Origin of the sequence: Bacillus infantis, from assembly GCF_050107595.1 — a bacterium.
GTDB lineage: Bacteria > Bacillota > Bacilli > Bacillales > Cytobacillaceae > Bacillus_AB > Bacillus_AB infantis_C.
This window is the reverse complement of the sequence record NZ_JBNILH010000003.1, coordinates 342,459-398,557: the sequence shown is the minus strand read 5'-3', so window position 1 is coordinate 398,557 and position 56,099 is coordinate 342,459. Positions and strand designations below refer to the sequence as shown.

Below are 56,099 nucleotides of genomic sequence, written 5' to 3'. Positions count from 1 at the left end.
GACAGAACACATAGAGGGCTGCTGCCAGCCGGCTGGGTGTTAAGTAGACCAATGGATGCTTTTTCTCCAAATGAACAAGAGATTTTCCATGCAGTATTTTTGCATCTTTACGAAGATGTGGATGATCTGCGCTCTTGAATTCATATTGGGGGAGAAGTAATCATTGGTCTATTTTTGTTTTCGTTATTTGGCTTTTATTTCCAGTCAAACAACTGAGAACAGACGCTTTCATGATTTCCAGGCATAATATTGCTTTTTGATGATCTCTGGGCAACGAGTAAATGAGGACTTTCAAAAAAGAAGGGAGGTAACTATGTTGACTTTGCCTCAAACAGAGGATGCCATACTTGTCTGCATTCCAAATGAAGAGGTGCTCCTGCGGGTACAAAGCTTTTTGAGCGATTCGCATTCATGCTGCCTTGTTTCAGCTGATCCTCAAGTGATCAGAGCTTTAAAAAGCAGGGGCCATCAGCGTGTGGTTGAGTTCGGCCCCAAAGATGAATACTTAATTCTCCAGGGGCGGTTCAGGAAGGTGATTGTCTTTGAAAGTGAGATTGCAGAAACATGCATCCTGCTGAAGGTCATCAGGAACAGCACTTGTGCACCTATCATTGTCGCTGCCACTGTTCATGGCTATCCAATGCGCCTTTATTGCGCATATGGAGCAAAATATGTGGTTTATTCCAAAAGCAGCAATATTTCATGTCTATTAAGTTAGAAATCAGGAGGTTATCAGAATGTCAGACATTATCATGGTCAGCCTTTTCATCATCCTGCCGGCTTTGATGCTCGGACTTGCCAGCTGGTCCGCTGAAGCCGTAAAGCAAGGAAGTGAAAACGAATAATGGTTCTGCTGCTTGGCATTACGGCGTTTACTACATTGTACTTATTCTATGTATTACTTAATCCGGAGAAATTTTAACCACTTGGGGGTAAAAAGGTGATTACAACGATTCTTTCAATCATTGTTACTATGGCGGCGGTGATTCTGATAGCAAAGCCTGCCGGCATCTATCTGGCAAAGGCTTTTGATTATAGCCAAACAGGGCTGGATAGAGTGTTCGGCCCGATCGAAAACATTCTCTTTAAAATCAGCGGAATCAAAAAGATAAACCAAACATGGAAGCAGTATGCCATGACGCTTGTTTTAGCCAATGGATTTATGATTCTCCTAGTCTATATGGTTTTCCGGCTGCAGGGCGTCCTGCCTTTGAATCCGAGCGGGAATCCGGGCATGGATCCAACTTTAGCCTTTAATACAGCCATCAGCTTTATGACCAACACCAATCTGCAGCATTACAGCGGAGAGTCGGGTCTTTCTTATCTTGGACAGATGATTGGGATTCTGTTCATGATGTTTGCCGCACCGGGAACGGCTATGGCAGCTGCCATCGCATTTGTCAAGGCACTGTCTGGAAAAGAAATCGGCAACTTCCTTGTAGATTTATTCAGAGCGATTACGCGTGTTTTGATGCCAATCGCTATTGTGTCAGGATTAATTCTGGTCGCAGTGGGGGTTCCGCAGACTTTGGAGCCTTCTGTAACAGTCAATACGCTCGAGGGAACTACCCAGGACATCGCACGCGGACCTGTCGGGACCTTTTTATCCATCAAAGAACTTGGCAATAATGGCGGAGGCTTTTTTGGAGTCAATTCAGCTCATCCATTTGAAAATCCGAATAGCATCAGTAACATCATTCAAATATTGCTTATGCTGCTATTGCCGACTGCCTTGCCGTTTACGTATGGAAAAATACTCGGAAATGCGAAACAAGGTCGTGTTTTGTTTGTATCAATGCTGATGGTCTTCACCTTATTCCTTGGCACTGCCCTGTTCTATGAACATCAAGGCAATCCTGCATTGAATGCACTGGGAATCAATACAGATCAAGGCAGCATGGAAGGGAAGGAAGTCAGGTTCGGCACAGGCCAGTCCATCTTCTACGCGCTTGTCACAACAGCCTCTGAAACAGGTGCAGTCAACACGATGCATGATACGCTGACACCTATAGGCGGAATGCTGGCCCTTTCCAATATGCTCTTAAATACAGTATTCGGCGGGGTTGGAGCAGGATTCATCAATGTGATCATGTATGCCATGATTGCCGTATTCCTTTCAGGGCTGATGGTGGGCCGTACACCTGAATTCCTGGGCAAGAAGATAGAAGTGCGGGAAATGAAGCTCATCGCCTTGACGATGCTGATGCATCCCCTTTTGATACTGGGTGCATCTGCAATTGCCTTGTATACGCCGCTTGGTGCCGGAGCCATCTCAAACAGCGGCTTCCATGGAATCTCACAGGTTGTGTATGAATATACCTCTTCTGCTGCCAATAACGGATCTGGTTTTGAAGGCCTTGGGGATGCAACGCCATTCTGGAATATTTCAACAGGCATCGTCATGTATGCAGGAAGATTCTTTGGACTTGTCACCATGCTGGCTGTCGCTGGTTCACTATCATCCAAGAAGGTTGTTCCCGAGACCATCGGAACATTCCGCACCGATACCCCACTTTTCGGAGTGATTCTGGTCGGTACTTTCTTTATTGTAGGTGCACTGACATTCTTCCCGGCGCTTGTATTGGGGCCAGTCGCAGAATATCTGACATTGTAGGTGGGAGTGAATAATCATGGCTAATCATTTGTTAAAAGGAGCAAATCAAGCTGCAGGGCTGCATGGCAAAGAGGACAAAAAATCTTTTCAGCCCCATGTTCCCCAGCAGCCTAACCATAAAGACAATAAGGATGAAAATAAAATGATGGATAAAGCGATGATGGTTCAGGCGCTTAAGGATTCTTTTACGAAGCTTGACCCGAGAAAAATGGTGAAGAATCCGATTATGTTCGTGGTGGAGATCGGTTTCATCATTACACTGATCTTATGCTTTGCGCCTGATGCCTTTGGCAGAAGCGAGGTTGAACCGTGGTTCAATATCACAGTGACCCTGATTCTGCTGTTTACTGTATTATTTGCGAATTTTGCTGAAGCACTCGCTGAAGGACGCGGAAAAGCGCAGGCTGATTCTTTGAAAAGATCCAAACAGGAAATTACAGCAATCCTTTTACAAGCTAATGGGAAAACAGTGAAGATGGCTTCCACCTCTCTAAAAAAAGGCGATGTGGTCGTGGTCTCACAAGGCGAAATGATTCCCGGCGACGGTGAAGTCATCGAAGGCCTGGCATCTGTGGATGAATCAGCCATCACGGGTGAATCGGCTCCTGTCATTAAGGAGGCAGGCGGCGATTTTAACTCTGTTACGGGCGGAACAAGAGTCGTCAGTGACCAGATTATAGTGAAAATCACCAGCAATCCTGGCGAGTCTTTCTTAGATCGGATGATCTCATTAGTAGAAGGAGCAGAACGCCAGAAGACGCCTAATGAAATTGCTTTGAATACCGTACTCACAAGCTTGACGTTAATTTTCATGATCGTGGTTGTTACTCTTCCGTTTTTCACGAATTATCTTGAGTTTTCGCTTGAAATACCTGTACTGATTTCACTTCTTGTCTGTCTGATCCCGACGACGATCGGGGGACTGCTGTCGGCAATCGGCATCGCGGGGATGGACCGTGTTACCCAGTTCAACGTTCTTGCCATGTCAGGGAAAGCAGTTGAAGCTGCAGGGGATATCAACACGATTATCCTGGATAAGACGGGTACGATTACGTTTGGGAACCGGATGGCGAGCAATTTCATCCCAGTGGGAGATGCTTCTTTAGAAGAGCTCCACTACTGGACGGGGATCAGCTCCTTGCATGATGAAACACCTGAAGGGCGCTCCACCATAGAATTACTGAAGGAAAAGGGAAGCAAGCTTGATGCATCTGCAGCTGCAGGGGGCCAGGTCATCGAATTCAGAGCAGAGACGAGAATGAGCGGGATTGATCTGAAGGATGGGCGCCAGGTGAGGAAAGGGGCAGTCGATTCAATCAAAAGCTGGGTGAAGGCACAGGGAGGAAAAATTCCTGTCGATCTGGATGAAGAAGTGAAGGAAATCGCCCGAGAAGGCGGTACTCCTTTGGCCGTTGCGGTGGAAGGGAAAATTCTTGGGCTGATTTATCTGAAGGATACCGTAAAGCCCGGAATGAAAGAACGCTTTGACCAGCTCCGCCAAATGGGCATCAAAACCATCATGGCAACAGGCGATAATCCGCTGACCGCTGCTACCATAGCGAAGGAAGCGGGCGTGGATGAGTTCATCGCTGAGTGTAGACCGGAAGATAAGATTGAAGTGATTAAATATGAACAATCTCAAGGAAAGCTTGTAGCCATGACAGGAGACGGCACCAATGATGCACCTGCGCTGGCCCAGGCAGATGTTGGCCTTGCGATGAACAGCGGTACAACAGCTGCCAAAGAAGCCGCCAATATGGTGGATCTGGACTCTAACCCAACTAAAATCATTGAAGTGGTTTCCATAGGAAAGCAATTGCTTATGACCCGCGGAGCACTGACGACGTTCAGTATCGCCAATGATATCGCGAAATATTTTGCCATCATCCCGGCCATGTTCATGCTGGCCATTCCCGAGATGTCAGCTTTAAACATCATGGGGCTGTCAACGCCATTGTCTGCCATCCTTTCCGCCTTGATCTTCAATGCAGTCATCATCCCGTTGTTGATCCCGCTTGCCATGAAAGGGGTCGCATATAAACCGATGAGCTCCAATAGCTTACTTAAACGAAATTTAACCATTTATGGTTTGGGCGGTGTTCTTGTACCATTCATCGGAATCAAACTTATTGATATGCTTGTCTCACTTTTTATCTAATCTATTAACGAAAGAAGGAAGCTGCTGATGGAAAACAAACAAAAGATTGCCGGGCCAATCATCAGGTCCAGCTTTACCATCATGATCCTCGCCGGTCTGATATATCCAATCGCAACAACAGGAATTGCACAGGCCATCATGCCGGATCAGGCAGATGGAAGCTTGATTTATAACGAACAAAATGAAGTGGTCGGATCTGAATTAATCGGACAAAATTTTACAGATCCAAAATATTTCCATGGAAGGGTTTCAGCCATAGAATATAATGGGGCAGGATCAGGTTCCAATAATTATGCCCCTTCTAATGGGGATCTCCTCCAGCGGGTAGAAGAATCAATAGAATCCTGGAAAACAGCTAATCCTGATACGCCAATTAATGAAGTCCCGGTCGATCTGGTTACAGACTCAGGCTCGGGGCTGGATCCCCATATTTCAGTGGAGGGAGCCATGGCCCAGGTTAACAGAATCATGGATGAAACTGGGCTATCGAAAGACCAGTTAACAAAGCTGATTGAAAAGAATACCAAAGGCAAGGATCTAGGAATGTTTGGGGAAGAACGCGTCAATGTCCTGATGCTTAATCTTGGCTTAGAGAAATTATTGCAGTAGTAAAATAGCTCCCTAATCATATTGGTTAGGGTGCCTTTTGCGTAGGCAGATCTTAAATCGAGGTGACGGGAATGAAACAAAATCACCCTTATTTTAGGAGAAGAACACCTGAAGAGATACTTCATGAAATCACTGAATCCAGCCGCGGAAAACTAAAATTATATGTAGGGGCAGCCCCTGGAGTCGGCAAATCTTATAAAATGCTGCAAGATGCTGCAGATTTGAAGAATGAGGGAAAAGATGTGGTCATCGGCTTCATAGAGACCCATGGCCGCATAGAGACGGAGGAGCAAATAAAAGACCTTGAACAGGTTCCTTTAAAAATCATTCCCTATAAGGGGAAGAAATTTTATGAACTGAATGTAGAGGCCATCATAGAACGAAAAGCAGATCTTGTTATTGTCGATGAGCTGGCCCATGCCAATATCCCGGGTTCTGAAAATCCAAAAAGGTATATGGATGTTTCCCTCATTATCGATGCGGGAATCGATGTTTTTTCTGCCGTGAATATTCAGCACCTCGAGAGCGTCAATGATATCGTCCAGCAAATTACAGGGGTAAAGGTAAGAGAGCGGGTCCCGGATACATTTGTGCAAAAGGCCCATGAAATCCAGCTGATTGATATCCCGCCGGAAACATTGAGGAAGAGACTCTCGGACGGAAAAATTTATGCGCCAGAGAAAATCGAACAAAGCCTGTCCCATTTCTTTACGGTGAATAATTTATCAGCACTGCGTGAATTGTCTCTAAGGGAGATTGCCAATGATGTCGATGAAAGGATCGAGCAGATCAGCGGCAGCCTCGAAAACGGCCCTATCGGTGTAAATGAGAAAATCCTAGTCTGCGTCCAATACGGCCCCACTGCAGAAAAATTAATCAGGCGGGGCTGGCGGATGGCCCATAGGATGAAAGCTGAACTATGCATCCTGAATGTAACCGCAGAAAAACGCAGTGATAGCAGTCCGGTTAATGAGCAGAAAATAAAAGAATGGCAAATGCTCGCAGAACAGTTTAATGCGACAATAATATTAGAAGAGAAACGCAGCAGGAAACCTGCAGCTGTCATCATTGAAGTAGCAAAAAAACTGAATGTCACCCAAATACTCTTAGGCCAGTCAGCCAGGACCCGATGGGAAGAAATTAAAAAAGGATCCATCGTCAACATGATCATGAGAGAAACATCCAACATAGACATCCATATCGTGGCGGATGGAAGATAGGGGCCGGGGTGGGCTGGGCTGCCGGGTGGGCCCACGGCCTCCTTGGGCCAAGGGGACAGGTCCCTTGGCTCACTTTTAAGGCTGGGCCACTGGACCTGTCCCCCCGGCCTCTTGGGTCACCCATCCAGTCTGAAACTTTCATTTTACTAAAACGTATAGAATAAGATATTTATTTATGGGAGGTGCTTTTTATGGTGTTTCATTCAAAAATAGATGCTTTTTTTACTAGTTTAATACTGGCTGCTGTGCTCGTGATTGCTTTTGGCTTATTTTTTCCATTATTCATTGAAGGCGGCACCCAATTGCCAGCGGTTCTTATACTTACTTCAACTTTCCTGATAGTGACGGGTTTTATTTTATGGACTGCTTTTTCGGTTAAATATATTTTCTATAAAGATTACTTATTTATAAAAGGCGGACCGTTTAGAAGCAGGATTTCTTACGAAAATATAATAAAGGTATCTCCTGCAAATGATATTTTTACTGGATACAGAATACTGTCATCGAGGGATGCCCTTGAAATTTTCAATAAAACAACAGCCTTCGGAAGTATAAAAATTTCTCCAAAAGAGAAAAGGGAGTTTATTGCTGAGTTAAAAAAGCGATGTCCCGGCATCACCATACAAGATTGAAGGAGCCAGGGGGACAGGTCCCTTGGCTCACTTTTTTGAAGTAGGGCCAGGGGACCTGACCCCTTGGCACTTTCCCCATACCCCAACGTTAGGAAGGTGCAAAGTGAATTATTATAGAGTGACAAAATATGATCCTCAAAAAAGGGATGCATACGGCAATTATCTCGATGACAGCGAATGGACTAGTTTTTCAGAGGTAGGCACCAAGGTCGGTGAAGAGGAATACTTGCGTACTGAAACAAACTACATTCAAGCCATCACTGCTTTTATGGATGAGGCGGCCGTGGACAGACTTTATGTAAATGCTCTTGAGATGTGGACGGAAGCGGCAGCGGTCCAGGAGAAACTGCTTTTCCTATCATATATCTGGATAGGGAAAGCCGTCCGGAAAGAAGAAATCACGGAAATGGCGAGGTTAACCTTGAGGGAAGCTATCTGGTGTAAATTAAGCTTCAGAAAAGAGTTTTTTGTTCATTTTGGTTATGACTATTATATGTTTATTGGTACGAATAAGGATTGCCCTCAAGCCCGGGGGAAGATCCGAGAGGCCGGGCTGTTTGTTGAGGAGTTTCGATCTCCGTATTTAGCTTAAAGAGTAATTTTATAAAAAGGTGTCTGGTCCCTCTTTGAAGTATGTGGGGCCAGGCGCCTTTTTTTGTAAACAAAAGTTGATATTGAATTTATATTAGAAATTTATAATGGGGAGCAAATAATAAAAAGGAGGCTATGCAATGAAAAGATGGCTGACCCCTATTACAGACTGGGTATCAACAAAACGGGGGATGTGGACCACGATCATCGTCTGGCTGGTGCTGATGATAGCTTTGAGTGCCGGGCCAAGTCTTGGAGACTATAAAGTGAGTAATTTCCAATCACTCCCTGATGAGGCGGCATCGATGGTCGCTGAGGATAAGATAGAAGAGTTATTTTCAAATGAGCAGGGAACCCCTGGAATCCTTGTTTTTCATAATAAATCCGGTGATATTCAATTAGATGAAGTCAATGAAATTGTGGAAGGAATTCTGGCTGAAGATATTAAAGGGATTGATCGAATCGTTGATATTAGCAAGCTTCCTCCCCAGGCACTGGAAGGGTTCATTTCCGAAGATGAATCAACGGCAATTGTCCCGATGGAATTGGAAAAAGGTCTTGGAAGCAAGGATTATTCAGAAATTAACGATAGAGCATCAAAAGTCGGCAATGAAATTGCGGATACATTTGAAAGCACAAAATTCTACATTACGGGGCCTGCGGGGATTGCAGGAGATGCGACGAAGCTGTTTGAACAGGCCGATGTCGTGTTGCTGCTCGCGACGATTGTGATTGTATTGGTGCTGCTGATTGTTATTTATCGTTCGCCGATGCTTGCATTTATCCCGCTTCTGGCCACGATCATCGTCTACCAGGTGGTGAATCAGAGTGTTGCACTGATGGGGGCTGCCGGGCTGGAAATCAATAACTCGACGACTTCCATTATGAGCATCCTGCTCTTCGCGGCTGTTATTGATTATTCTTTATTTGTGTTTTCCCGTTATCGTGAAGGGCTTAATGAAGTGGAGAGTAAATATATGGCGATGAAAAATGCCATGCGCGCTACGGGTGAACCAGTCTTTTTCGCGGGCGGTACAGTGATGGCCGCCATGCTGGTTTTATTTTTCGCTGATTTCCGTGATTATCAGAACTTTGCCCCGGTATTCGGACTGGCCATGTTCTTTATTATGCTTGCTTCCATTACGCTTGTACCTGCGTTATTTACTTTATTTGGACGTAAGGCGTTTTGGCCGAAGGTGCCGAAATATGGGAATAAAGAGGGCCTGAAACACACGTTTTGGAAATCGATTGCAAGGCTGGTGGTCAGAAAACCATGGATCAGCGGCGGTCTGACAGGGATTTTCCTGGTTGTGACAGCAATCAATGTGATGAACATTGAGTTTGAATTCGATACAGTGAAGAAGTTCCCTGAAGATTTGCCGTCCCGAGTCGGATATGAAATTGTGGAGTCCCAGTTTGATAAGGGAGAGCTTGCTCCTTCTACTTTGCTCATTGAAAGCAAAGAGTCACTTTCACAAGAAAAGAGGGACGGAATTAGGGCTGAATTGGAAAGTCTGGACGGCATCGCATCAGTCCGGGAGGGTGGACAAACTGAGGATGGCAAGGCTTTAAAGTTAAGTGTCGCATTATCCATGAATCCCTATTCAAGAGAGGCAATTGATTTTATGGAGTATCTTCAGGAGTCATCACCAGAAATGCTCCGGCATCTTTCCATTGACGGGGAAGCGTATTATGGAGGAGTTACGGCAAAGCTGGTTGATGAGAGGAACGTCAACAATAAAGATATCGTAATTATCATAATTCTTGAAACGGTCTTGATTCTGGGTCTCCTAATAGCCCTTACCCGTTCTATTAAAATGCCTATTTATATGGTGGGGACCATCCTGCTGTCATATGTCTCTGCATTGGGTCTTGGAAGCTTCCTGGCGGATGTTCTGTTCGGTATCGATGCCATAAGCACCCGCGTGCCAGTTTATGCCTTCATCTTCCTGGTGGCATTGGGAGTGGATTATAATATCATTCTTGTTTCCCGTTTTATGGAGGAAAGAAAGGCCCATGGTGTAAAAAAGGCCCTGGAAATTGCCATGACCAATACGGGAGGAGTGATTTCATCTGCAGGGATTATCCTGGCTGCCACCTTTGCGGCCCTGACCACGATGCCGATTGCTGATTTATTCGTATTTGGCTTCATGGTCGCAGTCGGTATCCTGATGGATACTTTCCTGGTTCGGGGAGTGCTGCTGCCAGCCTTGATATTAGCATTTGAGAAAGACCATCAGACCTCTCATAATAATCAATAGCACAATGGCGAAGGCAGTCCGCCATATTCGCCAATAGGAGGTCCGTTCATGAAAATCATGGTTGTAGATGATGATGTCCATATTCAAAAGCTTGTTTCCATCCATTTGAGCCGGAAAGGGTACCAGGTAGTCAAAGCGAATGATGGAGAAGAAGCTTTGAAGATATTAGAAGGGATGAACGTTGATTTAGCGGTGGTCGATGTGATGATGCCGGGAATGGACGGGTTCGAACTGACGAAGATTTTGTCAGAGGATTATGATATACCTGTGATTCTTTTGACGGCAAAGGGACAGCTGGATGATAAGGAGCGGGGCTTCTTATCCGGATCGGAAGATTATATTGTTAAGCCCTTCGAGGTGAAGGAGCTGTTGTATCGTGTAGCTGTTGTCCTGCGGAGGGTGGAGCGGGCAATGGAAACAGTGGTCAAGGCGGGGAATATGGTGCTGGATCGCAAAAACTTTGAGGTGATGATCAATCAGGAGACCATTCTTTTTCCGCTGAAAGAATTTGAATTGCTGAGCATTCTTGCTTCCCGCATTCAAAAGATTGCCCCGCGTGCCTTATTGATTGAGCAGGTATGGGGAATTGATTATGAAGGAAGCGAACAAACACTGAATACCCACATCAACCGGATCCGGGATCGCCTCAGGAAATACGGGGCGACGGTTGAAATTCAAACTGTGAGAGGAATTGGCTATAAGCTGGAGGTTATCAGGTGAGGACACTGTACCGGAAGTTTGTAGCTGCTGCACTCTCGATCCTGGCTATCAGTATTATCACCGGGTTTTTCCTGGCAAACTGGGTATACACGGCCACTACCAAGCAGAAGATTGACAGCCAGAATGTCGAGATTGCAGAGGAAGTCGTCTCGAGCATTGAAGGAATGCCCGGCCACCAAACTGCCCTGATATCCTATTTGGAATCGGTAGGGAAGCTGGGCTATCAAGTGCTCGTGATGAATGAAGAAGGGGAAAAACAGTTTTTTGGAGAGGCATTTTTGAAAACAGAGCTCTCTGGAAAAGCCAGGAAAGTATTGGACAAAAAAGAGATCTATCACGGGATGAGTGATGATTCCAGCCAACCCTTTATGATGGGCCACTTTTCTAATGATGTCCGGAATACGGTCGGGGTGCCGTTTACTTCTGATGGTCAGCAGTTCGCACTGTTCATCCGCCCAAACAACAAACTGCTTTTCTCTGATATACACATGATTCTTGCCTGGTTCATTCTGGCTGTTTCAGTCGTCAGCATCATCGGAATGATTTGGTTTGCAAAGCATCTGATCCAGCCGATTACACAGCTGACAGAGGCGATCAAAGAGTTGACCCGTGAAAATTTCCATTATGAATTGTCGATCAAGCGCCGCGATGAAATTGGCCAGCTGGCACAAAGCTTCACCACCATGCAGAGGCAATTGCAGCATAATGATGAAGCCCGTAAGTCCTTCATCAGCAATGTATCCCATGATTTTCAGTCACCGCTCATGAATATTCAGGGATATGCCGAGCTTTTGAAGTCAGATGTGAACGAGGCTGAACGGGTGCAGTATTCGGAGATCATCAATGATGAATCTAAGCGGCTTTCCCATTTAACCAAACAATTATTGGTCATGACTTCTTTGGATCAAAAAGCGTATCCTATGAAGGTTTCAGAGGTTCGGGCAGATGAGCAGATCAAACAGGCGATCCGGAGGTATCAATGGCTGATAGAGGAAAAAGAAATAGAAGTCTCGTACAATCTCGAACATTGTGTTTTCAAATATGATGCCGAGCTGATGGCGAATGTCTGGGATAATCTCATGACCAATGCCATCAAGTACAGCAGTCCGGGAGACAGCATGTGGATCGGTTTGGAGAAAAGAGAAACAAACCTTGTGATTACATTCAAAGACACAGGGGCAGGGATGTCGCAGCAAGAGATGGATCAGATCTTTGACCGTTTTTATCGTGTTGATTCAGCGAGGAAAAAAGGAGGGACCGGACTCGGCCTCTCGATCGTCAAGCAGATCATCGACCTGCATAATGGGAACATCAGTGTTGCGAGCAAGCTTGGTGAGGGAACGGTCTTTACAATCACCCTTCCAGTTATATAAAAAAGCATAGCGGAGGAGAGGAAAAAATGGAACAAATCTGGAGTCTGCGGTTAATTCGATTTGCCGCCATCTTTGGCGTCATTGGCACATATTTAGGATCTCATATGGCAGGACAGATGGATTATGCCCTCAGGCCGGTCCATGCCCACCTTCTGCTGGTCGGCTGGCTTTCCGTATTTGCATGGGGAATATTCTATAAAGCTTATAAGATTAAATATAAAAAGCTGGTAGCCATCCATAGTATTTTGGGAATGGCGGGAGCATTGGGATTGACCGCGGGCATGTGGATGTACAACTTAAATCCCTTTCAGCTCAATGAAACCTTTGTCATGGTCTTCTTCATCGTCGGCGGCACACTGCTCCTGCTCGCATTCTTATTATTTGTCGTGATTACCTGTATGGTGGAGAACCAGGGGGACAGACCCCATGGCTCTTTTTGAAGCTGGGCCACGGGGTCTGTCCCCGTGGCATACCCAATTCACAACTTGCTGCCATCATGGCGGCATTTTTTATTGTTCTAATTAAACACCGAATCAAGAATAGTCTAAAATTTGGAAACTTTTGGCGGCTATGTCCGTATAAGATAGTTAATTGAAATGAGAGTGGGTGAGAGTTGTGGAAGTGATACATGGAAAAGATTTGGGGCCAAAGTTGTTTGCTCTTGGCCTGATATTAGCCGTCAGTTGTTTCCCAATCAGTGTTTTGGGCGTTAATGCGATTCAGAAGTTTTATTTTCAGCCTGATTATCATCTGTTTTTCAGTACACCTAAGATAGCCTATTTCCTGTTTATTATCGGGTATGCCATTCTTTTTGTCATTGTTGCCTTGCTTTTTTATATCGTTAAATCAAAGGCTGCGCCCCTAGTGATCCTATCTAACATCCTCTTATCTGCGATTGCAGTCTTCTTCCTCTGGCAGTCCTTTCAAACCCATTCCTATCTGATCAAAGAAGGCCTAATGGTAAAGGCGCCTTTTGCCCGCGAACAGAACTTTGAATGGGACAGAATTCAAAAAGTTACGCAAATAAGCAAACATGGGGTTCCCTACAAATTAGAGTTTCAGATAAAAGATGCTGGGACATATAAATTTGACCTGCAAAGTGATTTTATTGTGAAGAGAAGCGCCTTTTATTCGCTGCTTGCTGAACAGAATGTTGAAATTGTTAGCAAGCAGCCGGATTGAGTGCAGCCTTAGAGGTTAATGGCAAAAGGCAAAAACAATTTTAAGCCTGCCGGAAGCGGATTGGCCGGCATAAAGAAATTTAAAACGAAAAACGGAGGTAACCATGGAAAAAATCTTAGTGAAAACAGGAGTCTACTCATTTATTATTCCATTTTTTATATTGGTTGCTTTTACGAAGAGGGAAGACGAAGTAATCAATTATGAGGGATACACTTCAACTACCGTGACGCCCTACGCAGAATACTTTTTTAGCATATTCCGCTATTCAGTGATTGCTTCCCTTCTTGCGGCGGGGGTGGCGTTTGCTTACTTGATGTCAGAAAAGAAAAGAGAAAATGGAGAGGAACAAGGGGAGTGAATTGAGCCAAGGGGACAGGTCCCATGGCTCAGGCGATTTGAGAAAATGGTCCAGCACCGCCAGGTTTAATTCATTTCTTTCAAAAAGGCAATAATGTTTTCTGTATACCCATTATTGAACTCTTCTTCGCTTAATATGTAATAACGATCATTATTTAGTATGTGCACATCAACGTATTCTTTTATATAAGGGGAAATTAAAAGTAAGCGGGCACCATTTTGTATCAATTCTGTCAGACTGTCATATGTTGAATCCACAGATGCTTTATAATCCAGGCCCTTTTCCAAAAATATTTGATTTAAATGACTCTCAAGCGTTTTTGAATATGATTTTTTGAATATATTCAATCCCCGGTCAATTCCAAAAGGATTTGGCCTGGCGCCCACAACTACTTTAGAAACGATAACAATATTTCTCATTCATCATCTTCCTCCAAATCACTCACTCGGATAACGAGCAGCGGCTCCAGTATTTAATAATTCACTTACGAGTCATCAGGTAAAAAGTTTCGTTTGAGCCAAGGGGACAGGCCCCTTGGCTCTTTTTAAAAGTGGGCCATGGGACCTGACCCCTTGGCCCATTTTCTCCCCCAAAAAAAAGTTGTTGACTTCCATTCCCAATATATGATAAATTTATCTCGAATTAAAGATAATTTATTTCGGAATAAACATCGCAGCTTATTTTTTTGACAACATGTCTCGAATTCGAGATAAATAAAAATGACAATTTGGAGGAGATTTTAAATGGCAAAGTGGACAGTAGATCAATCACATTCAGCAGTAGGTTTTGAAGTGAAGCACATGATGGTTTCAAAGGTGAAAGGTTCTTTTGATTCTTATACAGCAGATGTGGAAGCGGCAGATTTAACAGATCTGACAACAGCTTCAATTGCATTCACATTTGATGTTGCAAGCATTAATACGCGCAGTGAGGACCGCGAAAACCATCTGAAATCAGCGGATTTCTTTGATGTTGAAAACCACCCGACGATCGATTTCAAATCAACAAACATCGCAAAAGACGGCGACGATTATAAAGTAACAGGCGAATTAACAATCAAGGGCGTGACAAAGCCGGTTACTTTTGATGTAGAATACGGCGGCAAAGGAACAAACCCTTGGGGTGTTGAAGTATACGGATTCGAAGCAGAAGCGAAAATCAACCGTGAAGAATTCGGCCTGACTTGGAACGCAGCTCTTGAAACAGGGGGCGTCCTTGTAGGCAAGGATATTAAAATCAAAGTGGAATTAGAAGTAAATCCAGCAGCATAATTCGAGTTGAACTTGAGGTGAAGCTGGTTAAAGGAGAAAGACGTATGAATGATAAGTTGAAAGCTGTAACGGTCATACTTCGTGCTTCCCAAGCCATACAAGAAGCGATTCGCAAAGATGCAGCCAACTACGACTTGAATCCTACGGAATTCTCTGTCCTTGAGCTCTTATACCATAAGGGTGATCAGCCTATTCAGATGATTGGCAGGAAAGTTCTTATTTCGAGCAGCAGCATCACCTATGTGGTGGATAAATTAGAGCAGAAAAAGTATGTAAGGCGCCAGGGGTGCCCAGAAGACCGCCGGGTCATTTATGCGGTGCTGACAGCTGAGGGGAAGGCTTTGATGGATCAAGTCTTCCCCCGGCATGAAAGCAAAATGGGTGAAGTGTTCGATGAGTTAAGTGCGGATGAAGTCAATCAAGCGATTGATCTAATGAAAAAAATCGGCTGCAGGGCAGAACGCATTTAATTTTTTTTGAGAACATATCTCGAATTCGAGATATGTTGAGCCAAGGTGACAGGTACCTTGGCCCCAACGGGCCGAGGTACCTGTCCCCCCGGCTCTGGAGATATGTTGGAAGGGGAGCTATTCTATGGGTTTTCTAAATAAACTTTTTGGAACAAAGAAAGAGGAGGAAGAAACGATGACAAAATTAAACATTGGTATTATTTTAGGTTCTACACGTGAAGGAAGGGTAAGTCCGCAAGTAGGTGCATGGGTGAAAGAAGTAGCTGACAAGCGCGGTGACGCGAATTATACAATCATTGATATCGCTGACTACAAGCTTCCATTGCTTGGCGAAGCGGGCGCAGATGCTTCTGGGGCTGCAGCATGGTCAGAAATCGTTGCTGCCCAGGATGGATTCATTTTCATTGTGCAGGAATACAACCACTCTATCACAGGCGCGCTGAAAAATGCATTGGATTACCTGCGTGTTGAGTGGAACAATAAAGCAGCTGGAATCGTTTCTTACGGATCAGTAGGCGGGGCGCGTGCTGCCGAACACTTGCGCGGCATTCTGGGTGAATTGTCAGTCGCTGACGTTCGCGTACATCCTGCACTGTCTCTATTCACAGACTTTGAAAATGGCAATCAATTCAAGCCGAAAGAAGTACAAGAGGATTCAGTCAATCAAATGCTGGATCAATTGATCCCTTGGTCAACAGCTTTATCCACCATCCGATAAACGGCAGTGTCCATCAATACAGGTGCAGACATCTGCACCTGTATTCAAATTAAATGTGAAAAGGGTATAAAGGTTGAGCAGATCCTGATCAAGCCGATTGATCGATGTGCTCAGAAGTTATATGTCGGAAAGGCCAGGGGGACAGGTCCCTTGGCCCAAGTGGGCCGAGGGACCTGTCCCCCTGGCTCAAAACGAAAGGAGAATATATATGAAAAAAGAGACAATGGGCATTCATCATATTACGGCAATTGTAGGGCATCCGCAGGAGAATCTTGATTTTTATGCAGGGGTGCTGGGCTTGCGCCTGGTCAAACAGACAGTGAATTTTGATGATCCGGGCACATATCATCTTTATTTTGGAGATGAAGGCGGAAAGCCTGGAACGATTATCACCTTCTTCCCATGGGCCGGCGCCCGCCAAGGGGTCATTGGGGATGGTCAGGTTGGTGTGACATCATATGTTGTTCCAAAGGGTGCGATGAGTTTCTGGGAAGAGAGGCTTCAGAAGTTTGAAGTCCCTTTTACAAAAATCGAGCGCTTTGGAGAGATCTATCTGGAATTTGATGACCCTCATGGGCTGCATCTTGAAATTGTAGAAAGAGAAGAAGGGGAAGCTAACACCTGGAGATTCGGCGATATTACGCCGGAAGTGGCGATCAAGGGCTTTGGCGGAGCGACGCTTTTATCAGCGGAGCCTGCAAAAACAGCTGACCTTCTGGAGAATGTGATGGGGCTTGAAAGAGTCGGTGTGGAAGAGGATATCGCCCGGTTCCGCTCTTCCGCTGACATCGGCAATATCATTGACCTGAAACTGACTCCGGTCGGCCGGGGCCAGATGGGTGCCGGAACTGTCCACCATATCGCCTGGCGGGCAAGTGATGACAGAGATCAGCTAAGCTGGAGAGATTATATTGCTGAGAATGGATATGCTGTCACCCCAGTCAAAGACCGGAATTATTTTAACGCGATATACTTCAGGGAGCATGGGGAAATTTTATTTGAAATAGCGACAGATCCTCCAGGCTTTGCACATGATGAATCACAGGCTACAATGGGAGAGAAGCTGATGCTTCCCGAGCAGTATGAGCAGTTCAGAGGGCAGTTAGAACAGAGTCTGATCCCGATCAGAGTAAGAGAATTAGATTAACTCGCAAAGGAATGATTCATATGCTTTCCATTGATCCTGTAAGCCTGCCGGAAAGGGAAAATTATAAATTTCTCATCGGCAGCATCATCCCGCGGCCTATTGCATTTGTGACCACCATGTCAAAGGACGGTGTGGTGAACGGTGCACCATTCAGCTATTTCAACATCGTCTCAGCCAATCCGCCCATGATTTCCCTATCTATCCAGCGGGCGCAGGGAAGGCAAAAGGATACAGCCCGAAACATTCTCGAATCGAAGGAATTTGTGGTTCACATCGTTGATGAGCACAATGTCGAAAAGGTTAATCAAACAGCGGCCAGCCTTCCTCCTGAACAGAGCGAAATAGAGGCGGCCGGTTTTACAACAGAGGCAAGCGAAAAAATAACAGTACCCGGCGTAAAGGAAGCAAAAATCCGGATGGAATGCGTGCTGGAACATGCCCTGGAATTAGGCGGGACAGACTCACCTGGTGCCGACTTTATCATCGGGAAGGTTGTCCAATTCCATATAGAAGAAAATCTATATGAAAAGGGACGGATCGACCAGAAGGGGCTTGCTGCCGTCAGCAGGCTGGCTGGGAATGATTATGCCAAGATTGGAGAAGTTTTTACGATTGAGCGGCCAGAATAATAAAAATGATCAGGACCCTAGCTTCCTATTAGGGTCCTTTATTTTTTGCTGAAAATGCTGGGGCATCAATTTGAGTGAAGCAGTTTTAGCACGGAAAGAGCTGTAATGAAACTCCGCTTAAATAATTTTGACAGTTATCTAAAGATTTCTTCTTTTTCTTTAAAGCGAACGTACATTCGTGTATAATTGTTAAAAAGAAGAGGAGGCTTTTGTATGAATTCAATCGATTTAATCATTTTAAACTTAAATGAAGTCAGAAGAAGAAGCATTAAAGTCTGGACAACTATTCCTGATGCAAAGCTCTTTTGGAAGCCCGATAATCAAGCAATGAATTGTCTGGAAATGGTCCGGCACGTATTAGAAAGTGAACACTACTATCATTTGGCTATTCGAAATAGAGGGAGTTTAACCGTTTATAATTCGCCGTACGAAAATCGTCCGTTTATATCGGTACAAAATGAATTGGATTTTGCAGAAACTCACAGAAGAGAATTTATAGACACTATAAAATCATTTTCTGAGGAAGACTTGGAAAATATTAAAATTGACCGCTCCGAGTCAGGATACATAAGAGGTTTAGGTGACATGCTATTGCGGGCAGCTTATCACGAATCCGTTCATACTGGGCAGTTATTAGATTATTTAAGAACCGCAGGGGTCCCAAGAATCCGGGTCTGGGACTAACTCCACTATTGGTGCCGATGCACCTTTAATTTTTGTGGAGGAATAGTGGGTGACCCCGCATATTTTATGGCTTTACCAAATGTGGGGTCAGGTACCTATTTCCGCTGCAGGTTTATATCGTAAAGGAGTTAGATCTTAAATTTGCTGACTAACTCTTTCAAATCGTCCGCCAGATTAGACAATGCTGTAGCGGATGCAGCTATTTCTTCCATTGATGCCAGTTGTTCCTCTGCTGACGCAGCTACATTTTGTGAATGCATCGAGGTTTTTTCAGATATGTTGATAATGCCTGACACTGTTGCCGATACTTCTTGTGTACTTGCTGAGATTTGTTCAGATGTTGCTGCCATATCATTGGTTTGTTCTGTTAGTCTTCCCATATAATCAAGAATTTCCTTAAAGTTTTCACTTGTCTGGTTAACAATGGCTAATCCTTCTTTTACATCAACAGAAACCTGTTCTATGGACTCGTTGGACTGCTCCATGTCTTCTTGTATTGTCTTAATGAGCGCCGAAATTTGCGAAGAAGACTGCTGGGATTGTTCAGCCAGCTTTCTTACTTCATCTGCTACAACGGCAAAGCCTTTCCCATGCTCTCCGGCTCTGGCTGCTTCTATTGCTGCGTTTAACGCCAGTAAGTTAGTTTGATTCGCAATATCTGTAATTGCTTTCGTTATTTTTTCTATTTCCTGAGATCTGTGTTCTAGTGATTTTATGATTTTTCCACTAGCTGTAACAGAGCGATTAATTCTATCTATCTGATTAACCGTATTGCTGACAAACATTCCGCCTTCTTTAGCCTTTTCAACTGCCTGAATGCTTACTTCGGAAACCACAGAAGCATTTTCGGCAATGGAGTGAATCCCTTTAGCAACTTCATCCAGTGCCAATGAGCTCTCTTGCACACTTGTTGTAGAATGTTCCGCGCCGTTAGCTACTTGCTGAATCGATTTTGTTATGGTCTCTGTTGCGATACTTGTTTGTTCAGAGCTTGCAGTCAGCTGTTCAGATGAAGATGCCAGCTGTTCAGTCGTAAAAATAACCTCATGAACCATCTTTTTAAGGTTTTCAGCCATTTGGTTATAGCTCGCAGATAAAGAGCCCAATTCATCTCTTGAGCGGTCATTAATCTTCGCAGTAAACTCGCCATTGCCCGCCATTTCAAGGGCATTTGCAATATTGGCAAGTCTCTTTTTCATCTTATGGGTGAACCAATAGACAATCATAGAAGCTAAAACAGCCATAACCAGTAAAGCAAATAGGAGCTTTGACAAAACAGAAGAAAGTATTGCATTTATTTTTTCTTCAGAGGCACCAACATAGAAAATGCCGATAACTTCCCCTGAAGCAGTCTGTAAAGGCATATAAGCTGTTTGATACATATTACCGGCAACGTTTGCCTGGCCGTAGTAATTTGACTTATTTTTAATGACAGTATTAACCACTTCAGTGGACGCTTTTGTGCCAATGGCACGTTCGCCATCTATCATTACATTTGTCGTTATGCGGGTATCTCCGAGGAATATTGTTACGGTATCTCCTGTATCTTCCGCAATTTCATCTACTATCTCGTAGTTATCATTTAATAAAGCAGAACCTTTATAAAGTTTATTTCCCCTAATTTCCCAATCTCCAGGATGCAATTTATTGATATACCTATATGCTAACCTCAGGTCCCCTTTTGCTTTCTCAGTTGCGAATTCCTGGACTCCCTTTGTTACCTCATGTTTTACAACAAATCCGATAACTGCAGATAAAACAATTATGATAGATATAACAATCAGGTTTATTTTTGTCCCTAATTTAAATTCAAATTTTTTCATTCTCCCCAAACGTACCTTCCCCTTATTCAATCTCAATTTTAGAAAATAACAAATATCCTAAAGGTACTATCGGTTCATAAATATTAATTTCAATAAGAAATATTCGGATTGGAAAAATAAAAGAGTTTTTCCATGCTAAGCTAACTGGAGTTATGGGAGAGTAACTTATTCAAGCAATCAAAAAATGAGGTTTTTGAGGAATTGGAATGCATATTATATCTGAAGCAAAGGCAGATTTATTGGGGTTTGCTGATAGTACTGCTGAACCAAATCAAATCATTCATGTTCTGAAGAATATCCATAAACAAAGTAACCACATACCGCTATTACTGCATAAATAAATTTTTTATATCGGGTGCCCGGCGTTCGGAGATTGAGCATCTCTTCTTACCACAGAGATTTCCTCTCCAAGTATCTTTCAGACCTTCACAGAAACCATGACTTGGAGAGGACATTGGTACAATGTCTTCTAAAATAACTGCTGCTCCCAAATTATCCTTTCAGATTCCCCTTAATGGTTTGATGTCTATACTGAGATTTGCCTCCGCTCCCGGCCTTTATTGAAAATAAATGCTCCCGCCTAAATTATCCTTCGTGCTTTCCCTTAACGCTGAGGTGTCTATACTGCGGCCTTCCCTGCTGTAGTGAAAATCAATTAATTTCCCCAGACCAAAGAAAAAGGCTCCAATCGCCAGCAATAATATCCATAAAGGCATTTTCCCCACCTCCTTTTTCTATATATTAACATTTATTACGTGGATATAATCCTCTTTATGTATTTTATTGGAAAATAAAGAATGATGTTCTCAGCAAGGCTTCTGTTATGGTCACATTTTATCAATCAGGCAGGAAGTCGGGGAATCGCAGCGAAATAGTCATTATCTCATCAAAGGAGTGTGGCGAGTATGGCTCAGGCTAGAGAGGTGCTGATAGACCAGTTGTCTGCAAATGCGAAAGATCCAAGCTGGTATATTCCGTTTTCAGAGTCAGTTGCAGACTTATCAGAGGAAAATGCTTTTTGGAAGCCAAATGGGGAGAGCAACAGCATTGCCGAAATGGTGCAGCATCTCCTTTATTGGAATGAAGCCTGGCAAAAGAGGTATCAAAAGGGTCACGTCAATGCAGTTCCACCCATTGGCAGCAATGATGAAAGCTTTGTGATACCGGAAAATAAATCATTCAGTGAGTTAAAGGAGCGGCTATTAGAGGTGCTATTGCAGTGGCAGGATCTGCTCTCCCAGGAAAAGCTGGAAATTGAAGTGGAAGGGTTCCCTGAGTCGGCGGAATGGTGGGCTATCATTGGGAATATGTCCACACACAATGCGTATCATATTGGGCAGATTGTCTATGTGCGGAAGCTGCAGGGGAGTTGGAGGCATAGTTAGGTATTATCGGAGTTGAATGTAAAACAGACAAGTGCAAGACATACAATTTGAGAAAAGAGGGAGCAGGTTTTCATGCTATTCATGCTCATCGTCAAAGCCTCAAAGAATTCGGAAGGTCGTAATCTTCCCAGCCTGGACTAATTGATGCCATGACGAAGTACAATGAGGAATTGGTTAAGGCAGGCGTAAGGGTTATGGCGAAAGGACTTCATCCCAGTTCAGATGGAGTGCGCATCTCATTTCCGAAACCAGAAGAAGAGCCGGTGATTACAGAAGGCCCATTTGCGCAGACGAATGAACTAATCGCCGGGTGCATTCTGATTGATGAAAAGTCGAAGGAAGAAGCCATCGAGTGGGCCATGCGGATGCCGGACCCGCAGGGATATGGGGAAGGGCAGATTGAACTGCGGCAGCGGCAGGTTTTTGAGTAAGGGGACAGGTGACTGGGGATCAGGAGCATGGTGCCTCAAAAAGATAGAGTTTGAACTTTAACATCATCAATCTGTTAATATGTCGGACAGAGGTAATGAAAAACAATCCTAAAACAGTACATAAGAAAGGCAGACCGCTGCCTTCCTTAAGCCACTTATAGATGGTTAAACAGTTTCACTATCTGGCTCTATCGACATGACTTCCCTGACAGCTTCTATGAAAGCCTGGATAATGGGAGAAAGCCATTTGTCTTTATGCCACAGCATCTGTGTATAAACATGCAGGCCGGGAACTTCCCATGGAAGGACTACAAGATCTCCGCGTTCAATTTCTGCTTTCACCGTGACTTCAGGAAGAAAGGCAATGCCGAGTCCCGTGATGGCGCATTGTTTAATAGCTTCGGCATTTTGAAATTCCAGATATGTAATACTATCAATGCCTTTTTTCTCAAATGACCGGTCGAACATATTCCGGTAAATACAGCCCTTCTCATTAACGAGAAACACTTCACCGTGAAAATCCTCTTCCTTCAGGATAGACTGTTTCGCGAGACGGTGATTCGGTTCGACGAGGAAGCGGAATGTCTCTTCCACCAAAGGCTCCACTTCAAGTCCTGTTGAGAGGATGGTTTCATCCAGCATAAAGACGACATCTGCGGCACCATCGAAGAGTGTTTGCTTGAGCTCAAGGTTGGAAACGGAGCGGAAAATGATGCGGACTCCCGGATAGCGTGAACGAAACAGCTGAAAGACAACGGGAAGCCGATAGGCACAAAGAACCTCGTTGGCACTTATCGTCAGTGTACCGGTTAAATTTTCGTTGTCATGAACGGCACTTCGGGCTTCGTCCAGTTTTTCCAGGACGCTTTGGATATGAGTCAGAAATTTTTCTCCTGCAGTGGTGAGAACCAGCTGCTTGCCCAGCCTGTCAAAGAGGCGGACGCCGAGCTCGTCCTCCAATGCTTTTATTTGCATCGTAACATTGGAGGGAACGTAGTTCAGCGTTTCAGCAGCCCGGCTGAAATTCAATGTTGTGGCAACTGTACGGAATGTATTAAGCTGGCGCAATTCCATTATAATGCCCCCTTTTTGCTTTCAATATTTTTGAACACTGCTGTGAATTTTGTTCACTTTTCTTGAGGTTATCACAGGATTATACTAGCCACAAGAAATCCTTTTCAAAAATTTGAGGGTTTCAAATGGAAGGGAGCGACAAAATAATGGATTATGAAATTTATAACTTGGGGGACGTGACCCTGCAATCAGGAGTTACGCTGCCGAACGCATTTCTTGCTTATAAAACTTATGGGGAATTAAATGAAAAGAAGGACAATGCCATTGTCTATCCAACTGCTTTTGGCGACCAGCATGTTCAGAATGAATGGCTGATAGGAGAGGGCATGGCTCTGGATCCGCGGAAATATTTCATTATTGTTCCAAACCTGCTGGGGAATGGATTATCTTCTTCTCCCAGCAATACGCCGGCACCGTTTGACCGGTCTTCTTTTCCGCAGGTAACCATCTATGACAATGTTACATTCCAGCATCGGCTGGTCACCGAGAAATTTGGCATACAAAAAATCGCTCTCGTGCTTGGATGGTCAATGGGAGGCCTTCAGTCTTACCAATGGGGCGCAAGCTACCCTGATATGGTGGAACGAATGGCACCATTCTGCGGAAGTGCAAAAACCTGGCCGCATACGTTTATGGTTCTGGATGGAATGAAGGCTTCGCTCATGGCCGCAGTTGGCTTTGACTCTAGTATGCTAAACGAGCTGACACCAACAGAAATGCGAGCCGCTGGCCGTGTATATGGAGGCTGGGGCTTATCGCAGGCATATTACAGAGAGGAACTTTATCGTGAGATGGGGTTTGACTCATTGGAACATTTTATAGCTGGCGTATGGGAAGACAGCTTTATGAAGATGGATCCGCATAATGTTCTGGCTATGCTATGGACGGGGCAATATGCAGATATTAGTGCCAATCCAGCTTATAATGGAGATTTTGACCTGGCACTCCGAAGCATTAAAGCGCTTGCCTGCGTCATGCCGGGAAGCACAGACCTATTCTGTACAGCAGCCGATAATAAATACGAAGCAAGCCTTTTACCCAATGCTGTTTATAACCCTATCGATTCAATATGGGGCCATTTTGCAGGGCGCGGAATCAACAGTCACGATAATAAATTTATAGATGATAATTTAAAAAGCTTATTGTCGCTTGGTAAGGAGTAGTAAGACATTTGAGGGTTTGCTCTTAAGCGGGTTTTAGAACAGCTGCCAGCCAAGGCGGCTTTTCTAGTTTTATAAAGGAACCACTGCCGTACTAGGAAGGATTGAACAAATCGAGGCAATATTCAGAGGTGTTTATATGAAACTCAAGTTTTATCAGGTAGATTCTGTAGATGAAAAACTGCTGGAATTTGCAGTAATAAGCGCTATCTATAAAGGAAAGTGGGTCTATGTCAGGCATAAGGAAAGACTCACATGGGAAATTGCAGGCGGACATAGAGAATCTGGAGAAAACATGGAGGAAACTGCTCGAAGAGAGTTGTATGAAGAAACAGGTTGTATAGATGGCGAGTTAATGCCGATATGTGACTATTCTCTGGACGATGCAGCTGCTAAAAAATACGGAAGGCTATACCTTGGAGTCATAAAGGAGTTGGGCCAGCTGCCAGACTCAGAAATAGTGGAGATCCAACTGTATGGAGATCTGCCCGTTAACCTTACATATCCGGAAATCCAGCCTAAACTATTCGAAAAGACATTGGCATTTATAAAAAGCTGTGAAGCAGTGATAAAGAATAAGTAAACTGCATTGCTTCAGCTTTTTCTTTTTCACATAAACATCCTTTTGGATAAAAAAGGGATTATCATACTCCTTCCAGAATCTATAAATAAATAACTATAGGAGCACTGATATGCATAAAATCCCTAAACATATTATTGCGGTTTCAGCGTTTATTGAAAACGAAAAGAATGAAGTGCTGCTGGTGAAGGTTCAATGGAGAAGGGATACATGGGAAATGCCCGGGGGCCAGGTGGAGCTTGGGGAGCCGCTGGATCAGGCAGTCGTAAGGGAAGTTCTTGAGGAAACCGGAATTCATATCAAACCTGTTGGCATTACAGGCGTTTATTATAATTCGACCAAGCAGATATTATCTGTTGTTTTTAAGGCAGCATACATAAGCGGAGAGATCAAATTTCCGCCTGAAGAGATCCAGGAAGCCGGGTTCGTACTATTAAATGAACACAATATTGGCCAATATATAACCCGGCCGCATATGAAGTCACGGACAATGGATGCGATGAAATCAAAGAATATCGTTCCCTATGAGACTTGGGAAATGGATCCTTATAACTTGGCAGGCAGATTATATTAGTTCCTGTAATCTTGCAGGTTTCATTACTGATAGAGAAATTAAAGGAGTGCCCCCCTTATGATTCATTGGTTCCGCCGCTTGCCTCAAATCAATATGAATTCCTCAGAATGGACCCCTTTCATACAGAACAGCTGGTTCCGGGAACACTTTATCAAGTTTGCTAATTTACTTCAGATTGTTGTTTTTTTGGCGCCAGGCCTCTTGGGAGGTTTGTTTACTGGAGTTCCCCTATATATTCTGGTTCTAATAGGAATTGCTGTCTTCCTTTTTCACGAATTTCTGCATATTGTCGCTGTATATAGAAAAAGGCGATATAAGCCTGACTTTCAGCGGGACATTTTTTTGGCTGAATACCAATGCCGTTTTATCCAAAAGAAGATTCTGGGTCTTTATGAGTCTGCCGCTTATAGGATTGTCAGTGGTGCCAGCCTTTGTGGCGCTTTTCGCATCAGGGGATATTCATACCCTCCTGTTATTTGTAAGCTGGATTAATTTCATCATTTCAGCCGCAGATATTATCAATTCGGTATTGATAGCCATCAAGCCGAGAGGTGCAGTGTTCTGCAGTGGGTATTACCGGATCGTTCAGACAAGGGAGCTGATTGTGGATATAAGAGATTGAGATAGCTGGTGCGTATGTTAAAACCTGCTGCAATCTGCTGCCTATTGGAGAGGTAGAATGGGATTACTCATTACATTTATGAGCATATGGGTTTTCACCTTGATGTTTGCAAGGCTGTTTAGTTTATTTGGCGGCAGATGGAGCTTGTTTGCTAAGACTTATTGGCAAAATGATATAGTCATCTGTTTTGGCCAGTCTCTGCTTATTACATTACTGCTGGAAATTATGTAAAAAGCCAAGAGATATACATCCCTTGGCCAATCTATGTTATTGGTAATGCTTCAGCATAATGGGAGTATAAGAATCCAAGGGCAGGGGTCTTAAAGAGAGGGTCGTATCAAAGGAGTAAATATGGCTGCTTTGGGCCAGCTTAAGACATTTATACATGGCCTTGCCGCCAACCGCATTTGCTGAATGAACGGTTATATGGTCAGCAGAGAGTTTTTCCCTGACCATAATCTTGACCAGCATCATACCGTTTTCTCTTTTGCTTTCCAGGTCATGGTCCAGTGATAAGTGGCCGATTTCGCAGGTTCGGAGCAGTTCTAAACATTCCACAATTGTATTCACATATACAAAGCCATCCGGCGGTTTCCTGTAGTCATCTAAAAATACATTAATTTTCTTCAAATTTTGCCCCCTTAATGTGGGGTGACTAAGAAAAGTCTCTTGTCCCTTTGGATGATTCATCTAAACCATAACACACCTTTATCACATAGGCTAACATTCTTTATTATGGCAGTCAGCTAAACTGTTAACGCAAATATTCATAAATCCAACTGTTTTACCCTAAACTGTAACCTTTATCACCCCTTATTCGTTTAAACAATATAAGTTTTATTACCAATACATACCAATTGGTATGCTGTGCGGGAAACCTTCCCGTCCGATTTAGATTTTGGGGGAGGGATATAGTTGGAAATTAAATTTTCAAATAGGCCGAAGATATTTACCTTAGGGCTTATCTTTGCTTTGGGGTGGCTTCCTCTGGGCTTTCTGATAATGATGTTTTATCAAAAAATAAATATAATCCCTGACACTGTTTATTTTCAGGATACGCCGAGTAAAGCCTATATGGTGAATATAGTGGGCGGACTGCTTATATCAGCCGGTGTTCTGGCTTTCTTGTTTGAGAAAATTTGGATGAAAACTGTTGGTGTGCTTACTATATTGATTGCATTTGTACTTATTTTTACTGCCATTCATACATATACCTATATTGACTCAACAGGGATTCACCATACACCGCTAGTAGGATTTAAAGAAGAAGTAACTTTTTGGGAGGAAATCGATCAGGTTGTCATTGTTCTAAATAATAGCAAGCCTGAACAGCTGGAGTTTGAAAGTGAAAATGATACTTTTATCTATACATTAAAAGAATATATGCCGAGAATAGAGCTTAGAGAATGGTTAGATGGCATGGGCGTTGAATACAGCGAGAGGAATATGTGACAAATCGCAATTCTCTGTGGAGATTAATTTTTTATCCGGTCAGTATACTTGAAAGCAGGAGCTGCTGCCATCCGGGCGGCTTATTCTTGTTTCAAGCAAGTACAGGCGTCTGGTTAATACTGGTATATTATAGTAAAGGCATCTTATGAGAGGAGAGATACGATGGAAAAAAAGTTAAGGGCCATGCTCATCTTTCCAGCTGCGTTAATAGTCATTTTATCATTGAACTTTGATAGATACAGTGAGCTGCTATACATCGCTTATATCTTAATGTCATTAAATCTTATCATGCTGGGCATCCAAGCCTTCAGAGAAAACAAAAAATCCCTGTTTGCTTACGGCATCACAGCTATATCGCTTTTGACCATTTTCCTCGCACTGCAATTGTTATTAAAATAGCGGATTTTTAAGTTGAAAAACAGCTGCTGGCCAGGGAAGGTATTTACCAAGAGCGGAGGTATAGCATGAAAAATGTGCATTTCAGAAAAATTGATGCTTTCAATGAATATGAAGTCAGGAATATCAAACTAAAGCCCGGGCAGGAAAAGTTCATTGAAACTGTAGATGAGTGTTTAGAAGAAGCGGATACTTACAGTGAATGGCAGCCGATGGCTGTATATAGGGATGAAGAAGTGATTGGCTTTGCCATGTACGGTTCTTTTGGCCCCAATAAAGATACTTGGATTGACAGAATCATGATTGATGAAAAATATCAGGGCAGGGGCCTGGGTAAGTTGGCGATGGTGAAACTGATTGAGATTGCTTCAAGACAATATGATGTAAATGTTATCTACTTAAGTATTAAAGAAGAAAACAGGACAGCTTATCGCTTATATACTAACATTGGATTTGAGTTCATGAATGAGAGAGATCCGCAGAATGGAGAGCTCTTATTTAATTATACGATCTCTTAAGTGAGACAAGGGACAGGTGTACTGTTCCATTTTTTATATGGGTGGGCCAAGGAAACTGTCCCCTTGGCTCTTTTTTAAATTTTCGAAGGATAAACTATTGACAGTAAAAATTAATTTATGATATCATTAAAAATTTGATAAAAAATTATATATGTGTTAAGCTTAAGGAAGTTACGATATGGAGGAGATTATTTGTTTCAAATTGACGATAATGTTGTTTATCCAATGCATGGAGTAGGGATGATTAAAGCAATTGAAGAAAAGGAAATTTTAGGGGAAAAACAACAGTATTATGTCATAAAAATGTTGAACGGCAATATGGAAGTCATGATTCCTGAGGGTAAGCTAGTGAGTTCAGGCATACGTCCTGTTACTGACATAGTTGCGCTAAAAAACCTCATAAACATCTTTCAAAACGGAGAAACAGATAGAGTACTGCCTTGGAAGCAAAGGTATAAAGTGAACACGGATAAAATAAAAACTGGCAAAATCCAAGAATGTACGGAAGTTGTACGTGACTTAATGCGTATGAAGAAAGAAAAAGCACTTAACACAAGCGAAAGGCAAATGCTGAATAACGCACATGAAACTTTGATCAGTGAACTGGGATTAATGAAAGGAATCACTGAAACTCAAATAAAAAGCTTCTGTTAAAGCCTCCTTGGAAATATCCATTTTACAACAAGGCTGCCAGGACACTCAACTTCTTTAACTCACCTTTAGAATTAACCTCTTTTGTTATTTCTGTCATCTATCCATTTCAATTTCTACGATTAAAATATCATCAAATAACTCGATAAAACAGTCACTTAATTTTTTGGTCAATCCTGATTCACACTGGCACGGACAAGGAGCCGTAAGGATGAAAGAGAGGCAGGGCTTTCGTTGTTTTAGGTATACAATATAAGAGACAATGGGGCAGTTTTGCTGTCCCATTTTTATAGGGCAAGGACAGCAAAACTAGCTTTCCGTCCTGCAGGCAAACAAAAACCTCTAATCAGAGGTTTTTTTGCAATTTAGAATTTATTTCATTGTCAATCGCTTTGAGTGTTGATTCTACTGTATAAAATGTGTCAACAGCATGTGTCTGGACATGTGTGACTTCGAATAGGTTTTGTTTATAGCATACATATAACACCGGCTGCTGGTTGTCATCATTGAAAGTTAAAGAAATTTCACAGTTAGGATATTCCTGTATGGTAGTTAACATTGTTCTCATGTGGTCTAAGGACATACAGTCTTAGCCTCCTTCCACTATGGGGGAGGTGACTAAGTAAAGTCTCGTAGTTCCCAACATGTATTTATAATCTGATAACCATTATAGCATACTTTTTATCTTTAACCTGGAAAACGGCCCTATTGGTAAAAGAAGGGATTTTTATATGCGGTAAAGAAAGGTATGTAATGCAGAAAAAAGGAGGGGGTTCATGAAAAGAGTAGATGTAGTCTATTCACTTATCATTGACGAAAAACAGGAGAAGGTATTGGTAGTTAAGAATTCTAAATATGATAACTGGTCTTTGCCGGGCGGTTCGGTTGAAGCTGGAGAAACCTTATCACAAGCAGCTGTTCGGGAAGCTAAAGAAGAAACAGGTCTAACGATTGAGGTTGATCACATACTTTCTGTAAATGAAGCGATGATGATGAATCATGATCATCATGCTGTTTTTATCACATTTAAAGCAAGAGTCATAAGCGGTGAAATTAGTATACAAGATACTGAAACGATAGCAGAAGTAAAATGGGTAAGCTTAGAAACTGCTGATGAAATGATGCCTTACCATAAAAATGGAATCAAACAGTTGCTGAATCAATCTGCTTCTTATGTTTTTCAAGGAGAAGTGCGGTAGCTAAAGAAGATGACGCCATTTAAGAAGGGAATAAAAGATGCCTTACCATATAAGGGTTAGAGCAGGTGCAGTCATTATCGAGCAGGACAGAATTCTGCTGACAGAGTATAACGACCCAAACAGAGGGGTCGTGTATGATTTGCCTGCAGGAGGTGTGGAGCCGGGCGAGTCTATAATTGACGCCGTAAAAAGAGAAGCTAAAGAAGAGGCATGCATTGAAGTGGAGGTCGGCCCATTGGCCTTTGTCTATGAATATGCGCCGCATTTGAATGGCGAAAAATATGGGCCGGTCCATACTCTAGTGATGATGTTTGAATGTACTAGACTAAGCGGCTCAGCTGCAAGGCTTCCAGAACAGCCAGACCCTTATCAGACTGGTGTAAAGTGGCTGGCGTTGTCACAGCTGATAGAAATTCAACTATATGCAAACATAGGAAAGCAAATCCAGGATTATGTCTTACATAAGAGGAATATTGATCTGATTGAGGAGCATCAACTTTAATTTAAACAAATCACAAAAGGAGATAGGGGGAGGCCTGCTGTCCCGGTGCAGCGGATTGGGACAAGGTGCCTGTCCCCCCGGCTCTCATTCTCTGTAGTCTACAGCTGTCTGCTTTGGGGATTGTTCGCCGTCGTTAAAAAGGAAGTTGGCTATTTTCCCCTCTACGAGCGGTCTGGTCAAATTAACGATGAAATCAGAGCTTGTGGCGAACGTGATCAAAAGCCACACTGCTGGAATAACAGCAAAATGCCAAAGCTGGATTCCATGCGGCAGCTCAAGTACTGATATTAATTTGATTACTAGTATGTGCAGTAAATAAATATACGCTGTTCTTCGTCCCCGATAGGAAAAAAAGGTCTCTCTTTTTGGGATCCAAGGGAGGACAGCAACCACTCCCAGCATCATAACTATGTAAAAAATTATCCTGAATAATGTCCCCTCCAGGTATGAATCGGCAATTTCCGCATATGGTGACCTTGCAAGCAGGAACAATCTGGCTTCAAGCATGGAAAAGTGAGATAGAATAAGCCAGCTGAGCCCGATACTCAATAGAGAAACCACTTTAGCAAACTTTTTCCTAAACCAGTTGAAGTGTTCTGATTTCAAATAATGTCCGATTAAAAAGAACGGAAAGAAGACAAATGTTCTGGAAATGCTCAAATAATGCCCTGCACTGTCCAGCCAGCCTATTCCCACGCCAATAAAAAGTGATATTGTAATCGGATGTTTGAATTTGGTGAAAACAGGAAGCAGGGAATTCCAGAAAAATAGACTAAGCAGGAACCACATGGCGAAGCTTGGCTGAAGCAATACAGCCCTTATTTCCTCATGGCCATAGATAACATCATTCAATACAGAGTAGAAGCATTGAAAAATCAGGTATGGAATGAGGATAGACAGTGTGATTTTTTTATAAAACCCGTCCTGGTTAAAACGTTTTGAAAAGAAACCGGTAATCAAGACAAGGGCCGGCATTCGGAAAGAGCCCACGTAGTTGTTGGCAAAGAATATAATATCGCTGTCATGGCGGGCGGGACTGATTAAATGTCCCAGCACTACCAGGGCAACAAGGATAAACCGTGCATTATCAAAATATGGATCCCTTTTCTTGTATGTGTTTAATTCATTTCGTGGCAAAAAACTCCCCCATTTACTCTTTTAAACTACTGATTATTTCTTTAGAAAGTTAAACCCAAGTCTTTTTAACCTAAAAACTCTTAGTGTTATGATTCAATAGGTCTATGGCATATAAAACCTTGTTTTATATTATCCTTGAACTTAATCGTTAAACATTAATACTAAGCCTCATGCCTTTCAGGGAATAGCGCCAAGTTATTCAGCTTTTACTGGGAGTACGGCTGGGCAAGAAAAATAACCAAATTGTGTGGGCCAAAAGACCTGACCCCCCGGCTCAAAAAGCTTCCTGAATAGGTGCCCGTCCCCGGCTTTGTAGAGATGTTACTAAGCTGGGGCAGGGGACCTTTTTGTTTTTTCATAATTAGTTCTGGGCCAAGGGACCTGACCCCCTGGCTCGAAATGCCAATTTCCCGTTTTATCTTAATTCTTACGGGTAACTGAAAAATATAGGCCAAACAACATAGATTGGCTTTTATTTATTTTGGCAGTGAAAAATGTATTTTCCAGCAAAGCCGCCAAAAGTATTAAAAAAAGGAGGAGTCAAGTGTGAAAAAACAGATTATGACAGCAGCAGTTGCTTCAACTCTGGCCTTAGGAACTGCTCCCCATTTTGCAGGTGCAGTTGAATATGATGAGGTGAAGGATCAATATCCTGCATTGACTGGATGGACAGAAGAGGACTGGAATAACTATTTAGAAGATAACTATGGAACCACTTTAGCTGATTATGACACCGTGGGAGACCTTGAGGGTGAGCTTGGCGAACCGATTGATCTGGATTCTATTGCTAATGGAGACAGAGGGGATCAAAACATTCTAGATATTATGGAAAAATACAATCTTGATAGTGCAGGGCTTGTCGCTATGCTCGATCAATATGAGAACAGGGATAATATCTATTTCGCCGGCGACCTTGAAAATGCCCTGTTAGAGGAAGGGTATGAGCCTGTCAATATAACGGATGAAGAAACGGATGGAACTGATGAAACAGGTGAAAGTACTGAGCCGGAAAAGACTGATGAAACCATTGAAGGGACCGTTAATAACAAGCCGGACGCAGATGAGAACGATGATGTCTTCATGTCAAGGGTAGAGGAAACCTACTTGGAGCCTCTAGGCTGGTCTGTGGAAGAATTCAATACCTATTTGAATGACAATTACGATATGAACCTGGACGATTTTAATCAACTGGAAGATCTGGTAGCGAAAGTGGGCCCTGTGCTGACCGATGAAAATGAGATGGAATTGATTAAAGAATATGGACTGACAGAAGATGAATATAAATCGCTCCTGGAAGAGTATGGGGAAACTCCTGAGGACTACCAGTTCCTTTATGAGTTGGGCGACGCACTGAGATACTACACAAGTGAATCGCCAGGCAATGCCGAAACCGAAAAAGGGGCTGAAATGCCTGAAACGGCCTCTGATTCCCTTTCTTACGCACTGCTCGGTGCTGGAGTGGCCATGCTGGGAGGCATGATGCTGGCTGCCAGGAGAAAATTCGGTGACCGCTGATGGGCAGATGGAACAGATTTATTGTTCCTCTCCTTGGCTGTCTCCTGATCTTCGCTGGATTGTTCCTGGCCGTAAACCATACTGTCAGCTGGGTAAAGGGGTATTCTGCGGTTGAAAAGGTCAAGGCGGATCATCAGCCTGTTCCCGGTGAAGATGCGGAAGGTGTAAAACGAAGCAAAGGAGAACCTCTTTATGCGGAAAAGCCCGCTGCCGGGGAGAAGTTCGGTGAAATAACCATACCCAAGCTGGAAATTGCGATTCCAATATATGAAGGAGCAGACGAGGACCAGCTGGCAAAGGGTGTTGGGCACTTTTCCGGAAGTGTTTTACCCGGGGAGAATAACAATAGTGTATTGTCCGGCCACAGAGATACAGTATTCCGCCGGCTGGGTGAAGTGGAAAAAGGTGATCTGATGGTAGTTAAAACGACAGCAGGCAGTTTTACCTACAGAATTGAAAAGACCCGGATTGTCGACGCCGATGACAGGACTGTCATCGTCCCGAAGCCTGAAGCATCACTGACTGTAACAACCTGCTACCCTTTTGGCTATATTGGAAATGCACCTGAAAGATTCGTCCTGATCGGCAGTCTGGTTGACTCGGATATCAGGTGAGATACTTGGGAAATGTTCCAAAAATATCAATTCCTATAATTTTGTCATCTATATGAGAAGAGAAAAAATACCTGCGTTTACTAGATTTCATGCAGGGTAAGGGTAAAATATACCCGCTGTTAAATGCAGCAGCTCATTGGGAAATAAATTCGTAAAAGGAGGAGTTTTACCATGGAAAAAATGATTGTAGGCGGAGTGTTTCAGAACTCGGATGAAGCAGTGAGAGTGATAGAAAGCTTGAAAGACAGCGGATTTGATAAAGACCATATCTCTGTTCTTGCAAAAGATGATGACACCTTAGATAATATTGAGAATAAAACAGATGTGGAAGAGGTTGATCATGGTTCAGACAGAGGAGAAAATGCCGGGAAAGGAGCGGGCATCGGGGCAGGCACAGGCGGTGTACTGGGCGGAATTGTCGGCCTTATTGCTGAAGTAGGACTTCTGACCATTCCTGGAATCGGAGCTTTGGCAGCTGCCGGACCGCTTGCAACTACTTTAAGCGGCGCAGCCATCGGCGCCACTGGCGGGGGAATTGTCGGGGCTTTAACAGGCGCTGGCATACCGGAAGACAAAGCAAAAGAATATAACAGGTATTTAAAGGAAGGCAATATCCTTGTGATGGTGGAAGTTGATGAGGAACAAAGAGACCAGGTAGAACAAACCTTTACGCATTACCGCTCAATGGACACTGACATGTATGTAATCACTGCATGATCAATTGAGCACTCATCCTTTTCGAGGAACTTGTAATTGAGACAGCGCAGTCATTAATCGACTGCGCTGTTTTATTATAGAGACTGCAAAAATACTGTTTCATTCATATTCAATCCAAAATCCCGCAATATTGATTCCCTTCCGCTCTTCCTCGCTTTCAAGTTTCATAGAAGCTTTCGCGAATAAAAAATACGAATGATAAGTGTATCCTTCGACAGATAAGACTTCGGCCTTTGTTTCCAGAGAATCATCAGAATTTGTTACAGAAGTCATTTTCACACATTCAAAACTATGGATGCACTGATACGTCTCTTTGCTGCTTATATATTCCTGAAATGAATCGGGCTCTATTGGGATCCTGATCACATTGATAATGAGCAAAAGCAGTGAAATCAGTACGAACGTTCTTTTTCCGTTTTTTGCTTCTGCATCCTTCGGTTTAAAACTAATAATAACCCCCAATAAAGAATAAAGCGCAATCCACGGCAGCCAGGTGAGCCTGAATGCAAAATAGGCATATATGGAAGTCAGCGTTCCGAAATACAGGTACCGGGCTAATATTGAAAAAGAGTCAGGATGATAGCCGCTCCACTTGCCTTTATCTGCTTTAATGAAGATCTGGTAAAAGAAAAGTGCCGCAATGGCAACCACAAATGCGATATCCATTCTTATTCACCTCTCTGCTGCTACGCATCTATTTTCCTAATTTTAACATATGAATTGGGGTTACAATTCTAAAAAGGGCAAATTAATCATACGCCCCAAGAAAATTACTAAACAATGGGCTGTATCTTTTCGGGCAGGAGTATTCGGGTATCTACAGAAGTTATTTAATATGATTTTTCATTAGAGACGCAAAGGCAGGGAGTGAACATATGCAATACAAAATAATTGCGGTCTGGCAGGATCGGTTACTGCTCGGAACCTTTAAAAATGGGCTCGCCTTGCCCTGCTTCAGTCCTAACCGGACACACCTGGCAGAGACGGGGGAGATTGCTGCTTTTTTACAAGAAAAGCTTGGAGTTAAGCCCAATGTCCTGCAGTGTGTACATGCCGGAGAGGGTGTGAGGGTTTATACAGTTTCTATTCTTGAATCAAACTTGGAAAAAGATACTCATTGGGCTTCTTATCCTGAAGCAGCCAGTCTGATTTCTGCGGAGGACGCTCATTTCCTAAAAGAATGGCAGAGCCTTCAGGCAGATCACTCTGTACCTTGGTTCTCTCCGTACTGGCGGGAGGAAATGGAGCAGTGGGTCAGGAAAAAGCTGCGAACTGAGAGGATAGACTTCGAGCAAATCAGAAGCTGGGAACGTTCGGCTCTTTATAGAATTATTTCCGATGAGGATAGGTATTATTTTAAGGCGGTGCCAAAGATCCTCAGGCATGAAGTGACTGTCAGCTCTTTTCTTTGGGAAGCCGGCATAAAATATATTCCGGCTGTGATTGCTGCTGATGACAGCAAAGGCTGGCTGCTAATGAAGGAGGCCCGGGGAGAGCTTCTCGGCAAAGCTGGAAAAGAGCAGGATTGGAGGGAGGCGCTCCTTGCCCTGGCCAAGGCTCAAAAGCTGTCTGTCAAAGAGGCAGGGCGGCTTAGGGAAGCCGGTGTCCCGGTTCGTCCAATTGCGCCTGTTGTCACTAGCGGGCTGAGGCCGGCTGCTGAAGCACTTTTAAAAGAAGGCGTTATTTCGGATGGCCAATTTTCCAGGCTGGCGGAAAGCCTCCCGGAAGCAAACTTGATTTGCAGCATGCTTGAAAGTCCGCTGGTGCCATTGTCGCTGGAGCATGGCGACTTTTTTGGAGGAAACATCATACTGGAGGAAGGCCTGCCCATTATCTATGACTGGTCAGACAGTTCGCTGTCCCATCCTTTTTTAAGTGCCGCTGTATTTTTGAGTGAGGCAGCTGAACTTTTTTCTGAAGAGTTTGTAGATGAATTGCTGAAAGCTTACTTGTGCTCCTGGGTAGAGTGGGGTTCAGAGGAAGACTTGCGCAAAGAGTACCTGAACGTTCAAAGAATTGAGCCATTATTTGGCTTGGCTGTCTATGAAAATGAAATCTTTCCTTTCTTCCAAAACAATTGGGATAAGTCCCGGATCATCCAGGAGTATGTTGAGTTATGGATTGACGGTTAAGATAAATCTCCTCGGTATGAGATAAGAAGTTGCCCGCTTCGCGATATAAGTTGAAACCGTATTCCAGGTTTTACGTAAAGTAAATAAAGATATGAAGTTGGGAGGGCTTTATGTTGGATTCAAATAAAAAGAAGAAGGAAGTTAGATGGGCAGGGGTCGGTTTAGCATTGGGCGCAGGTGTTGGGGCGATACTGGGAATTGTGGCGTACAATCAGCAGTGGCTGGGCTGACAAAAGAAAATGCATAGGCAGCATGCAGGGAGGGAGGGCAATGTCTGAGAAAGAAAGAGAACGGCTAAAGACAAAAGAACAGCAGAAAAACCCGGGAGCAGCTTTAAATAATTCGTGGACTCAAGCTATCACAGGTGCACCGGGCAAGGGCTGCCTGGTTAATGTGATCTCTATTCTGATCATTATTGGGTTCATTTTTTTAGTAAGAGGCTGTTCTAACTGATAGAAAGGGGTGTCTTAATGGGAATAGCGAGAATCTTTATAATAGCCATAATGGCAGGTGTATACTCGGGAATATTAAATGATTTTCAATATAGTTACGGACTTAATCCCATTCTTAGTCATATGATCTTAATAGTCCTAACAATTGCCACTGGCTTCCTTTTGTATAAAACAGCAAAAAAAGCGAACGTGAACTAAAGGGACTCTGCTAAAAATAACTAAGCAGGAGCCCGCTATAGCAGCACTTTCTATTTCAACTTTATTCCGGTTTAAATCCTGCTTAATCCGCAATATTCACCAGCTTTTCCGGAGTCACTTTATCCTCGATCGCCTGTCAATGCCCAGTACATACTGCCAGTCATCCTTTTCAAACATATAGAAGGAGGTACGGCCCTGCTTATGAACTTAAATAACTTTCAGATTCTTGATGTGTCAAAGGACCAGATTGGAAGATACCTTAAATTGAAAGTAGAGCTTCCTGATGGTGACAGTGTAATCCGATGGGGGCTGGATGAGTTTACATACAGGCAAATGAAGGAGATTGTATCCAAGAAGTATTTTGATTCACTTGCCATCGGCTATCATTATGAACTGGCCCCCTATGTTGGGACATACAAGAAAAATCCAAAGGAGCCGCCCGGTTACAGAGGGGCAATCAGGTGTATCCAGGGAAATCGCGCAGCGCGAATTGAATTCCCTTGTTCGTCGAAGTTTGCAGGTAATATGGAGTGGTTTAGGAAAGAAGTGAGCGGAGTGTCGGATTTGCAGCATTTGTCTTGGGAGAATTATTAAAGGTGGAGAAATAATAAGATGAGTATTCTCGTAACAGGATTTAATGGCAAAGTCGGGTTTGAGGTGGCAAGAAAGTTAAAAGAAAAAGCGATCCCCTTCAAATGCGCTGTAAGAAACGTGGAAAGAGCTAAACGCGAGTTTGGAGTGGCTTATGAGTTTACTGCGCTCGACTTTGCAGATCCGGGGACTTTTGGGAATGCCTTGCATCGGGTTGATAAAATTTTTTTGATTTACCCGCCCGGAGATAAGATCGAGTTTGAAGAATTCCTGCAGCAGGCAAAGGAAAAGAATATCAGCCATATCGTCTATATATCTGTTAAAGATGTTCAATTCCTGCCGTTTATCCATCATTTTAAAAATGAAAAACTGCTCAAAAAGCTGGGGGTCCCTTATACTTTTATCCGTGCCGGTTATTTTATGCAAAATCTAAATGACTTTCTCTTGGACGAATTGAAAGAGAGACAGCAGATTTTTGTGCCTGCCGGGAAGGGGAAAACCAGCTTTGTAGATACAAGGGACCTTGCTGAAGCAGCTTTACACGCTTTTCAAGAACCGGAAAGGCATGAAAATAAGAAGTATGTCATCACGGGAGATGAGGCTTTAGACTTTTATCAAGTCGCTGATATTATGACCGAAGTGCTGGGCTTTCCGGTTCAGTACACCAATCCTTCCGTAAAAGAATTTAAAGAATTTATGCTGGAAAAAGGGGTGGATGAAGCGTTCGTCAATGTTGTTATCGGTATCCACTTCCCCACCAAATTGGGGATGGCCAAAGGGATTACATATGAATATGAAGAGATCACAGGTATGAAGCCGACAAACATTCGTACATATATTGAGGATTATAAAGGCAAATGGATGTAGACCGGTAATTATGTTACTGCCGGGTAATAAGGACAGTGACCTGACAGGCAGCCTTTTAGAAAATTAACAGGTTCTCAAGCAGGTATTTTCAAGAGCCTATTGAAATATAAGAATGTTCAATAACAGGTAAAGAGGTGTCCTTGATGATTAAATCGATGTATCCGTACTTAGTAATGAATGGGAATGGACAAGAGGCAGTGAGTTTCTACAAAAAAGCTCTAAATGCAGAGGTGGTTTCCGTCCAAAAGTTTGGCGACATGCCTGACAACCCGGAATTCCCTTCCCCGCCTGAAGTAAAGGACCTTGTACTGAACGCTCACCTGAAGGTTGGGAATATGGATTTAATGCTTTCTGACACATTTCCTGGCCAGCCTTACCAAATTGGATCCCAGGTGACGATTGCTCTTATCGTAGATGATTTAGAACAGACGAAGGGAATATTCGCTAAGCTTCAGGATGGCGGGCAAGTGGACATGCCGCTCCAAGAGACTTTCTGGAGCCCATTATATGGACAGGTGAGTGATAAATTCGGTGTGATGTGGCAGGTGTCTGCTGCGGCTAAGGAATAATTAATGGGGGGACAGGTTCCCTTAAAATAGGCGGCAAGGAGCGACGTTATGAAATTTCTGCTAACATCTTCAGGTGTTAGTAATAAAAGCATACACCGTGCGCTGGTTGATTTGCTGGGGCAGCCCATCGCCGATTCCAATTCCCTGTGCATCCCAACCGCGATGTACGGAAACCCATGGGTCGGGCCCGGTGTCAAAGCCTGGGAGTTCATCAGCGGAAGTCCGGGAAATCCTATGGTCAGTCTAGGCTGGAGTTCTGTCGGTGTATTGGAGCTCACAGCATTGCCGAGCATCAATGAAGACCGCTGGGTGCCGCTTGTCAGGGAGACGGACGTCCTGCTGGTAAGTTGTTTCTGAAGGGCAGTGGAGAGTGTTTTCTAACTGATTCCTGCAGTAAAGATTCGCTTCCTTAAATGAATAGAGTCCACTATTCTCGATAGCTGCCAGCCAGGCGGCTTTTTTTCTTTTTGCAAAAATGGGCAGCAAACAGCTTGAATGTACTTGACAGACAATGCTAATCAGTATTACTATATGGCTAGTAATAAGTAATACTGAATACCGGTGCTACAGAGTACTGAATATTTATGTGAGATTAGACGGAGGAAAAAAGAATTGGAAAATATCACGGAAATGCTTAAAGGAGTGCTTGAGGGCTGTGTGCTTGAAATCATCAGCCGCGGTGAAACTTACGGCTATGAAATCACGCAGCAGCTCCGGCAGCTCGGCTTTACTGAGGTGGTTGAAGGGACTGTTTACACCATTACCATGCGGCTGGAGAAAAACAATCTGGTGGATATTGAGAAAAAGCCTTCCACTGTTGGACCGCCGAGAAAGTTCTATACACTAAACGCAGCTGGCCAGGAGAAACTCAAGACTTTTTGGGACAAATGGGCCTTTGTCTCGGAAAAAATTGATGAACTTAAAAATAAACCAATCAAAAAGGAGAATGCAAAATGAGTATTTTTGAAAAAATCATCGGCAGCCTGGAAGACAAGCGGGAATGGAAAGCGATGGAGGCGCGTGCGAAGGCACTTCCAAGCGAGTACACTGCCGCGTATAAAGCGATCCAGAAATATATGTGGACTGCAGGAGGCGGTCCCACTGATTGGAAAGACACCAAACGCATCTTCATCGGAATTCTCGACCTTTTTGAGGAAGGGGCAGCCGAAGGCAAGAAAGTCACTGACCTGACTGGTGAGGACGTGGCTGCTTTCTGTGATGAGCTGGTGAAGGATGAGAAAACCTGGAATGATAAATACCGCAAGAAGCTGAATGATACCATTGGGCGAGGATAAAGGCGGAAATATAACGATTGAAAAAAATACCTACTGAATAGTCAGGTGTGAATGGATGCCTGCTATTCAGTATTATTTTTAGTCTGGTAATAAGTAATACTGATTACCGGTATAACTAAGTAGTGGCTTTTGCCAATTTAAAAGGGAGGAATCTATATGAACCATTCAGCGATTTCTGTTAAAGGGTTAACAAAATCCTTTAAAGACAAGGAAGTTTTAAAGGGGGTGGATTTTGAGGTGCAGCGCGGGGAAATCTTCGCTTTATTAGGCTCCAATGGGGCAGGCAAGACAACCACTGTAAACATCCTCTCAACGCTGATGAAAGCAGATGCCGGCGGAGCGCATATTTGCGGCTTTGACGTTAGACATCAGGCAGATCTAGTCCGAAAGAGCATCAGCCTTACCGGGCAGTTCGCAGCCATAGACGGCATGCTGACCGGGCGGGAAAACTTAATGATGATTGCTAGGCTAAGGGGAATATCCGATCCAGCAAACGTCGCCGGCCATCTGCTTTCCAGATTCAGCCTGACTGATGCGGCAAGCATCCGTGCAGATAAATATTCCGGCGGGATGAAGCGCCGGCTTGACCTCGCTATGAGCCTGATTGGAAATCCTGAAGTTATTTTTCTCGATGAACCGACCACAGGACTTGATCCCGAAGCACGGATAGAAGTGTGGAATACCGTCAAGGAGCTTGCCGGGAGCGGCACAACGATTCTGCTGACGACCCAGTATCTGGAGGAAGCCGAGCTGCTGGCCGACCGCATCGCCATTCTGCATGATGGAAAAATCATTACCACTGGAACCCTTGCTGAACTTAAGGCGATGTTTCCGCCTGCAAAAGTGGAGTACATTGAAAAGCAGCCTGCATTGGAAGAAATATTCCTGGCGATCATCAGCAAAAAAGGAGGAGATGGAAATGAAAAGTAACACAGCGGTCCTGCTGGGACGTTTAATGCGGAATATTATGCGCAGCCCGGACACAATTGTCACGGTGGCCATTACGCCGATCATGATGATGCTGCTGTTTGTTTACGTTTTTGGCGGGGCTATAGAAACGGGCACGGAAAACTACGTGAATTATTTACTGCCAGGTATTTTGCTTATCACGATTGCATCGGGCGTCGCTTATACATCCTTACGTCTCTTTAATGATGTGAAGAGCGGGCTGATGGCCCGTTTCGTTACGCTGCCCATCAAGCGATCATCTATATTGTGGGCACATGTGCTGACTTCGCTGGTGTCAAATGCACTCGCTGTTGCAGTGGTTATCCTTACTGCATTCTTAATGGGCTTCCGCCCGCATGCTGATATCCTTGATTGGTTCGCGGCAGCCGGGATACTCCTGCTGTTTGCATTGGCCCTGACATGGCTGGCGGTCATTCCGGGGTTGACGGCGGGATCCATGGAAGGGGCCACAGCCTACTCATATCCGTTAATTTTTCTGCCTTTTATCAGTTCGGCTTTTGTCCCTACCGAAACCATGCCCAAAGCGGTTCGCATTTTTGCTGAGAACCAGCCAGTGACTTCGATTGTTAATTCGGTCCGTGCTCTCTTATATGGTGGAGCTGCCGGAAGCGGGATTTGGACCGCACTTGCCTGGTGCCTTGGCGTTATGTTCATTGCTTATTTGATTGCTGGTAAGGTCTTTAGACGGCAATTGGGGTAAGAAAAGGGGGGAGGGTTTTTCGGGGTGTCTAGTAATTTGGCTATTTGGCCCAATAATCTACCAACTCCTCCTGTTAGTCTGCCAATTGCGCCCTCAAAGGTTGACTGGAGCTCATCTGCAAACTATTTACACAGCGGCTTCTTGGCTTCCAGCCAGTCTGACACTATATTCAGCTGCCGATCCGGCGGCTTTTTCTTTATGACCGCCCAAATAAGTAAGAATAGATGTTACCATGGAACGATAGTGTTCTGTTGCTCCGTATAGAGAATAGGAAAGGAGGGGAACCGGTGAAGAATACAGCCGGGCTATCTATATTGATGGCGATCATGGCCATTCTATTAAACGGATGCTATCAAAAGGAAATACAATATTATTCAAATCCAGATGTTGGTGAGCTTCAAGAAAATAAAAATCGTGTTCAAAAAGGGGACTACCAGCTGTCCGTAGCAGATGATCAATTAATTATAGACAGCAAAAAGAAAAAGTTCGAGATTTCTTTACCTGAACATCACAGCGGCATTCAGAGTTTTCATTTTTCATATGATACTCGGTATTTAGCTTATGATGCTGTCGTCGGTAACGGCGTCAAAATTTTTGTCGTTGACTTAGAAACAGGTGAAAAGGTCAATTTGTCCGAAACGATCGGTTATAAGTATGACTACAATGGCTACCATTCATCCTGTGGTATTGCCTGGGCGCCTGACCAAAATATAATCGCCTTTATCGGTGGATATAATGATTCAGCCCGAATAAATATTTACCACTTTGATATGGATGAGGAGCTTCAGGCTCCTGCGGGCTCACTCATTTTTAATGATATATATGGTGTCAAATGGAATATTACAGGAGAATCCATTTATTATACTGCTGATTCACTTGAGAATGAAAATATGTATGGACTTTATCAGACTGAAATTGAATCAGACAGCAGGTTACTAGGCGGAACAGTAAAACTCATATCTGAAATGAGCGAGAAAAATCTTAACCAGTGGCTAAATGAAACAGCAAATATTGAGGACAAGACGTGGCCATAACAAGAGGCAAGAATTCTTGGACAAAACAATAGGTATTGGCCGAATTTCCTGTCAATGCTTATGTGAGTTGAGGAAAGCGGGTTAAAGAGCGCACTTTTCCTCCATTTGCTGTTAGAGCCTGAGGTGAACAGAGGTACTCCTCTTGTATAAAACAAAATATAGGATTACCCTTTAGATTAAGGAGTGAAAATAATGAGTGAGAATATTGAAGGCATTGATTACAAAGAAGTGATTGAATATGCTCTAGATCCGCTGATTGTCCATTCACAGCTTAAAATCATTTATATTAATAAGGCAGCAGAGGACTTCTTTAGAGCTTCAAGGGATGAGGTCATTGGGGCCAGTCTTTTGGATATTTTCAAAGAAACTTCTAAACCCGCCATAACCCAAAGAATATCCGGCGCTTATAGTAAACCGGCGGAGGTTATTGAGGAAACAATATATAGGATGGATGGAACCCCGGTTGATGTTGAGTTATATTGCCACCCGATTAAGATAGGGGAAACAAAAGCCATTCAAACCTATGTAAGAGACATCACGGAGAGAAAACAGCAGAAAATAGCCCAGCGTGAAATGAATATGTACATAAATGAACTGGCGTCCCAGGCTGTCCCGCTATTAGATGGAATTGCCGTCCTGCCGCTGCTGGGCGCAGTGAACCCTGACAGGGCAAAACAACTTCTGGAGCTAGTACCGGTCAATGTTCAGAAGCAAGGGATCAGCCATTTGATCATAGATTGTTCTGGCATCTATAGAATTGATCATTTAGTGATTGACTCCCTTTTTAATATCAACAATGTACTAACATTACTCGGGGTAACATGTATTCTGACTGGTGTTAGGCCCCAATTGGCTGCAGAGGCAGTTACAATTGGTATTGACCTTAATAACATAATCACTTTTGCCGATGTTAAGGATGCCTTATGCTATCTCGGAGTAAATAGTGAAACAATATCTCAATAAGAATAGCAGGCCAGTTAATCCAGGGTATTAGCGGCCTCTTTATCATCCTGCTGCCATCCGGCAGTTTTTTTTTCTTTCAGAGGGGAGTAACTTTGAAAAGGGCTTCATCAGGAAGAGCTTTTTTATGATTCACACAGAGTATCTAGCTCTCTTGCTGAGTCCGATTCTGGAATTATTTACATATGAAGTATATACAAGATTCGTACGATATATGTCTTGAAGACTGTCATAACATAGACCCTGAGGTGAAGTGAATGAAAAGCATCAAGCATAAGCTGCTGTTGATTAACCTGATCATTGTGGCAATGATACTGGTATTAAGCGGTACTACTTACTTATCCATACTTAATTCTAACGAAAGTGTTCAGAATATTGTGAAGGATGAAATGCCATTGTTAATTGCCGATGAAAAACTGGCATTTAATATTTCCCAGCGGATCGCACTGGCCCGCGGCTACTTACTCTATCCGGAAGATAAAACCTTTAAAGAATCATTCATGACTTATACGGAGAAAAGTAAGTCCCTGCAAGAGGAAATCATCAATAGAGGGGCTTCAGAAGAGGCGAAAACTTTAATCAATAAAAGTGTGGAATGGAGAACAATAGTTACTGATGAAGTTTTTCCTGAAATAGAGAATGGGAATACAGATAAAGCCAGCCAAATAATGAAAGAGAGGGCACAGCCTCTTGGAAGAGAGATTATGGCTGGATTTGAAAAACTGTCCACTCATAGAGAAGGACTGATTGTGAAAAATGGAGATTCTGTTCTGCAAACGCTGGGTACAGTGAATATTTCTCTCCTTATCATTTCAGCTATCGTCACGATAACGGCCATTGTATTATCCATCTGGAGTGCTCAATCCATTACCAGGCCAATAAACGCTGTGGTGAGACGGATGCAGCAAATTGCTTCCGGAGACTTGCAATCTGCTGACCTGGAAACAAAGTCAAAGGACGAAATCGCTCAGCTCATGGAGGCTGCGAACAGCATGAGCAGCCAATTAAGAAGCATTATGCAAAGCCTGGTACAATCAAGTGAAATTGTAACAGATCAGAGCAAGTCGCTTGCGACTTCCTCTAACGAAGTCAAAGAAGGAAGTTTCCAAATTGCGCAGACGATGGAGGAGCTGGCATCCGGCGCACAGGATCAGGCACAGGACTCAGCTGCCCTTGCTGAATCAGTATCCGGGTTTATTCAGCGAATGGCAGAAACGAATCAGGCTGGGAATGAAGTAAGGGGCATAACTGAAAAAGTAAGAACATCAACTGAAAAAGGCAATCAATTAATGGTTCAGTCTGAACAAAAGATGATGGAGATTGAAGAAGTTGTCGAACAGTCTGTTAATCGGGTAAAAGGGTTAAATGAGAAAGTTAACAATATTACTAACCTGATAAATGTCATTACAGGAATTGCTGAACAAACGAACCTGCTCGCCTTGAATGCTGCTATTGAAGCGGCGAGGGCCGGTGAATCCGGCAAGGGCTTTGCTGTTGTGGCTGCCGAGGTTAGAAACCTGGCAGAAGATGTGAAGCATAGTGTATCAGATATCACTTCCATCATTTATGAAGTGCAGCATGAGGCGGTTAATGTAAGCAGCACTTTGACGACTGGCTTTGAGGCTGTACAAAGCGGAACACAGCAAATTAAAGAAACATCGGAAACATTTAAGACAATCTCTGCTCTGATCGATAATATGGCGAATGGAGTAGCTGTCATCTCCAACGACCTGGAAGCACTATCGGATAAAGGCAATCACATGAACATGGCGATCACAAGTATCGCCAGTGTGTCAGAAGAAGCAGCTGCGGGTATTGAAGAAACTACTGCTTCCACGGAACAGACATCAAGTTTGATGGAGCAAATATTACTAAGTGCAGAATATCTGGCTCAGCAGTCTGAACAATTAAATAAGATTACAGGTCAATTTAAAATATAAAAACAGCAAAAAGAGGATATTCCATTAGGGACATCCTCTTTCTTTTTTGCAGGTTTTGGTAAAGCTGAAGATGGCGGCCAGTTCTTCATGGAGATTGGGTCTTACTAATTAAACTATTGTATATATTAAATTATTTAATATAAATGTTAAATTATTTAATAAAAATTGATTTTTTTATAATAAATGTTAAATGTATATTTTAAAAATTAAATATTTGCTGTATGATGATATTAATTAAAAGAAAGGAGAACAGTATGGCGTATCCTTTACTCACTAATTGTCCTGTTTGCACAAACGCGCTGACGATCACGAAGCTGCAATGCAGCCATTGCCAAACCACGGTAGAAAACGAATTTGAGATTTCCAGACTGGCGGCGCTTGGCCAGGAACAGCTGCATTTTATCGAGATATTCCTTAAATGCCGTGGAAACATCAAAGAAGTCGAGAAGGAGCTCGGCATCTCCTATCCGACTGTCCGTGGAAAACTGGATGAAATCATCTCTGCACTGGGGTACTCCTCGCAAAAGAAACCGGAAGTGGATAAGAAAAAAATTGTATCGCTGCTTGAAAAAGGTGAAATCACAGCAGAGAAAGCCATTCAGTTATTAAAGGAGGAAGAATAGGCCATGAAAGATGAAATTTCAAGGGTCTTAACACTGGTTGAGGAAGGAAAGCTTGATAAGGAAAAGGCAGGTGAGCTGATTAATGTCTTGCAAGGCAAAGATCAGCCGGAGCTGGTGACCATAAAAAAAGATGTACCATATGGCAATAAAATGCTGAAAATTCGTGTGAATTCTAAAGAAGGCGATAATGTAAACGTGAATTTGCCGATCAACCTGGTTAAGGCTGTCCTTAGAGTAGGGACCAATATCGCCGAAAGAATCCCTGAAGCAGCGAAATATGTGAAGGATATCAATATCGACCTGCTCATTGAAGCCATTGAAAACGAATTGGACGGACAAATCGTTGACATCATCTCGGCCAATGGCGACAAAGTGCTCGTGGTGATTGAATAATTATGTTAAAGATCAAGGTGAAAGCAAAGGATAAACGCTTGTTCATTCCTGTTCCCTATGCAGTTTTGAATTTAGCTGGGCTGATTGTTACCTCCAAAAAGATTAATCGCTTCATAAATAACGCAATTGAGAAAGATGGAAGCAAGTTCATCTTCCCTGAAATTGATAGAAAAGATCTAAAGCCGCTCCTGCAAGGTATTTCCCAGCATCGCGGATTGACCCTTGTTGAAACGAAATTGAAGGATGGAACTGAGGTAGTAATAAAGCTATAAAAATCTTCTATTATTTGGTTACTGCGGCTGCCGGTCAGGCAGCTTTTTTCTTTTTCTTCAAAGAAAGTTTCTCCCTTCCTGACAGCCAAAACTTTCTTCTGATATCTATTATGTTTTAAGCCCCAAATAAAGGGAAAAACCTACTAAGCTAGTTAGTTAGATAGTATGTAGGAGGGGGAAATGTGAAGGAACAGCAAGAGACTCTAGAAGCAAAAGATATTACTGTTGTTGACAGTTCGATGGCGAAGAAGTCCATGATGGGGACATCCATCGGGAATGCGATGGAGTGGTTTGATTTTGGTATTTATTCATTTTTGGCAGTTACGATGGGCAGGGTGTTTTTTCCGGAGATTGACCCATCTTTTCAATTAATATACGCGTTTGCCACGTTTGCGGTGGCATTTATTGCTCGTCCGCTCGGCGGTATGTTCTTCGGGATGCTTGGTGACCGGATAGGCAGGAAGAATGTGCTGGCCATTACGATGATCCTGATGGCGGCTTCCACGCTCAGCATCGGCTTGATCCCGGGCTTTGCAGCGATTGGGATTACAGCTCAAATTTTACTATTATCAGCAAGGCTTGTGCAAGGTTTTTCAACCGGCGGGGAATATGCCGGAGCTATGACCTACATAACCGAAACAACTCCTGATAAAAAACGCAGCTTCATGGCCAGCGGCCTTGAGGTTGGGACACTGGTCGGCTTTATTGCCGGCGCCGGCCTTGTTACGCTGCTGACCTTTATGCTTGGCAGCGAGGCGATGACGGCATGGGGCTGGAGAATTCCGTTCTTCATTGCCGCTCCGCTTGGAATCATCGGCTTCTATTTCCGTAATCATTTAGGTGAAACGCCGGCTTTTGAGGCGATGAATGAATCGATTGAAGAGAAAAAGAATGAAAGTGTCACGCTAAAAGAGATTTTTGCCGGACATTGGAGAGCATTATTGACTTGTACGGCGATTGTTATTTTCTACAATGTCATGAGTTATACCGTTCTGACTTATATGCCGTCTTATATGTCAGAAGAGCTCGGGTACAGTGAAGGGAAAGGGCTCCTGATGCTTGTTCTTGTGATGATCGTCATGATCCCGATGGTATTGGCAATGGGGCATTTGAGCGACAAATTCGGACGGAACCGCATCCTGAAAGCCGGCCTGATTGGCGCGGTTGTCCTGAGCATCCCTGCTTTCATGCTTGTCCGTTCCGGCAGCACATATGGTGCGTTCTTCGGATTGCTGATCCTCGGCATGCTGCTGACGACTATGCAGGGATCATTGCCTGCAACGCTGCCATCGCTGTTTTATACAAAAGTGCGCTACGGGGCACTGGCGATTACATATAATACAGCAACGTCCCTGTTCGGAGGCACGACACCGCTGCTGGTTGCATGGCTGGTGAGCGTAACCGGCAATAATATGGTGCCCGCTTATTACCTGATGGGCATGTGCCTGTTCGGCATCATCATCGTCACTCTGTTTGTAAGAGAGACAGCAGGCCGTTCGCTTCGCGGCTCAGCACCGGTTGTTGAACGCCAGAGCGAGGTGAAGGAAGCCCTTAAGAATCCGGAAAGGGCCTACTGGTGGAAGAATGAAGGAAGAGCTGCCAGGAAAGGTGTTTTGGGTAAAGGATTGTTGACTGGATTGTTGAATAAGCATTAGAAAAAGGTGCCTGACTCTAAACGCATACACGCTGTGCAGATGGAGTCAGGCATTTTTTTATATAAAGGGGGATTCATTGTGAAAAATATCTCTTTGCGATTGGTATTCATTTTAGTGGGGGCTTTGCTTGGAGGCTCATTGTATGTCTTATAAAAAGGGAATTTCCACTGAGTGTCTTAGCAGGCTTTGCGGCTGGCACAGTGTTTATTCTTCTTTTAGCTGTGTATAGAAGAAAAGAGTGAAGAAACCTGTCTCTCTGTCTCAGGATTCCTAAAGAAAGTGCCTTATCCCTTTGGGAAAAGGCACCTCATTTATTCCAATAAGCCTTTGCTTCTTTCTCCAGCACCTTTAACCGTTTGTAGTAATCTGGAAACTCGTTAAGGTGGGCGAGGGCAATTTTTCCCGTGATGAGTGGGTCGTCGCCTGTCACATTCGTTTGGCTTGAGATTTTTCCGTGTTCGAGCTCTGTATTCACCCCTAGCCAAAACTCATTCAAATCGAATCGGCTTGTTTGAAAATTGATTCCCAGCAGCAAAGCGATTGCGGCGGCTTCCTCTTTGGAAAAAGACTTTTGCCTGGCAGCATGATGAGGGTATGGATATCTAACATCATGCCTATGGCCGTTGAAGAAACGGTGTGAATAAGGATTATGAGAGTACAAGAACATCGCTCCTAAAAGGCAGAATACGTTAGTAGCATATGACTTTCAAGGTGGGATGGTGTCTGGCTCCAAGTCTTTTATACTTGGGAAGGGTATGCTATTAAAAGGGAACTTTTCCCCTTTAGCCCTTAGGTATGTGTTCAAACATATTTCTCTTTATTCAGGAGATAATAAATATTAGTGGACTTGAATAGGAGGAAAAGGCATGGAGACTCATCACAATCATTTAAAGCTGACCGCCGCAGAATTGAGTTATTTATGGGCTTCTTACATGGCAGACAGTATGGCGGTTTGTATATTAAATTATTTTCTCCAGCATATTGAAGATGAAGACATCCAGAACCTCGCATCCCATGCTTTAGACTTATCACAGCAGCATGTGGAGATCATAGAAGAGATCTTTACAGAAGAAGGCATCCGGATTCCGCAGGGATTTACGGAGGAAGATGTGAATTTAGAGGCGAAGCGATTGTTTTCCGACGTTTTTTATTTGCGCTATATACACAATATGGCAAAGGGCGGTCTTGCCACTTATGGCCGGGTGCTGCAGAATACATGGCGGTCTGATATTCATTCATTCTATTCCAAGTGCTTAACCTCAACAATCGAATTAAAGACCGAGGCCAATGAGCTGTTATTGGAAAAGGGACTGAGTGTGCGCCCGCCAAGCATTCCATATCCGGAAAAAACGGAGTTTGTTCATAAGCAGTCCTTTATTCTGGAAGGGCTGGGGAGGAGGGAATCCCTCACCGGGTCAGAGGTGACGAATCTTCATGCAAATATTCAGACGAATCATTTAGGAATCAGTATGGCTTCAGCCTTCAGCCAGGTAGCCAAATCAGATAAGGTCCGGAAATATATATTAAGAGGAAAGGAAGTTTCCCGGAAACATATAAAGGTTCTGAGCCGCTACTTGGAGATGTGTTCATTGCCTGTCCCCATGGGCTTTGACCAGGAAGTAACCGAATCAACCGAGTCGCCATTTTCAGATAAATTAATGATGTTCCACTTTGGCCTGAGGATTTATGCCGGAATCGGCAACTATGGAATAGCCATTTCAGAGAGCAATAGAAGCGATCTGGTTATTGATTATGAGCGGTTTACTGGAGAGGTCCTCAAGCTATCTGAGGATGGAGTAAATCTGATGATTGAAAATGAATGGATGGAGCAGCCGCCATTGGCAGCAAATCGCAGGGACTTGGCGAAGGATTGATAAAAAAGAGGTGCCATTGCCCGGAACAGGGGGGGCAGGCACCTTTTTTGAGCTGCAGGATCATCCCCTCATAAACCCGCCTTCCGAATGGATAATCTGGCCGGTGATCCATTCAGCATCTTCGCTTGCCAGGAAGGCAGCAAGACGTGCAGTATCATCCGGTGTGCCAATCCGGCCCATTGGAAATTTAGGCAGGAGGTGATTTCTGATACCGTCTGTCATCCACGTCGAATCGGTTGGACCTGGATTGATAGCATTAACGGTAATCCGAAGCGGTGCAAGCTCCTGTGCTAATGATCTCGTAAAAGCAGAAATGGCGCCTTTGGTCGCTGCATAAGCCAGTTCCCCTGGCATTGGGGCTATATCCTGACCGGATGTCATGTTGATAATGCGGCCAGACGGTGAACCTGAGTCTTTAAACCGGCGGGCAAACTCAGCACACAGAAGAAAGGTGGACCTCATATTGACCGCGTAATGAAGGTCAAGTGTGCTTGCATCTAACGATTTATAATCATTATTAACAGAATGAGCGGCATTGTTAACCAAGATGGACGGAGAGCCCAGTCGGCCTGCAGCTTCTTCATAGATGGCCAATGCCGCATTTGCATCTGTCAGATCCACCTTTAGTGCCTCGCAGCGTACACCAATATCAGCAATATCCTGCTGAAATTGTTCAATCCACTCAGCATCAGAATGCCAGTGTGTAAAAAATATATCTATATCCTGTGAAGCCAGCTTGCGGCAAATTGCTGTACCAATTTCATTTTCACTGCTCGCACCTGTAACCAGAGCGATTTTTCTTTGAGAATGACTCATAGTTTTTACCCCCAATTATTAGGGACGTTTGGCTGCGGGCAATAGAAATGCTAATTCCCCGAAAATAAAAGCAGACCTCTGTGACGGTGTCTGCATGGCCGATGGAAAGTTCTTGACTCCACACCAAGCTCCCCTGAAATGATGATCATAAGAATAAATGGACATACTCCCCACTAAAAAGGAAATGAGACTATATTTATTTATGTTCATTGCCAGTCATTACAGTGTCAGCCACATGCAGAATCTTGATTCTCCTTTCCTTGCATCTCTATCTCCATCTTACTTATAAGAGGAGGGGGACACAACTGTTATTGTCAGAAAATTTTAATCTGTTATTCTGAGGCACCTTCCCGAAATTTCACCCATATATTCCACCATGAAAGCATATTGAACATACCGGTGGGCAAAGCATTAAGGCCTTCCCTTAAACCAGCACGTTTATTGTAAATAAGATGGGAGGGTTCAAAAAAACTCGCTTCCTGCATACCGGGGAAGCGAGTTAATCTTAAGTTGGTAACCTTATTGCTTATTGAGACACATGTATAACTTCTTTCTCATTCATGACTATACCATGGCAATCCTGCAGCACTTGCTGAAAAGAATCGGTTACTCGATCCGCATTATAAACACAAACAGATACGATTCCTTTTCCATCTAGGTGTTTATGAAGTTCTTGCTCATATTTTGCTATGCTGTTGCAGATTTCCTGGTCTTCCCGCCATTCAATAAATCCCCAGGTACTGATTGAGGCCCTTTTTTGCAGTTGGGTTTCAGTGTTTTTTATAAATTGATCGACAACTGTCTGCGGATGGAAATTACCATGGGTATAGTAAAAATCGAAATTATTTATAACCTGCAGGTAAGATAATTCTTCTGTGGTTAATTCCTTTTCGAGCCTGGTTTTGATTTGGCGTATATGCCGATCATTTTCAAGCAGAAGAATATTATCACCGTTTTTTATGCCTGCCACAATAAAAGAAACTGCATTGGTAATATAGTTTTCTTCATTATTGTAGAGGTAGCAAATATGCCCCCCATTATTTGCTTTACAGTTTTTATACAAGTCTACAATTAAACTATCCATATGTGCCCCCTCAATCTCCAGATGTATGTATAATAAAATTTTTTATTTCTATAAGGAAGTTGAAATCATCCTCCATTACTTTTTCCAAAATTTCTTACGATACAAACCGATTCCGTCCGGAAAGCATCCCAAACACCATTACAATGGCTGAAATTCCGATCAGCATAATGAGCGGCAGAGTCCATGAATGTGTCAGATCAAATAAATACCCGATGAACAGCGGTCCGATGGAGGCAAGGATATAGCCGGTCGATTGGGCCATACCTGATAACTCAGCTGCCTGCCTGCCATTTCTGGCACGAAGTCCAATATAGCTGAGGGCGAGAGGGAAGCTGCCGCCAAGTGCGATTCCAATCAGGATGATACTGATGATCAAGACAGGGTAGGAGGCGCCGTACAGCAGGCCGCTGTAGCCGGCGACCGCACAAAGGCTGAGTGCAAAGGCAATCCAGATCTGTGATTGATATTTCCCTGCAAGGACAGGGATGAAAAAGCTGGCCGGCAGACCTACCAGCTGTGTGAAGGATAGGAGCCACCCTGCTGTCGCGATGCTGATGCCATGGCTATGCAGGATTTCCGGCAGCCAGGAGATCGTGACATAAAATAGGGAAGACTGAAATCCCATGAAAAGCGCAAGCTGCCAGGCAAGAGGTGTCCGCCATATCCGTCCTGAAGCTGTTCCGGGATTCAGCATAATATTGCCGGGGCTGCTTTTTTGGGACCTGAAAAGGAAAAGCCACACAGTGAACGCAGCAATTACCGGGATGGCCCAAACCCCTTGAGCGCCTTGCCATCCAAGGTCGGCATCGACTGCCAGGGGAACGCTGATTCCTGACGCGAGCGAAGCGATCAATCCCATGGATGTTGAATACACGCTTGTCATCAGTCCAAATTTATTCGGAAACTTCTCCTTTACAACAGCAGGCAGAAGAACATTGCCGATAGCGATGCCCAATCCGGCCAGGAAAGTTCCGGCAAAAAGAAAAAAGGCCATCGGAATCGAGCGGATGGCTATGCCGGTGAATAGGGAAAGCAGGCCAATAAGAAGTGTCCGTTCATTCGTCAGGAGCGAAGCAATTTTTGGCACCAGGGGAGACATGAATGCAAATACCAGGAGAGGCAGACTCATCAGCAGTCCTGCACTCCAGTGCGCCAGGCCGACATCATCCTGGATGATTCCCACCAGCGGTCCTAAAGACGTGATGGCTGGCCTTAGGTTAAACGCAACCAGAATGATCCCTGCGATAAATAAATACTGTTTGGCTGGATCCATATTGGGTTTAGTATTGGCTTTAGGATTCAGCTTTTCCATAAAACATTCCTTCTCTCATACCCATTTTTTTATCAAGTATAGCATATCGTGAGCTTGCCTGAATGGTCGTACGAGGGTGATTACTCTAAAGTTTCTGATAATGTTTCACGTGGAACAAGTTTTTTACGTTTTTTAAAATAAAGGGAGAAGGCAGGGAATTAGAATTATTATGTGAAAAACTTCACATAATGTTCATGAATTATCCGTCCATTGATCCTATAATGTTATATATTATTACTGTAATCATATGGTTTATAGATAAAACAAGGAGGAAGCAAGCATGAAAAAATTATTCCAGCTACTGCTTATTACAGGTATAGTCATGACGCCTTTTTTTACAGACGCTCATGTGAAATGGTTCACAAATGTTATTCCTCAGAAAGAAACTATTGAAAATATATTATCACCATTATTTATGGGCTTGGCATTAACCGCTGCGGTGATACTTGGATTGCTGACATTGGCCATTCCTAAAACAACCGAATGGGCACCGGTCAAGAGATTGGATGACTGGCTCTCTCAATTCAGAAAATACAGCCGATATATTTTGAAATATGGAACGGCAATAGCTTTAATGATCCAAGTCACGAACGGGAGCTTATTTGCACCAGAATTCCATCTTGAAGGGACGCCGGCTGTTGCAGCGGCTTGGGCGGCAATCGGATTCCTGCTCATTCCCCATCATATCTCAACAAAGGTTGCGGCCATCCTGCTGCTCGGGCTGTTTGCATTTGTCACCATGCATAATGGCATTTTCCATATGCTTGATTATGGGTATTATGCAGCCATCATCGGCGTGCTTCTGGTAGGCAGCACACGCCTTGAGAAGGCAGGTTTCCCGCTGCTTTATTTAGGCACAGGTTTATCTCTTTGCTGGGTAGCGGTTGAAAAATGGGTGTATCCAAGCATGTCTCTTGATATTGTGGCCAATCATGGAGTGCCGACATTCGGCTTCGCACCGGCAGCCTTCATTGTAATGGCTGCATTCATTGAGTTTATCGTGGGCTATTTACTGGTTGTGGGCATATTGAACCGTGTGGTCGGATTTGTCGTCACAGTCATTTTCATTACAACAACGATGCTTTTTGGAATGACAGAAGTAATCGGCCACTTCATGATCCATATTATCCTGATCATCTTCATCATTGAGGGGATCTCATTCTACAACCCGCCTATCAAGCTGCACAAAACCAGAACCGATCAATTTGTATTCGTATTCCTTAACTTTCTCTTTGTACTGGCGGCGTTTATCCTGATTTATTACCGCTTTGCCGGTTAAGGGACAGCTATCCAGAATAAACATTGTGGCAGTTCATAATTAAAAACAGGCGAAAAAGTACACAATGGTGTGCTTTTTTTTTGTCGTAGGAGACAAA

General features: G+C 43.6%; 63 protein-coding genes and 3 pseudogenes. 55 read left to right on the top strand and 11 right to left on the bottom strand.

Going from position 1 to position 56,099, the window contains the following annotated elements:
• The first annotated feature begins 313 nt into the window (after nt 1-313).
• The 15 genes from ACQCVH_RS08560 (at nt 314) to ACQCVH_RS08490 (ending at nt 13,718) form a co-directional block, all read left to right on the top strand.
• Nucleotides 314-718: a hypothetical protein gene (locus tag ACQCVH_RS08560; RefSeq protein WP_426835304.1), complete on the top strand. Its 405-nt coding sequence runs from the start codon at nt 314-316 to the stop codon at nt 716-718.
• Nucleotides 719-737: 19 nt separating this feature from the next.
• Nucleotides 738-845 carry a signal peptide protein gene (locus ACQCVH_RS08555; RefSeq protein ID WP_426835303.1) on the top strand — a complete coding sequence of 36 codons (108 nt, stop codon included), beginning with the start codon at nt 738-740 and terminating at the stop codon, nt 843-845.
• Nucleotides 845-922 (top strand): potassium-transporting ATPase subunit F, encoded by a 78-nt coding sequence (locus tag ACQCVH_RS08550; RefSeq protein WP_083783119.1) that lies wholly within the window; start codon nt 845-847, stop codon nt 920-922. The genes ACQCVH_RS08555 and ACQCVH_RS08550 overlap by 1 nt, the downstream gene beginning before the upstream one ends.
• A gap of 30 nt (nt 923-952) precedes the next feature.
• Nucleotides 953-2,614, top strand: coding sequence for a potassium-transporting ATPase subunit KdpA (gene kdpA, locus ACQCVH_RS08545; RefSeq protein WP_426835427.1), 1,662 nt, complete (start codon nt 953-955; stop codon nt 2,612-2,614).
• Between the two features lie 142 nt (nt 2,615-2,756).
• Nucleotides 2,757-4,772: a potassium-transporting ATPase subunit KdpB gene (kdpB, locus tag ACQCVH_RS08540; RefSeq protein WP_426835426.1), complete on the top strand. Its 2,016-nt coding sequence runs from the start codon at nt 2,757-2,759 to the stop codon at nt 4,770-4,772.
• A gap of 27 nt (nt 4,773-4,799) precedes the next feature.
• Entirely contained in the window at nt 4,800-5,381 is a 582-nt protein-coding gene (gene kdpC / locus ACQCVH_RS08535; RefSeq protein WP_426835302.1) for a potassium-transporting ATPase subunit KdpC, read from the top strand.
• A gap of 71 nt (nt 5,382-5,452) precedes the next feature.
• On the top strand, nt 5,453-6,601 hold the full coding sequence (kdpDN, locus tag ACQCVH_RS08530; protein ID WP_426835301.1) for a KdpD-like non-kinase potassium sensor: 1,149 nt from the start codon (nt 5,453-5,455) through the stop codon (nt 6,599-6,601).
• A 191-nt stretch (nt 6,602-6,792) separates the two neighbouring features.
• Entirely contained in the window at nt 6,793-7,233 is a 441-nt protein-coding gene (locus tag ACQCVH_RS08525; RefSeq protein WP_426835300.1) for a PH domain-containing protein, read from the top strand.
• A gap of 103 nt (nt 7,234-7,336) precedes the next feature.
• A complete protein-coding gene (locus ACQCVH_RS08520; RefSeq protein WP_426835299.1) occupies nt 7,337-7,825 on the top strand; it encodes a hypothetical protein in 489 nt (162 codons plus the stop codon).
• A 139-nt stretch (nt 7,826-7,964) separates the two neighbouring features.
• On the top strand, nt 7,965-10,085 hold the full coding sequence (locus ACQCVH_RS08515; protein WP_426835298.1) for an MMPL family transporter: 2,121 nt from the start codon (nt 7,965-7,967) through the stop codon (nt 10,083-10,085).
• Nucleotides 10,086-10,133: 48 nt separating this feature from the next.
• Nucleotides 10,134-10,805 carry a response regulator transcription factor gene (locus ACQCVH_RS08510; protein WP_426835297.1) on the top strand — a complete coding sequence of 224 codons (672 nt, stop codon included), beginning with the start codon at nt 10,134-10,136 and terminating at the stop codon, nt 10,803-10,805.
• Complete coding sequence (locus tag ACQCVH_RS08505; RefSeq protein ID WP_426835296.1) at nt 10,802-12,178, top strand: sensor histidine kinase; 1,377 nt, start codon at nt 10,802-10,804, stop codon at nt 12,176-12,178. Before ACQCVH_RS08510 ends, ACQCVH_RS08505 begins: the two co-directional genes overlap by 4 nt.
• Nucleotides 12,179-12,204: 26 nt before the next feature.
• Complete coding sequence (locus ACQCVH_RS08500) at nt 12,205-12,618, top strand: hypothetical protein (RefSeq protein ID WP_426835295.1); 414 nt, start codon at nt 12,205-12,207, stop codon at nt 12,616-12,618.
• A gap of 175 nt (nt 12,619-12,793) precedes the next feature.
• Nucleotides 12,794-13,360: a hypothetical protein gene (locus ACQCVH_RS08495; RefSeq protein WP_426835294.1), complete on the top strand. Its 567-nt coding sequence runs from the start codon at nt 12,794-12,796 to the stop codon at nt 13,358-13,360.
• Nucleotides 13,361-13,463: 103 nt separating this feature from the next.
• A complete protein-coding gene (locus ACQCVH_RS08490) occupies nt 13,464-13,718 on the top strand; it encodes a hypothetical protein (RefSeq protein ID WP_426835293.1) in 255 nt (84 codons plus the stop codon).
• A 65-nt stretch (nt 13,719-13,783) separates the two neighbouring features.
• Here the strand turns inward: ACQCVH_RS08490 and ACQCVH_RS08485 are convergent, their stop codons facing one another.
• On the bottom strand, nt 13,784-14,137 hold the full coding sequence (locus tag ACQCVH_RS08485; protein ID WP_426835292.1) for a hypothetical protein: 354 nt from the start codon (nt 14,135-14,137) through the stop codon (nt 13,784-13,786).
• A gap of 324 nt (nt 14,138-14,461) precedes the next feature.
• On the opposite strand from ACQCVH_RS08485, the gene ACQCVH_RS08480 reads away from it, so the two are divergent.
• The 6 genes from ACQCVH_RS08480 (at nt 14,462) to ACQCVH_RS08455 (ending at nt 18,637) form a co-directional block, all read left to right on the top strand.
• Nucleotides 14,462-14,989: a YceI family protein gene (locus ACQCVH_RS08480; protein WP_426835291.1), complete on the top strand. Its 528-nt coding sequence runs from the start codon at nt 14,462-14,464 to the stop codon at nt 14,987-14,989.
• A gap of 44 nt (nt 14,990-15,033) precedes the next feature.
• Nucleotides 15,034-15,459 carry a MarR family winged helix-turn-helix transcriptional regulator gene (locus tag ACQCVH_RS08475; RefSeq protein WP_426835290.1) on the top strand — a complete coding sequence of 142 codons (426 nt, stop codon included), beginning with the start codon at nt 15,034-15,036 and terminating at the stop codon, nt 15,457-15,459.
• A gap of 124 nt (nt 15,460-15,583) precedes the next feature.
• Entirely contained in the window at nt 15,584-16,177 is a 594-nt protein-coding gene (locus ACQCVH_RS08470; protein WP_009794591.1) for an NADPH-dependent FMN reductase, read from the top strand.
• 208 nt (nt 16,178-16,385) lie between these two features.
• Nucleotides 16,386-17,324 carry a ring-cleaving dioxygenase gene (locus ACQCVH_RS08465; RefSeq protein WP_426835289.1) on the top strand — a complete coding sequence of 313 codons (939 nt, stop codon included), beginning with the start codon at nt 16,386-16,388 and terminating at the stop codon, nt 17,322-17,324.
• Nucleotides 17,325-17,344: 20 nt separating this feature from the next.
• A complete protein-coding gene (locus tag ACQCVH_RS08460) occupies nt 17,345-17,953 on the top strand; it encodes a flavin reductase family protein (RefSeq protein ID WP_426835288.1) in 609 nt (202 codons plus the stop codon).
• A 213-nt stretch (nt 17,954-18,166) separates the two neighbouring features.
• Nucleotides 18,167-18,637, top strand: a complete 471-nt coding sequence (locus ACQCVH_RS08455; protein ID WP_426835287.1) for a DinB family protein — start codon at nt 18,167-18,169, stop codon at nt 18,635-18,637.
• Between the two features lie 128 nt (nt 18,638-18,765).
• Here the strand turns inward: ACQCVH_RS08455 and ACQCVH_RS08450 are convergent, their stop codons facing one another.
• Both ACQCVH_RS08450 and ACQCVH_RS08445 read right to left on the bottom strand, forming a co-directional pair.
• Entirely contained in the window at nt 18,766-20,460 is a 1,695-nt protein-coding gene (locus tag ACQCVH_RS08450; RefSeq protein ID WP_426835425.1) for a methyl-accepting chemotaxis protein, read from the bottom strand.
• Between the two features lie 557 nt (nt 20,461-21,017).
• Nucleotides 21,018-21,176, bottom strand: coding sequence for a hypothetical protein (locus tag ACQCVH_RS08445; RefSeq protein WP_426835286.1), 159 nt, complete (start codon nt 21,174-21,176; stop codon nt 21,018-21,020).
• Nucleotides 21,177-21,365: 189 nt separating this feature from the next.
• On the opposite strand from ACQCVH_RS08445, the gene ACQCVH_RS08440 reads away from it, so the two are divergent.
• Entirely contained in the window at nt 21,366-21,845 is a 480-nt protein-coding gene (locus ACQCVH_RS08440; protein WP_426835285.1) for a DinB family protein, read from the top strand.
• 72 nt (nt 21,846-21,917) lie between these two features.
• A pseudogene (locus tag ACQCVH_RS08435) lies at nt 21,918-22,276 on the top strand (YciI family protein).
• 165 nt (nt 22,277-22,441) lie between these two features.
• Here ACQCVH_RS08435 and ACQCVH_RS08430 read toward each other — a convergent pair.
• Nucleotides 22,442-23,350: a LysR family transcriptional regulator gene (locus ACQCVH_RS08430; RefSeq protein WP_426835284.1), complete on the bottom strand. Its 909-nt coding sequence runs from the start codon at nt 23,348-23,350 to the stop codon at nt 22,442-22,444.
• A 146-nt stretch (nt 23,351-23,496) separates the two neighbouring features.
• Here ACQCVH_RS08430 and ACQCVH_RS08425 point away from each other — a divergent pair, with 146 nt between their 5' ends.
• The 4 genes and pseudogenes from ACQCVH_RS08425 to ACQCVH_RS08410 all read left to right on the top strand — a co-directional run bounded on the left by ACQCVH_RS08425 (nt 23,497) and on the right by ACQCVH_RS08410 (nt 26,286).
• On the top strand, nt 23,497-24,513 hold the full coding sequence (locus ACQCVH_RS08425; protein ID WP_426835283.1) for an alpha/beta fold hydrolase: 1,017 nt from the start codon (nt 23,497-23,499) through the stop codon (nt 24,511-24,513).
• A gap of 136 nt (nt 24,514-24,649) precedes the next feature.
• Nucleotides 24,650-25,093: an NUDIX hydrolase gene (locus ACQCVH_RS08420; RefSeq protein ID WP_426835282.1), complete on the top strand. Its 444-nt coding sequence runs from the start codon at nt 24,650-24,652 to the stop codon at nt 25,091-25,093.
• A gap of 109 nt (nt 25,094-25,202) precedes the next feature.
• Nucleotides 25,203-25,664 (top strand): NUDIX hydrolase, encoded by a 462-nt coding sequence (locus ACQCVH_RS08415; protein ID WP_426835281.1) that lies wholly within the window; start codon nt 25,203-25,205, stop codon nt 25,662-25,664.
• A gap of 93 nt (nt 25,665-25,757) precedes the next feature.
• Nucleotides 25,758-26,286 (top strand): annotated as a pseudogene (locus ACQCVH_RS08410) (DUF3267 domain-containing protein).
• A 267-nt stretch (nt 26,287-26,553) separates the two neighbouring features.
• Here the strand turns inward: ACQCVH_RS08410 and ACQCVH_RS08405 are convergent.
• On the bottom strand, nt 26,554-26,916 hold the full coding sequence (locus ACQCVH_RS08405) for a cyclic-phosphate processing receiver domain-containing protein (RefSeq protein ID WP_426835280.1): 363 nt from the start codon (nt 26,914-26,916) through the stop codon (nt 26,554-26,556).
• 285 nt (nt 26,917-27,201) lie between these two features.
• On the opposite strand from ACQCVH_RS08405, the gene ACQCVH_RS08400 reads away from it, so the two are divergent.
• From ACQCVH_RS08400 to ACQCVH_RS08375, 6 genes are all read left to right on the top strand, one after another.
• Entirely contained in the window at nt 27,202-27,738 is a 537-nt protein-coding gene (locus tag ACQCVH_RS08400; RefSeq protein WP_426835279.1) for an HPP family protein, read from the top strand.
• Between the two features lie 162 nt (nt 27,739-27,900).
• Complete coding sequence (locus ACQCVH_RS08395; protein WP_426835278.1) at nt 27,901-28,137, top strand: hypothetical protein; 237 nt, start codon at nt 27,901-27,903, stop codon at nt 28,135-28,137.
• 65 nt (nt 28,138-28,202) lie between these two features.
• Nucleotides 28,203-28,652: a GNAT family N-acetyltransferase gene (locus ACQCVH_RS08390; protein WP_426835277.1), complete on the top strand. Its 450-nt coding sequence runs from the start codon at nt 28,203-28,205 to the stop codon at nt 28,650-28,652.
• Nucleotides 28,653-28,805: 153 nt separating this feature from the next.
• Complete coding sequence (locus ACQCVH_RS08385) at nt 28,806-29,306, top strand: CarD family transcriptional regulator (RefSeq protein WP_426835276.1); 501 nt, start codon at nt 28,806-28,808, stop codon at nt 29,304-29,306.
• Nucleotides 29,307-30,079: 773 nt separating this feature from the next.
• A complete protein-coding gene (locus ACQCVH_RS08380; RefSeq protein ID WP_426835275.1) occupies nt 30,080-30,502 on the top strand; it encodes an NUDIX hydrolase in 423 nt (140 codons plus the stop codon).
• Nucleotides 30,503-30,539: 37 nt separating this feature from the next.
• A complete protein-coding gene (locus ACQCVH_RS08375; protein ID WP_426835274.1) occupies nt 30,540-31,004 on the top strand; it encodes an NUDIX domain-containing protein in 465 nt (154 codons plus the stop codon).
• 84 nt (nt 31,005-31,088) lie between these two features.
• Here ACQCVH_RS08375 and ACQCVH_RS08370 read toward each other — a convergent pair whose 3' ends face one another.
• Nucleotides 31,089-32,141 (bottom strand): acyltransferase family protein, encoded by a 1,053-nt coding sequence (locus tag ACQCVH_RS08370; RefSeq protein ID WP_426835273.1) that lies wholly within the window; start codon nt 32,139-32,141, stop codon nt 31,089-31,091.
• A 546-nt stretch (nt 32,142-32,687) separates the two neighbouring features.
• On the opposite strand from ACQCVH_RS08370, the gene ACQCVH_RS08365 reads away from it, so the two are divergent.
• The 3 genes from ACQCVH_RS08365 to ACQCVH_RS08355 all read left to right on the top strand — a co-directional run bounded on the left by ACQCVH_RS08365 (nt 32,688) and on the right by ACQCVH_RS08355 (nt 34,987).
• Complete coding sequence (locus ACQCVH_RS08365) at nt 32,688-33,656, top strand: processed acidic surface protein (protein WP_426835272.1); 969 nt, start codon at nt 32,688-32,690, stop codon at nt 33,654-33,656.
• Nucleotides 33,656-34,270, top strand: coding sequence for a class D sortase (locus ACQCVH_RS08360; RefSeq protein ID WP_426835271.1), 615 nt, complete (start codon nt 33,656-33,658; stop codon nt 34,268-34,270). Before ACQCVH_RS08365 ends, ACQCVH_RS08360 begins: the two co-directional genes overlap by 1 nt.
• Nucleotides 34,271-34,441: 171 nt before the next feature.
• Nucleotides 34,442-34,987 carry a general stress protein gene (locus tag ACQCVH_RS08355; protein WP_426835270.1) on the top strand — a complete coding sequence of 182 codons (546 nt, stop codon included), beginning with the start codon at nt 34,442-34,444 and terminating at the stop codon, nt 34,985-34,987.
• Between the two features lie 99 nt (nt 34,988-35,086).
• On the opposite strand, the gene ACQCVH_RS08350 is transcribed toward ACQCVH_RS08355, so the two are convergent.
• The gene (locus tag ACQCVH_RS08350; RefSeq protein ID WP_426835269.1) at nt 35,087-35,653 is read right to left on the bottom strand and encodes a hypothetical protein; all 567 of its coding nucleotides are present in this window, start codon (nt 35,651-35,653) and stop codon (nt 35,087-35,089) included.
• A 209-nt stretch (nt 35,654-35,862) separates the two neighbouring features.
• On the opposite strand from ACQCVH_RS08350, the gene ACQCVH_RS08345 reads away from it, so the two are divergent.
• The 17 genes and pseudogenes from ACQCVH_RS08345 (at nt 35,863) to ACQCVH_RS08265 (ending at nt 49,637) form a co-directional block, all read left to right on the top strand.
• Nucleotides 35,863-37,119: an aminoglycoside phosphotransferase family protein gene (locus tag ACQCVH_RS08345; protein ID WP_426835268.1), complete on the top strand. Its 1,257-nt coding sequence runs from the start codon at nt 35,863-35,865 to the stop codon at nt 37,117-37,119.
• A 270-nt stretch (nt 37,120-37,389) separates the two neighbouring features.
• The gene (locus tag ACQCVH_RS08340) at nt 37,390-37,572 is read left to right on the top strand and encodes a hypothetical protein (protein WP_426835267.1); all 183 of its coding nucleotides are present in this window, start codon (nt 37,390-37,392) and stop codon (nt 37,570-37,572) included.
• A gap of 398 nt (nt 37,573-37,970) precedes the next feature.
• Nucleotides 37,971-38,363, top strand: coding sequence for a hypothetical protein (locus ACQCVH_RS08335; RefSeq protein WP_426835266.1), 393 nt, complete (start codon nt 37,971-37,973; stop codon nt 38,361-38,363).
• 18 nt (nt 38,364-38,381) lie between these two features.
• The gene (locus tag ACQCVH_RS08330) at nt 38,382-39,227 is read left to right on the top strand and encodes an SDR family oxidoreductase (RefSeq protein ID WP_426835265.1); all 846 of its coding nucleotides are present in this window, start codon (nt 38,382-38,384) and stop codon (nt 39,225-39,227) included.
• A 143-nt stretch (nt 39,228-39,370) separates the two neighbouring features.
• Nucleotides 39,371-39,796: a VOC family protein gene (locus tag ACQCVH_RS08325; RefSeq protein WP_426835264.1), complete on the top strand. Its 426-nt coding sequence runs from the start codon at nt 39,371-39,373 to the stop codon at nt 39,794-39,796.
• Between the two features lie 48 nt (nt 39,797-39,844).
• A pseudogene (locus tag ACQCVH_RS08320) lies at nt 39,845-40,144 on the top strand (Type 1 glutamine amidotransferase-like domain-containing protein); the annotation flags it as partial.
• A gap of 264 nt (nt 40,145-40,408) precedes the next feature.
• Entirely contained in the window at nt 40,409-40,753 is a 345-nt protein-coding gene (locus tag ACQCVH_RS08315; RefSeq protein WP_426835263.1) for a PadR family transcriptional regulator, read from the top strand.
• Nucleotides 40,750-41,091: a DUF1048 domain-containing protein gene (locus ACQCVH_RS08310; RefSeq protein ID WP_426835262.1), complete on the top strand. Its 342-nt coding sequence runs from the start codon at nt 40,750-40,752 to the stop codon at nt 41,089-41,091. The genes ACQCVH_RS08315 and ACQCVH_RS08310 overlap by 4 nt, the downstream gene beginning before the upstream one ends.
• Nucleotides 41,092-41,247: 156 nt before the next feature.
• Complete coding sequence (locus tag ACQCVH_RS08305; protein WP_426835261.1) at nt 41,248-42,021, top strand: ABC transporter ATP-binding protein; 774 nt, start codon at nt 41,248-41,250, stop codon at nt 42,019-42,021.
• On the top strand, nt 42,011-42,760 hold the full coding sequence (locus ACQCVH_RS08300) for an ABC transporter permease (protein WP_426835260.1): 750 nt from the start codon (nt 42,011-42,013) through the stop codon (nt 42,758-42,760). Before ACQCVH_RS08305 ends, ACQCVH_RS08300 begins: the two co-directional genes overlap by 11 nt.
• Nucleotides 42,761-43,047: 287 nt before the next feature.
• Nucleotides 43,048-43,794: a hypothetical protein gene (locus tag ACQCVH_RS08295; RefSeq protein ID WP_426835259.1), complete on the top strand. Its 747-nt coding sequence runs from the start codon at nt 43,048-43,050 to the stop codon at nt 43,792-43,794.
• A gap of 192 nt (nt 43,795-43,986) precedes the next feature.
• Nucleotides 43,987-44,757, top strand: a complete 771-nt coding sequence (locus ACQCVH_RS08290; RefSeq protein ID WP_426835258.1) for a PAS domain S-box protein — start codon at nt 43,987-43,989, stop codon at nt 44,755-44,757.
• A 254-nt stretch (nt 44,758-45,011) separates the two neighbouring features.
• A complete protein-coding gene (locus tag ACQCVH_RS08285) occupies nt 45,012-46,694 on the top strand; it encodes a methyl-accepting chemotaxis protein (protein WP_426835257.1) in 1,683 nt (560 codons plus the stop codon).
• A 254-nt stretch (nt 46,695-46,948) separates the two neighbouring features.
• Nucleotides 46,949-47,317, top strand: coding sequence for a DUF2089 domain-containing protein (locus ACQCVH_RS08280; RefSeq protein ID WP_426835256.1), 369 nt, complete (start codon nt 46,949-46,951; stop codon nt 47,315-47,317).
• A gap of 3 nt (nt 47,318-47,320) precedes the next feature.
• The gene (locus ACQCVH_RS08275; RefSeq protein ID WP_426835255.1) at nt 47,321-47,710 is read left to right on the top strand and encodes an SHOCT-like domain-containing protein; all 390 of its coding nucleotides are present in this window, start codon (nt 47,321-47,323) and stop codon (nt 47,708-47,710) included.
• A gap of 2 nt (nt 47,711-47,712) precedes the next feature.
• Complete coding sequence (locus ACQCVH_RS08270; protein ID WP_426835254.1) at nt 47,713-47,982, top strand: hypothetical protein; 270 nt, start codon at nt 47,713-47,715, stop codon at nt 47,980-47,982.
• A 239-nt stretch (nt 47,983-48,221) separates the two neighbouring features.
• Entirely contained in the window at nt 48,222-49,637 is a 1,416-nt protein-coding gene (locus tag ACQCVH_RS08265; protein WP_426835424.1) for an MFS transporter, read from the top strand.
• 307 nt (nt 49,638-49,944) lie between these two features.
• Here ACQCVH_RS08265 and ACQCVH_RS08260 read toward each other — a convergent pair whose 3' ends face one another.
• Nucleotides 49,945-50,304 carry a DUF5661 family protein gene (locus tag ACQCVH_RS08260; RefSeq protein ID WP_426835253.1) on the bottom strand — a complete coding sequence of 120 codons (360 nt, stop codon included), beginning with the start codon at nt 50,302-50,304 and terminating at the stop codon, nt 49,945-49,947.
• A 199-nt stretch (nt 50,305-50,503) separates the two neighbouring features.
• Between ACQCVH_RS08260 and ACQCVH_RS08255 the strand changes: the two genes are divergently transcribed.
• Entirely contained in the window at nt 50,504-51,511 is a 1,008-nt protein-coding gene (locus ACQCVH_RS08255; protein WP_426835252.1) for a DUF3231 family protein, read from the top strand.
• Between the two features lie 60 nt (nt 51,512-51,571).
• Here ACQCVH_RS08255 and ACQCVH_RS08250 read toward each other — a convergent pair whose 3' ends face one another.
• The 3 genes from ACQCVH_RS08250 to ACQCVH_RS08240 form a co-directional block, all read right to left on the bottom strand.
• Nucleotides 51,572-52,327, bottom strand: a complete 756-nt coding sequence (locus ACQCVH_RS08250; protein ID WP_426835251.1) for an SDR family oxidoreductase — start codon at nt 52,325-52,327, stop codon at nt 51,572-51,574.
• 526 nt (nt 52,328-52,853) lie between these two features.
• Nucleotides 52,854-53,411: an MEDS domain-containing protein gene (locus ACQCVH_RS08245; protein WP_426835250.1), complete on the bottom strand. Its 558-nt coding sequence runs from the start codon at nt 53,409-53,411 to the stop codon at nt 52,854-52,856.
• 94 nt (nt 53,412-53,505) lie between these two features.
• A complete protein-coding gene (locus ACQCVH_RS08240) occupies nt 53,506-54,723 on the bottom strand; it encodes a CynX/NimT family MFS transporter (protein ID WP_426835249.1) in 1,218 nt (405 codons plus the stop codon).
• 280 nt (nt 54,724-55,003) lie between these two features.
• Here ACQCVH_RS08240 and ACQCVH_RS08235 point away from each other — a divergent pair, with 280 nt between their 5' ends.
• Nucleotides 55,004-56,002, top strand: a complete 999-nt coding sequence (locus ACQCVH_RS08235) for a hypothetical protein (RefSeq protein WP_426835248.1) — start codon at nt 55,004-55,006, stop codon at nt 56,000-56,002.
• Nucleotides 56,003-56,099: the final 97 nt, after the last annotated feature.

Bases quoted from the DNA above. Each gene is read 5' to 3' on its own strand.
- ACQCVH_RS08355 (WP_426835270.1), top strand. From the start codon at position 34,442: ATGGAAAAAATGATTGTAGGCGGAGTGTTTCAGAACTCGGATGAAGCA.
- kdpDN (WP_426835301.1), top strand. From the start codon at position 5,453: ATGAAACAAAATCACCCTTATTTTAGGAGAAGAACACCTGAAGAGATA.
- ACQCVH_RS08270 (WP_426835254.1), top strand. From the start codon at position 47,713: ATGTTAAAGATCAAGGTGAAAGCAAAGGATAAACGCTTGTTCATTCCT.
- ACQCVH_RS08560 (WP_426835304.1), top strand. From the start codon at position 314: ATGTTGACTTTGCCTCAAACAGAGGATGCCATACTTGTCTGCATTCCA.
- ACQCVH_RS08420 (WP_426835282.1), top strand. From the start codon at position 24,650: ATGAAACTCAAGTTTTATCAGGTAGATTCTGTAGATGAAAAACTGCTG.
- ACQCVH_RS08510 (WP_426835297.1), top strand. From the start codon at position 10,134: ATGAAAATCATGGTTGTAGATGATGATGTCCATATTCAAAAGCTTGTT.
- ACQCVH_RS08395 (WP_426835278.1), top strand. From the start codon at position 27,901: ATGGAAAAAAAGTTAAGGGCCATGCTCATCTTTCCAGCTGCGTTAATA.
- ACQCVH_RS08325 (WP_426835264.1), top strand. From the start codon at position 39,371: ATGATTAAATCGATGTATCCGTACTTAGTAATGAATGGGAATGGACAA.
- ACQCVH_RS08500 (WP_426835295.1), top strand. From the start codon at position 12,205: ATGGAACAAATCTGGAGTCTGCGGTTAATTCGATTTGCCGCCATCTTT.
- kdpB (WP_426835426.1), top strand. From the start codon at position 2,757: ATGATGGATAAAGCGATGATGGTTCAGGCGCTTAAGGATTCTTTTACG.
- ACQCVH_RS08440 (WP_426835285.1), top strand. From the start codon at position 21,366: ATGGCTCAGGCTAGAGAGGTGCTGATAGACCAGTTGTCTGCAAATGCG.
- ACQCVH_RS08360 (WP_426835271.1), top strand. From the start codon at position 33,656: ATGGGCAGATGGAACAGATTTATTGTTCCTCTCCTTGGCTGTCTCCTG.
- ACQCVH_RS08275 (WP_426835255.1), top strand. From the start codon at position 47,321: ATGAAAGATGAAATTTCAAGGGTCTTAACACTGGTTGAGGAAGGAAAG.
- ACQCVH_RS08525 (WP_426835300.1), top strand. From the start codon at position 6,793: ATGGTGTTTCATTCAAAAATAGATGCTTTTTTTACTAGTTTAATACTG.
- ACQCVH_RS08245 (WP_426835250.1), bottom strand. From the start codon at position 53,411: ATGGATAGTTTAATTGTAGACTTGTATAAAAACTGTAAAGCAAATAAT.
- ACQCVH_RS08310 (WP_426835262.1), top strand. From the start codon at position 40,750: ATGAGTATTTTTGAAAAAATCATCGGCAGCCTGGAAGACAAGCGGGAA.
- ACQCVH_RS08480 (WP_426835291.1), top strand. From the start codon at position 14,462: ATGGCAAAGTGGACAGTAGATCAATCACATTCAGCAGTAGGTTTTGAA.
- ACQCVH_RS08450 (WP_426835425.1), bottom strand. From the start codon at position 20,460: ATGAAAAAATTTGAATTTAAATTAGGGACAAAAATAAACCTGATTGTT.
- ACQCVH_RS08515 (WP_426835298.1), top strand. From the start codon at position 7,965: ATGAAAAGATGGCTGACCCCTATTACAGACTGGGTATCAACAAAACGG.
- kdpC (WP_426835302.1), top strand. From the start codon at position 4,800: ATGGAAAACAAACAAAAGATTGCCGGGCCAATCATCAGGTCCAGCTTT.
- ACQCVH_RS08305 (WP_426835261.1), top strand. From the start codon at position 41,248: ATGAACCATTCAGCGATTTCTGTTAAAGGGTTAACAAAATCCTTTAAA.
- ACQCVH_RS08445 (WP_426835286.1), bottom strand. From the start codon at position 21,176: ATGCCTTTATGGATATTATTGCTGGCGATTGGAGCCTTTTTCTTTGGT.
- ACQCVH_RS08380 (WP_426835275.1), top strand. From the start codon at position 30,080: ATGAAAAGAGTAGATGTAGTCTATTCACTTATCATTGACGAAAAACAG.
- ACQCVH_RS08345 (WP_426835268.1), top strand. From the start codon at position 35,863: ATGCAATACAAAATAATTGCGGTCTGGCAGGATCGGTTACTGCTCGGA.
- ACQCVH_RS08350 (WP_426835269.1), bottom strand. From the start codon at position 35,653: ATGGATATCGCATTTGTGGTTGCCATTGCGGCACTTTTCTTTTACCAG.
- ACQCVH_RS08235 (WP_426835248.1), top strand. From the start codon at position 55,004: ATGAAAAAATTATTCCAGCTACTGCTTATTACAGGTATAGTCATGACG.
- ACQCVH_RS08555 (WP_426835303.1), top strand. From the start codon at position 738: ATGTCAGACATTATCATGGTCAGCCTTTTCATCATCCTGCCGGCTTTG.
- ACQCVH_RS08300 (WP_426835260.1), top strand. From the start codon at position 42,011: ATGAAAAGTAACACAGCGGTCCTGCTGGGACGTTTAATGCGGAATATT.
- ACQCVH_RS08265 (WP_426835424.1), top strand. From the start codon at position 48,222: ATGGCGAAGAAGTCCATGATGGGGACATCCATCGGGAATGCGATGGAG.
- ACQCVH_RS08390 (WP_426835277.1), top strand. From the start codon at position 28,203: ATGAAAAATGTGCATTTCAGAAAAATTGATGCTTTCAATGAATATGAA.
- ACQCVH_RS08490 (WP_426835293.1), top strand. From the start codon at position 13,464: ATGGAAAAAATCTTAGTGAAAACAGGAGTCTACTCATTTATTATTCCA.
- ACQCVH_RS08285 (WP_426835257.1), top strand. From the start codon at position 45,012: ATGAAAAGCATCAAGCATAAGCTGCTGTTGATTAACCTGATCATTGTG.
- ACQCVH_RS08330 (WP_426835265.1), top strand. From the start codon at position 38,382: ATGAGTATTCTCGTAACAGGATTTAATGGCAAAGTCGGGTTTGAGGTG.
- ACQCVH_RS08470 (WP_009794591.1), top strand. From the start codon at position 15,584: ATGGGTTTTCTAAATAAACTTTTTGGAACAAAGAAAGAGGAGGAAGAA.
- ACQCVH_RS08455 (WP_426835287.1), top strand. From the start codon at position 18,167: ATGAATTCAATCGATTTAATCATTTTAAACTTAAATGAAGTCAGAAGA.
- ACQCVH_RS08240 (WP_426835249.1), bottom strand. From the start codon at position 54,723: ATGGAAAAGCTGAATCCTAAAGCCAATACTAAACCCAATATGGATCCA.
- ACQCVH_RS08485 (WP_426835292.1), bottom strand. From the start codon at position 14,137: ATGAGAAATATTGTTATCGTTTCTAAAGTAGTTGTGGGCGCCAGGCCA.
- ACQCVH_RS08335 (WP_426835266.1), top strand. From the start codon at position 37,971: ATGAACTTAAATAACTTTCAGATTCTTGATGTGTCAAAGGACCAGATT.
- ACQCVH_RS08425 (WP_426835283.1), top strand. From the start codon at position 23,497: ATGGATTATGAAATTTATAACTTGGGGGACGTGACCCTGCAATCAGGA.
- ACQCVH_RS08465 (WP_426835289.1), top strand. From the start codon at position 16,386: ATGAAAAAAGAGACAATGGGCATTCATCATATTACGGCAATTGTAGGG.
- ACQCVH_RS08430 (WP_426835284.1), bottom strand. From the start codon at position 23,350: ATGGAATTGCGCCAGCTTAATACATTCCGTACAGTTGCCACAACATTG.
- ACQCVH_RS08255 (WP_426835252.1), top strand. From the start codon at position 50,504: ATGGAGACTCATCACAATCATTTAAAGCTGACCGCCGCAGAATTGAGT.
- ACQCVH_RS08375 (WP_426835274.1), top strand. From the start codon at position 30,540: ATGCCTTACCATATAAGGGTTAGAGCAGGTGCAGTCATTATCGAGCAG.
- ACQCVH_RS08290 (WP_426835258.1), top strand. From the start codon at position 43,987: ATGAGTGAGAATATTGAAGGCATTGATTACAAAGAAGTGATTGAATAT.
- ACQCVH_RS08250 (WP_426835251.1), bottom strand. From the start codon at position 52,327: ATGAGTCATTCTCAAAGAAAAATCGCTCTGGTTACAGGTGCGAGCAGT.
- ACQCVH_RS08415 (WP_426835281.1), top strand. From the start codon at position 25,203: ATGCATAAAATCCCTAAACATATTATTGCGGTTTCAGCGTTTATTGAA.
- ACQCVH_RS08280 (WP_426835256.1), top strand. From the start codon at position 46,949: ATGGCGTATCCTTTACTCACTAATTGTCCTGTTTGCACAAACGCGCTG.
- ACQCVH_RS08340 (WP_426835267.1), top strand. From the start codon at position 37,390: ATGTCTGAGAAAGAAAGAGAACGGCTAAAGACAAAAGAACAGCAGAAA.
- ACQCVH_RS08475 (WP_426835290.1), top strand. From the start codon at position 15,034: ATGAATGATAAGTTGAAAGCTGTAACGGTCATACTTCGTGCTTCCCAA.
- ACQCVH_RS08260 (WP_426835253.1), bottom strand. From the start codon at position 50,304: ATGTTCTTGTACTCTCATAATCCTTATTCACACCGTTTCTTCAACGGC.
- ACQCVH_RS08550 (WP_083783119.1), top strand. From the start codon at position 845: ATGGTTCTGCTGCTTGGCATTACGGCGTTTACTACATTGTACTTATTC.
- ACQCVH_RS08460 (WP_426835288.1), top strand. From the start codon at position 17,345: ATGCTTTCCATTGATCCTGTAAGCCTGCCGGAAAGGGAAAATTATAAA.